Annotated in this window: 45 protein-coding genes, 5 tRNA genes and 3 rRNA genes (2 of these 53 running past the window's edge); 22 read left to right on the forward strand and 31 right to left on the reverse strand. The window is 62.1% G+C overall.

The annotated features are described in order from the left end of the window. From JNO50_RS13245 to JNO50_RS13260, 4 genes are all read right to left on the reverse strand, one after another. Positions 1 to 875, reverse strand: the 5' portion of a protein-coding gene (locus JNO50_RS13245; RefSeq protein WP_189535752.1) for a M12 family metallopeptidase. Its footprint begins 322 nt before the window's first position; the window shows 875 of its 1,197 coding nt (coding positions 1-875); the start codon lies at positions 873 to 875; its stop codon lies beyond the left edge, outside the window. A 170-nt stretch (positions 876 to 1,045) separates the two neighbouring features. After that, complete coding sequence (locus tag JNO50_RS13250; RefSeq protein ID WP_189535753.1) at positions 1,046 to 3,382, reverse strand: collagenase; 2,337 nt, start codon at positions 3,380 to 3,382, stop codon at positions 1,046 to 1,048. 332 nt (positions 3,383 to 3,714) lie between these two features. Beyond that, positions 3,715 to 4,341: a GTP cyclohydrolase II gene (gene ribA, locus JNO50_RS13255; protein ID WP_215796379.1), complete on the reverse strand. Its 627-nt coding sequence runs from the start codon at positions 4,339 to 4,341 to the stop codon at positions 3,715 to 3,717. Between the two features lie 12 nt (positions 4,342 to 4,353). Then, positions 4,354 to 5,004 (reverse strand): GAF domain-containing protein, encoded by a 651-nt coding sequence (locus JNO50_RS13260; RefSeq protein ID WP_229804827.1) that lies wholly within the window; start codon positions 5,002 to 5,004, stop codon positions 4,354 to 4,356. A 901-nt stretch (positions 5,005 to 5,905) separates the two neighbouring features. On the opposite strand from JNO50_RS13260, the gene JNO50_RS13265 reads away from it, so the two are divergent. Both JNO50_RS13265 and JNO50_RS13270 read left to right on the forward strand, forming a co-directional pair. Beyond that, a complete protein-coding gene (locus JNO50_RS13265) occupies positions 5,906 to 7,444 on the forward strand; it encodes a hypothetical protein (protein ID WP_189535756.1) in 1,539 nt (512 codons plus the stop codon). Positions 7,445 to 7,675: 231 nt separating this feature from the next. Next, entirely contained in the window at positions 7,676 to 8,737 is a 1,062-nt protein-coding gene (locus JNO50_RS13270; protein ID WP_229804829.1) for a hypothetical protein, read from the forward strand. On the opposite strand, the gene hslO is transcribed toward JNO50_RS13270, so the two are convergent. Beyond that, complete coding sequence (hslO, locus tag JNO50_RS13275; protein ID WP_189535758.1) at positions 8,734 to 9,606, reverse strand: Hsp33 family molecular chaperone HslO; 873 nt, start codon at positions 9,604 to 9,606, stop codon at positions 8,734 to 8,736. The genes JNO50_RS13270 and hslO overlap by 4 nt on opposite strands. Beyond that, positions 9,603 to 10,199 (reverse strand): Ntn hydrolase family protein, encoded by a 597-nt coding sequence (locus tag JNO50_RS13280; protein ID WP_189535760.1) that lies wholly within the window; start codon positions 10,197 to 10,199, stop codon positions 9,603 to 9,605. The genes hslO and JNO50_RS13280 overlap by 4 nt, the downstream gene beginning before the upstream one ends. Before the next feature lie 143 nt (positions 10,200 to 10,342). Between JNO50_RS13280 and JNO50_RS13285 the strand changes: the two genes are divergently transcribed. Genes JNO50_RS13285 through JNO50_RS13295 form a run of 3 tightly spaced genes read left to right on the forward strand, consistent with a single transcriptional unit; the run spans position 10,343 to position 13,594 of the window. Then, positions 10,343 to 11,128 carry a class II glutamine amidotransferase gene (locus JNO50_RS13285; RefSeq protein ID WP_189535762.1) on the forward strand — a complete coding sequence of 262 codons (786 nt, stop codon included), beginning with the start codon at positions 10,343 to 10,345 and terminating at the stop codon, positions 11,126 to 11,128. A 49-nt stretch (positions 11,129 to 11,177) separates the two neighbouring features. Beyond that, positions 11,178 to 12,986 carry a putative nucleotidyltransferase substrate binding domain-containing protein gene (locus JNO50_RS13290; RefSeq protein WP_189535764.1) on the forward strand — a complete coding sequence of 603 codons (1,809 nt, stop codon included), beginning with the start codon at positions 11,178 to 11,180 and terminating at the stop codon, positions 12,984 to 12,986. Next, the gene (locus JNO50_RS13295) at positions 12,983 to 13,594 is read left to right on the forward strand and encodes a 3'-5' exonuclease (RefSeq protein WP_229804831.1); all 612 of its coding nucleotides are present in this window, start codon (positions 12,983 to 12,985) and stop codon (positions 13,592 to 13,594) included. Before JNO50_RS13290 ends, JNO50_RS13295 begins: the two co-directional genes overlap by 4 nt. On the opposite strand, the gene JNO50_RS13300 is transcribed toward JNO50_RS13295, so the two are convergent. The 3 genes from JNO50_RS13300 to radC all read right to left on the reverse strand — a co-directional run bounded on the left by JNO50_RS13300 (position 13,588) and on the right by radC (position 15,046). Beyond that, on the reverse strand, positions 13,588 to 13,965 hold the full coding sequence (locus tag JNO50_RS13300) for a Gfo/Idh/MocA family oxidoreductase (RefSeq protein ID WP_189535765.1): 378 nt from the start codon (positions 13,963 to 13,965) through the stop codon (positions 13,588 to 13,590). The genes JNO50_RS13295 and JNO50_RS13300 overlap by 7 nt on opposite strands. Before the next feature lie 115 nt (positions 13,966 to 14,080). Next, the gene (locus tag JNO50_RS13305; RefSeq protein WP_189535766.1) at positions 14,081 to 14,332 is read right to left on the reverse strand and encodes a hypothetical protein; all 252 of its coding nucleotides are present in this window, start codon (positions 14,330 to 14,332) and stop codon (positions 14,081 to 14,083) included. Between the two features lie 39 nt (positions 14,333 to 14,371). Further along, positions 14,372 to 15,046, reverse strand: a complete 675-nt coding sequence (gene radC, locus JNO50_RS13310) for a RadC family protein (RefSeq protein WP_189535767.1) — start codon at positions 15,044 to 15,046, stop codon at positions 14,372 to 14,374. Positions 15,047 to 15,240: 194 nt separating this feature from the next. Here radC and coaBC point away from each other — a divergent pair, with 194 nt between their 5' ends. From coaBC to JNO50_RS13330, 4 genes are all read left to right on the forward strand, one after another. Then, positions 15,241 to 16,449: a bifunctional phosphopantothenoylcysteine decarboxylase/phosphopantothenate--cysteine ligase CoaBC gene (gene coaBC / locus JNO50_RS13315; RefSeq protein ID WP_189535768.1), complete on the forward strand. Its 1,209-nt coding sequence runs from the start codon at positions 15,241 to 15,243 to the stop codon at positions 16,447 to 16,449. After that, positions 16,446 to 16,898, forward strand: a complete 453-nt coding sequence (gene dut, locus JNO50_RS13320) for a dUTP diphosphatase (RefSeq protein ID WP_189535770.1) — start codon at positions 16,446 to 16,448, stop codon at positions 16,896 to 16,898. Before coaBC ends, dut begins: the two co-directional genes overlap by 4 nt. A 239-nt stretch (positions 16,899 to 17,137) precedes the next feature. Next, complete coding sequence (sstT, locus tag JNO50_RS13325; RefSeq protein ID WP_189535772.1) at positions 17,138 to 18,376, forward strand: serine/threonine transporter SstT; 1,239 nt, start codon at positions 17,138 to 17,140, stop codon at positions 18,374 to 18,376. Between the two features lie 140 nt (positions 18,377 to 18,516). Continuing rightward, entirely contained in the window at positions 18,517 to 19,083 is a 567-nt protein-coding gene (locus tag JNO50_RS13330; RefSeq protein ID WP_189535773.1) for a LysE family translocator, read from the forward strand. On the opposite strand, the gene JNO50_RS13335 is transcribed toward JNO50_RS13330, so the two are convergent. From JNO50_RS13335 to JNO50_RS13350, 4 genes are all read right to left on the reverse strand, one after another. Continuing rightward, positions 19,002 to 19,409 (reverse strand): hypothetical protein, encoded by a 408-nt coding sequence (locus tag JNO50_RS13335; protein ID WP_189535775.1) that lies wholly within the window; start codon positions 19,407 to 19,409, stop codon positions 19,002 to 19,004. The two genes, JNO50_RS13330 and JNO50_RS13335, sit on opposite strands and share 82 nt — an antisense overlap. 67 nt (positions 19,410 to 19,476) lie before the next feature. Beyond that, positions 19,477 to 20,121, reverse strand: coding sequence for a DNA oxidative demethylase AlkB (alkB, locus tag JNO50_RS13340; protein WP_189535776.1), 645 nt, complete (start codon positions 20,119 to 20,121; stop codon positions 19,477 to 19,479). Further along, positions 20,118 to 21,212 carry a bifunctional DNA-binding transcriptional regulator/O6-methylguanine-DNA methyltransferase Ada gene (gene ada, locus JNO50_RS13345; protein WP_189535778.1) on the reverse strand — a complete coding sequence of 365 codons (1,095 nt, stop codon included), beginning with the start codon at positions 21,210 to 21,212 and terminating at the stop codon, positions 20,118 to 20,120. The genes alkB and ada overlap by 4 nt, the downstream gene beginning before the upstream one ends. A gap of 157 nt (positions 21,213 to 21,369) precedes the next feature. Next, complete coding sequence (locus JNO50_RS13350; protein ID WP_189535779.1) at positions 21,370 to 22,377, reverse strand: isopenicillin N synthase family dioxygenase; 1,008 nt, start codon at positions 22,375 to 22,377, stop codon at positions 21,370 to 21,372. 211 nt (positions 22,378 to 22,588) lie between these two features. Here JNO50_RS13350 and JNO50_RS13355 point away from each other — a divergent pair, with 211 nt between their 5' ends. Further along, positions 22,589 to 23,098, forward strand: a complete 510-nt coding sequence (locus JNO50_RS13355; RefSeq protein ID WP_189535781.1) for a superoxide dismutase family protein — start codon at positions 22,589 to 22,591, stop codon at positions 23,096 to 23,098. A gap of 324 nt (positions 23,099 to 23,422) precedes the next feature. Continuing rightward, on the forward strand, positions 23,423 to 25,573 hold the full coding sequence (gene katG, locus JNO50_RS13360) for a catalase/peroxidase HPI (protein ID WP_268248186.1): 2,151 nt from the start codon (positions 23,423 to 23,425) through the stop codon (positions 25,571 to 25,573). Positions 25,574 to 25,679: 106 nt separating this feature from the next. Here katG and JNO50_RS13365 read toward each other — a convergent pair whose 3' ends face one another. Next, positions 25,680 to 30,488, reverse strand: coding sequence for an NAD-glutamate dehydrogenase (locus JNO50_RS13365; RefSeq protein ID WP_189535786.1), 4,809 nt, complete (start codon positions 30,486 to 30,488; stop codon positions 25,680 to 25,682). 437 nt (positions 30,489 to 30,925) lie between these two features. Here JNO50_RS13365 and JNO50_RS13370 point away from each other — a divergent pair, with 437 nt between their 5' ends. The 6 genes from JNO50_RS13370 (at position 30,926) to JNO50_RS13395 (ending at position 36,366) form a co-directional block, all read left to right on the forward strand. Further along, positions 30,926 to 31,690: an ABC transporter substrate-binding protein gene (locus JNO50_RS13370; protein ID WP_189535788.1), complete on the forward strand. Its 765-nt coding sequence runs from the start codon at positions 30,926 to 30,928 to the stop codon at positions 31,688 to 31,690. A gap of 92 nt (positions 31,691 to 31,782) precedes the next feature. After that, complete coding sequence (locus tag JNO50_RS13375; protein ID WP_189535790.1) at positions 31,783 to 32,472, forward strand: ABC transporter permease; 690 nt, start codon at positions 31,783 to 31,785, stop codon at positions 32,470 to 32,472. Then, on the forward strand, positions 32,469 to 33,200 hold the full coding sequence (locus tag JNO50_RS13380) for an ABC transporter permease (protein ID WP_189535792.1): 732 nt from the start codon (positions 32,469 to 32,471) through the stop codon (positions 33,198 to 33,200). The genes JNO50_RS13375 and JNO50_RS13380 overlap by 4 nt, the downstream gene beginning before the upstream one ends. Positions 33,201 to 33,226: 26 nt before the next feature. Beyond that, entirely contained in the window at positions 33,227 to 34,030 is an 804-nt protein-coding gene (locus JNO50_RS13385; protein ID WP_189535794.1) for an ABC transporter ATP-binding protein, read from the forward strand. A gap of 80 nt (positions 34,031 to 34,110) precedes the next feature. Next, positions 34,111 to 35,085: a GlxA family transcriptional regulator gene (locus JNO50_RS13390; RefSeq protein ID WP_189535795.1), complete on the forward strand. Its 975-nt coding sequence runs from the start codon at positions 34,111 to 34,113 to the stop codon at positions 35,083 to 35,085. Between the two features lie 147 nt (positions 35,086 to 35,232). After that, positions 35,233 to 36,366 carry a hypothetical protein gene (locus JNO50_RS13395; RefSeq protein WP_189535797.1) on the forward strand — a complete coding sequence of 378 codons (1,134 nt, stop codon included), beginning with the start codon at positions 35,233 to 35,235 and terminating at the stop codon, positions 36,364 to 36,366. Between the two features lie 55 nt (positions 36,367 to 36,421). Here the strand turns inward: JNO50_RS13395 and rrf are convergent. From rrf to rnr, 6 genes are all read right to left on the reverse strand, one after another. Then, a 5S ribosomal RNA gene (gene rrf, locus JNO50_RS13400) occupies positions 36,422 to 36,536 on the reverse strand. A 108-nt stretch (positions 36,537 to 36,644) separates the two neighbouring features. Further along, a 23S ribosomal RNA gene (locus JNO50_RS13405) occupies positions 36,645 to 39,538 on the reverse strand. A gap of 228 nt (positions 39,539 to 39,766) precedes the next feature. After that, a tRNA-Ala gene (locus tag JNO50_RS13410) sits at positions 39,767 to 39,842 on the reverse strand. Positions 39,843 to 39,853: 11 nt separating this feature from the next. Then, positions 39,854 to 39,930, reverse strand: a tRNA-Ile gene (locus JNO50_RS13415). Between the two features lie 65 nt (positions 39,931 to 39,995). Further along, a 16S ribosomal RNA gene (locus tag JNO50_RS13420) occupies positions 39,996 to 41,533 on the reverse strand. The 16S, 23S and 5S rRNA genes sit together here with 2 tRNA genes alongside, the layout of an rRNA operon. Positions 41,534 to 41,798: 265 nt before the next feature. Continuing rightward, on the reverse strand, positions 41,799 to 44,444 hold the full coding sequence (rnr, locus tag JNO50_RS13425) for a ribonuclease R (protein WP_373298284.1): 2,646 nt from the start codon (positions 44,442 to 44,444) through the stop codon (positions 41,799 to 41,801). Between the two features lie 75 nt (positions 44,445 to 44,519). Here rnr and JNO50_RS13430 point away from each other — a divergent pair. Further along, positions 44,520 to 44,606 (forward strand) — tRNA-Leu (locus tag JNO50_RS13430). A 79-nt stretch (positions 44,607 to 44,685) separates the two neighbouring features. Here JNO50_RS13430 and JNO50_RS13435 read toward each other — a convergent pair. Then, positions 44,686 to 45,009 carry a hypothetical protein gene (locus tag JNO50_RS13435; protein ID WP_189530806.1) on the reverse strand — a complete coding sequence of 108 codons (324 nt, stop codon included), beginning with the start codon at positions 45,007 to 45,009 and terminating at the stop codon, positions 44,686 to 44,688. 473 nt (positions 45,010 to 45,482) lie between these two features. Between JNO50_RS13435 and JNO50_RS13440 the strand changes: the two genes are divergently transcribed. Both JNO50_RS13440 and JNO50_RS13445 read left to right on the forward strand, forming a co-directional pair. Beyond that, the gene (locus tag JNO50_RS13440; RefSeq protein ID WP_189530804.1) at positions 45,483 to 46,415 is read left to right on the forward strand and encodes a collagen-binding domain-containing protein; all 933 of its coding nucleotides are present in this window, start codon (positions 45,483 to 45,485) and stop codon (positions 46,413 to 46,415) included. A gap of 54 nt (positions 46,416 to 46,469) precedes the next feature. Further along, a tRNA-Leu gene (locus JNO50_RS13445) sits at positions 46,470 to 46,556 on the forward strand. Positions 46,557 to 46,643: 87 nt separating this feature from the next. Here JNO50_RS13445 and pncB read toward each other — a convergent pair. Continuing rightward, positions 46,644 to 47,846 (reverse strand): nicotinate phosphoribosyltransferase, encoded by a 1,203-nt coding sequence (pncB, locus tag JNO50_RS13450; RefSeq protein WP_189530803.1) that lies wholly within the window; start codon positions 47,844 to 47,846, stop codon positions 46,644 to 46,646. A gap of 147 nt (positions 47,847 to 47,993) precedes the next feature. On the opposite strand from pncB, the gene JNO50_RS13455 reads away from it, so the two are divergent. Beyond that, positions 47,994 to 48,080 (forward strand) — tRNA-Leu (locus JNO50_RS13455). A gap of 47 nt (positions 48,081 to 48,127) precedes the next feature. Here JNO50_RS13455 and JNO50_RS13460 read toward each other — a convergent pair. The 5 genes from JNO50_RS13460 to JNO50_RS13480 form a co-directional block, all read right to left on the reverse strand. After that, positions 48,128 to 49,351 (reverse strand): ABC transporter permease, encoded by a 1,224-nt coding sequence (locus JNO50_RS13460; protein WP_189530801.1) that lies wholly within the window; start codon positions 49,349 to 49,351, stop codon positions 48,128 to 48,130. Then, on the reverse strand, positions 49,339 to 50,040 hold the full coding sequence (locus tag JNO50_RS13465) for an ABC transporter ATP-binding protein (RefSeq protein WP_229804449.1): 702 nt from the start codon (positions 50,038 to 50,040) through the stop codon (positions 49,339 to 49,341). Before JNO50_RS13465 ends, JNO50_RS13460 begins: the two co-directional genes overlap by 13 nt. Further along, positions 50,037 to 51,260: an efflux RND transporter periplasmic adaptor subunit gene (locus JNO50_RS13470; protein WP_189530799.1), complete on the reverse strand. Its 1,224-nt coding sequence runs from the start codon at positions 51,258 to 51,260 to the stop codon at positions 50,037 to 50,039. Before JNO50_RS13470 ends, JNO50_RS13465 begins: the two co-directional genes overlap by 4 nt. Positions 51,261 to 51,270: 10 nt before the next feature. Beyond that, entirely contained in the window at positions 51,271 to 51,945 is a 675-nt protein-coding gene (locus JNO50_RS13475) for a YIP1 family protein (RefSeq protein WP_189530797.1), read from the reverse strand. Positions 51,946 to 52,052: 107 nt separating this feature from the next. Next, positions 52,053 to 52,376: a hypothetical protein gene (locus tag JNO50_RS13480; RefSeq protein ID WP_189530795.1), complete on the reverse strand. Its 324-nt coding sequence runs from the start codon at positions 52,374 to 52,376 to the stop codon at positions 52,053 to 52,055. Positions 52,377 to 52,496: 120 nt separating this feature from the next. Here JNO50_RS13480 and JNO50_RS13485 point away from each other — a divergent pair, with 120 nt between their 5' ends. Further along, complete coding sequence (locus JNO50_RS13485; RefSeq protein ID WP_189530793.1) at positions 52,497 to 53,561, forward strand: tetratricopeptide repeat protein; 1,065 nt, start codon at positions 52,497 to 52,499, stop codon at positions 53,559 to 53,561. A 67-nt stretch (positions 53,562 to 53,628) separates the two neighbouring features. Here the strand turns inward: JNO50_RS13485 and JNO50_RS13490 are convergent, their stop codons facing one another. The 4 genes from JNO50_RS13490 to hfq form a co-directional block, all read right to left on the reverse strand. Next, on the reverse strand, positions 53,629 to 54,924 hold the full coding sequence (locus tag JNO50_RS13490) for an adenylosuccinate synthase (protein WP_189530791.1): 1,296 nt from the start codon (positions 54,922 to 54,924) through the stop codon (positions 53,629 to 53,631). A gap of 36 nt (positions 54,925 to 54,960) precedes the next feature. Further along, positions 54,961 to 56,109: an ATP phosphoribosyltransferase regulatory subunit gene (locus JNO50_RS13495; protein WP_189530789.1), complete on the reverse strand. Its 1,149-nt coding sequence runs from the start codon at positions 56,107 to 56,109 to the stop codon at positions 54,961 to 54,963. Between the two features lie 277 nt (positions 56,110 to 56,386). Continuing rightward, the gene (hflX, locus tag JNO50_RS13500) at positions 56,387 to 57,523 is read right to left on the reverse strand and encodes a ribosome rescue GTPase HflX (protein WP_189530787.1); all 1,137 of its coding nucleotides are present in this window, start codon (positions 57,521 to 57,523) and stop codon (positions 56,387 to 56,389) included. Between the two features lie 85 nt (positions 57,524 to 57,608). Then, positions 57,609 to 57,671, reverse strand: the end of a protein-coding gene (gene hfq / locus JNO50_RS13505; protein ID WP_189530779.1) for an RNA chaperone Hfq. Its footprint extends 198 nt past the window's final position; only the last 63 of its 261 coding nucleotides appear in the window; its start codon lies off the right edge, out of view; the stop codon is at positions 57,609 to 57,611.

Consider the following 57,671-nt stretch of genomic DNA (forward strand, 5'->3'; position numbering starts at 1 on the left):
GGGCCGTAGGTTCTGGCCTCAAGACAACGGTCTCCTGCCAGACTGGTGACGGCGCCGGATCTTGCGGCGGAGTCCGCCGAACGCGTGGTTTTCGGTGCCGCCTTAACGACCGTGCGGACCGCCTGCGGATAGAGTTTCGCCAGGCCCAGCACATCGCCTCGCGACAGGACGGCCACTCCACGACGCACCCCAGAGGACGAGCTGCGGCTGATCGCGCCCTGGGCCGCCGTGTAGTGCATCACCGATGCCAGATCGTACGGCGCCACGGCCTCGTAATGGCCGGGACTGCGTTTGTACCAGGAAACGCCCGAGGCATCGATGCCCGGGGCCAAGGTGATATGGTCATCCCGGTCGGCGCGCTGGTGCTCGTGCAGTAGCCCCGCCGCATGACCCATTTCGTGCAGGTTCGAGCGCAAGGACGTCATGCAGGTGGCCGTCATGCGGATTTCCTGGACACCCCCCATGCGCCCAATCCGGGAACTGCACTCGGAGCCGGAGCCCACGAGCACGTAATCGCGCTCCGTGGTGCGCGGTACGAAACGGATGCCGGCCTGGCGCTGATACTGGCCGGCCGCCCGGCGGAACACGTCGCGCCCCTCTTCCGGATAGTCTTCCGCGAACACGTACGGAATCCTGGCCTGCGGCCATACAAGCGGATGCCGCGCGATCAAGGCCCGGCGACGGCGGGAGGACGCGCCGGTTTCCGTCTCCTGGCGCACGCGCAGGTCCGGCATGCCATCGCGCTCGACCTCCTCCCACGTGCCAAGATCGATGTCCTCGAACAACGCCCGTCCGTCGATCACCCGGACATCGACCTGACGGCTGCCATCCGCCATCCAGACCCGCTCAACCGTTTCGGCCGCCGCGATCGGCATACTGACAGCGCATCCTGCCCATACACAAAGAAAACTCTGTAAATAACTCATCCTGTTCGTCGCCATTCGGAAAGAAAACGGCAACTTTACTGAATGCCCCGCCCCAGGAATAACCGGCGCCCTTCCGAATCGGATGGCGGATTTTTCCGGGCGGGGCCGTACCTCCACAGTCAGCGCATCGCCAGCGGACCTTCGCAGCGCACGGTGGCGGAGCGGGCCGCCGGGTTGTAATCGCCGGCTTCGCACAGAGTCGCCATGAAGTTGTTGGGGCCCGCGCGATAAAGCAGATCCAGCGCCGCGTCCAGCCGCGAAGCGGCTTGCGCGCGCGCGGCCACGTCATCGCCCGACGTCAGGACCAGGTTTCCCCTGCATTCGAAACGGCGGGTCAGATTGGCCGGCGTCATCGCCATTTCCGTGCAGCCGAGCGAGAGGACCCGGCCCAACGCCGCGCCGATATCGGACACCCGGTTCATTTGCCATCGGTCAGGCTCGACCCAATCGCGGCCCAGCACCGTCGAGGTATCGTCAAGTGCCCCGCCCCGATACAGCGCCACCTGATCGTCCACATAGCCCTTGAACGATGCCTCGCGCCCGGCATCGCCGCCCAGCCGCGTCACCCGAGCGTCGAAACTTGCCGCGTCGCCGCGCCGTACGGCTTTCATCAGCCCGATCAGCTCGGCGGGCTCGCGCCGATAGAGGTAATAGAACCAGAGCGCCGAATGGTTATAGAAGTTGAACCCGCTATCGTAAGAAGAACGCATGATGTCCGCCGGACGGGAAAAGTCATCAGGCCAGCCCTGCGCCACCGGGCGGACGATGTGCCCTCGGACCTTGATACCGTCCCGCAACGTGCTCCACGTCAGAAACTCGGCCAGCCCCTCGTCGAACCAGGGCATTCTCAGCGCATCGCTGTAAAACGGCGGATCTCCCCACATCCCCGGCATCATGAAACGGCCGGCCAGATAGTGCACATACTCGTGCCGCACCAACTCCTCGAGCGTCAGGTAACTCTCCTGGGGCACTTGGCGCTGATAGGTGTAAAACGTGCCTTTGGGCTCGATATAAATCCCCCCGTTATTGGTCGACAGATTGTTCAGGAACGGCTGGTAGGCCTGGTAATCTCCCGGCGACGCGTAGATGACCATCTTCAACACCGGGTTCGGATCACCCGGCACCGGCGATGTCTCGCCGTTAAGCCGCATGAACTGGCTGCGCACCGCTTTCATCGCGTAGTACAACTGCTGGACATCAGCCTTGCCAAGCGCGGTCTGGAACTCCAGCGCCCCGTTGTCGAACACCCAGCGATTCGGAAAGAGTTTTGCCGACACCTCGTCGCGTGCCGTGCACAGACCGTAGCGCTGGCAGGGTATTTTCCCCATGTTTTCGAAGTCGTAGACGATTTCCACCCACTCGGGCGACAGGCGCGGTGTGGCGGCGAGCCGGGCGGCCAACCGGCTCTCCACCGCGGCGGCGGTGCGCGGGTATTTCAGGAAACGCCCGGTCTCGCGCAAGGTATTGCGGTAAAGCCGGGTATCGCTGAACACCCCGGGTCCGGCATCGACCAACCGGTAAAGATGGCCGAGCAAATCATTCAGATCGCCCCGATCGATCCGGGATGCGAAATCGTCGGCGTAATGCAGGTTGTACAACGCGATTTGCAGCGGCAATACGCCGTCCTCGGCCCAGTGGCCACGCGCGGCAAGGGTGTAGTTCCTGAAAAACCGCCCGATGAGTGGCAGCGCGAGGTCGGTGTTGCGCACAGAATCGATCAGGATGAGCGTTTCCGAGGCCACGCCGCGCGCGTCGGTATTGCGCAGCCAGCCCTCCTGCGTGCCATTGTCTTCCGCTCCCGCGCGCCACAGCGCCGAATTGGCCAACAGCGTGTCGACCGCCCGCAGTACCGCGGCGTCGGACTGCGACAGGGGACCGACCTTGTCCGGCGCGTTGTACTGCAGGTAATACGCCGCTTTCAGGTACACCGCGAGCGGCCACAGGCCATTGGCGGTGTGACCGTCCCAACTGGCGGCGAGCCGGTTAGCCCGTTCGGCCACCAGGCCCACATTCGCCGGTGCGAAGGCGTGCCAGCTCACGGCATTGGACTGAAACAGCCGGTTAACGCACGGGCCGTCCACGGTCACAAGATAATCGACCAGATCGGCGCCGGCGAGGCCGCCAAGCTTGCCTTCGTCGCAGTCGGCATAGTGCGGCACCGGATACGCGCCGGCGCGCCCGGGACGAGAAAGATCGAGCGCGCGCGCTTCGGCGCCGCGCGGCCCGTCCGTCAAGTTTCCGGTCGGCGGCACACCGAACGGATACGAAGGCATCCGCCCGAGCACAGGCGAGTGCGCCGACGCGGGCAGCGCCGGAGCCTGGGGCGAACGTTCGGAACGGACGGCCGGGACAGCGGCGGTTTTCGGATTATCGCGAACAACGCAGGAAGACAACAGAAACAGAATGGCAACGGACAAAACCGCGCCCCGTTTCAACGAACACAGCCTTGATGTCATGGCGTCTCCTTGTCATGCGGGTTTGATGATCCGGCCGAAGCCGGTGAACCGAGCATCACGATAGCCATAACGCCATGCCATTTTCCAATATGGATTTAAATAATATATCGAATTGATTTATTATTTTTACAAATAATCAGAGCGGGCGAACGGGCTGTCGGAACGCTGAATAACCAGACAGGACAAGGAACCACGGGAGGCGGGAACCTGGGGAGACGTGGGCGGACAGCTTCGCGAAGATGATTGGCGCCTGTCCGGAGGGCCGGGCCCAAACAGGTACAGTGTGGAGAAAACGCCGACGCAGCATCGCCGCGCCGGCGCAGGAGAACGTTTCAGGGAAACAACATGTGACCGAGCTTCGCGGCCTTGGTGTCGAGGTAACGGTCGTTGAACGGATTGCGACCGACCATCAATGGCACGCGCTCCACCACATTGATGCCGACATTGCGCAAGGTATCGATCTTGCGCGGATTATTGGTCATCACCCTCACGCCGGTGATGCCCAGCAGGGCAAGCATGCCGCGCGCCACGGAAAAATTGCGCATGTCGGCAGGAAAGCCCAGTTGCTCGTTGGCCTCAACGGTATCCGCGCCGGCATCCTGCAGCTTGTACGCGCGAATCTTGTTGATCAGGCCGATACCGCGACCTTCCTGGCGCAGATACAGCAGCGCACCGCGTCCTTCGCGGGCGATCGCCTCGAGAGCGGCCTCCAGCTGGAACCCGCAGTCGCAGCGCAGGGAAAACAGCGCATCGCCGGTCAGGCATTCCGAGTGCAGACGCACCAGGGCCGGCGCGCCGTCGTCGAACGAGCCCATGGTCAGCATCACATGCTCCTTGCCGGAATGTTCCTCGAAACCATGCATGTCGAATACCCCCCAGCGGGTGGGCAACTTGCAGGTTGCCACGTGCTTGACCGGCACGTCGGTAGTCCCTTGCAGCAAGGGTTTGTCTGCAGCCATTATCGAAAATCCTTATCGGCCTTCGTCCGCCTCCGCGTCATCCCCGCCGGGAATGGGCAGTGCGGCGAAGGGTGTCGCCAGAACGAGCGCCAGGCCGGCGAGCCAGGCCTGCCGCTCCGGAGTGAAAAATGCGGTTTCGGACGACTCGGCATCCAGAATGCCGAGCACCCTGCCTTCGCTGTCGAGAACCGGCAGGCACACTTCGCTGCGAACCCGGGGATCGCACTCGTAGTACCCGCCTCCCGATGACCGCCACGCCTCGACATCGTCGATCACCACCCCCCAGCCTGTCAGGCCGACCCGGCTGTTGTTGCTGATCTGGGCGAACGCTTCCGTCAGGGGGAACTCGGCACGGCTCGGCACACCGGTGTAGGCAAGCTTGACGAGTTTGCGGTCCTCACCCTCGCCTGCGCGCACATACACGCCAAGCCAGTCGGCGCCGACCTTGTCATTGGCGGACTCGACCACCGCGGCGAGGTCGCGCAAGGCACGCGCCGCCTCTTCGCTGCGGCCGCCGAACAGCCAGGACAGATCGTAGGGCTCGGGTGCCAGTTCATCGAACAGCGAGCAGCTTCCCTCCGGTCCGAGCACGGGAACAGGGTATCGGAAAATATCTGTGCTTGGTGGCGATTTTTCAACCTCGAGAACGGCATTGAGAGTCATTACCGCAATCTGAACGTCGACCAACTCGATTGCGAGGGCCTGTTCCCGAAGATAGTCAGCGAGCTGATTGACAGCTATCATCATTTATTCCTCATAATTACCATATCGCAAATGGGGCGATAGATGCCATGAACATTCCGGCATGCCTCCCCATTATCCAATGTATCGTTCGTTACCTCGTCAAACTGACCAACCACTGACGCCGTCTCGCTCCCCACTCTCCATCCCGCTCCAGAATTGTGGGAAAAGCGGCAGGCCGGATGCGATCGAGTCCGAATCGGGCTAAAGATGACGGGTAAAACGGCTTGATATTGCCTTTCAGGCTGGCCGCGCAATCCTCGCCTCACCTACAATCGTGGGCAAGTTCCTCACAGCGACAGGGAACATGCCGGAAGGCCGCGCCCCTGCGACACGGCAAGAACAGCGAACATGCGAGCCGAACCGGTCCATGACGGACGATGAATCGGATACCTTCGCGCGAAAGAACATGCGCCGGAGCTGTACGCGGACAACACCGGCAGCCGGTGATATCGGTCTTTGGCGCGGCGCAGTCGGGATGCACGGTAACGGCTTGGTCGCGGAACGCCGGTAACGGTAAAAACAGGCCACGGCTCCCGCCATGACAGGGAACGCACGCATGTCATCGGGACCGGGTGAAAACGGGCAATGCGGGACGGGGTTTACCCTCCTTCGGAAGAAAACAGCCAACGCCGCCACCGCCTGGCCCACCATCCGCGTCGTTGACGATTCTCCGGTACGTGTTCGCATTTCACACGGTGGATTATCGCATGGAAGTGGAACGGTCTCCCAACAAGTTGACGATTAGATCGCTCAGTACCGGCTTGGCCTGATCGGGACGAATCGTTCCATCGCCAACGGGAACACGAGGAACTCACGCAAAATGAAGATCCTCCTGCGCAAGTGCGCCGCCTTGCCGGCGCCAACACGGATGTTCGCGTGTATCGCCATACTGACCGTCCTCACGGTCACGCCGCTGGCCGCATGGGCCATCCTCCCCCATCCCCTCCCTCCGGACCCCCCCTCCACGCTTTTCCGATATGATGACAGGGGGCCGGACGTGATATTCCGTCAAGGCTTCCATTCGGCGGGCCGCGACACCGACCTGCTGAACCATGTGCTGGGCATCAGCATGTACCGGGTCCTGGCCGGTGGCGCGCCCCAGCAAAGAGGCAGCGCGTTCATCGCCACCACGGCCAGGGAATCCGTGGTGCGAAGAATGGCGAGAGGCCGGTTGCAACCCGCTCCCGGCGACACCGCCGAACGGCGGGTGTGGATCTACACGATACGCGCCACCGAACGTTTTTTCGGAGTGATCAGGAGCCTGCAGCGGGCGATGGAGCGGATGGAGGGCTGCGAAATAACGGATCGGCTCCAGGCGCGGCTGATCTCGCTCGATGCCGGCTTGAATACCGCAAGGACCGAGTCCGAGTGGGTCGCCTATCGTTACGTGCCGCCATCGCTGATCTCCCATGCCACGCAGTACCGGTTGGCGGTCGGAGGCCAGGACATCGAGGAAATCCCGGGTTCCCGCATCGACAACCCCGGATTCATTCACGCGAATACCCATGGCAATACCACGCCATGGCTCATCCGGACACTGCCGAACCCTCTCACCGCAATCGCCTACCGGGTTCATAACCAAGCCAACGCAGCCACCATGGACTTGCTGGACAGGCTGCGCAATGCGACATTCGGTTTGCAATTTTGCGGAGTCCCGGTACAGAGAAACAGGCAAGAGCGCACGGCCGACGATACGGAGCCGCCTTCGGACGCCCGGATCGCCATGGACATCGCACCGATCATCGAGGCCGTCCTTAACGGCGAATTGCACGATCAAGGCAATCCGCGTCCTTGCGAATTACCGCAACTGCAGCCTCTCGCCAGCCATGCGCCGCAGCACGGCAACGGCACATGCGAAACGCCCGAACCGGTCACCATGACAAAACTGCCACTCGGTTATGCATGGGTTGATGAACGCCTTGTTCCGACCGCAGTGAAGTGGGCATCGTGGAGCAAAGACGATCTGCATGGCAAAAAGAACTGGCCGGTGCACTGTAACATCGATCCTGGCCGCGCCGTGTCAGGCATCCTGCGCGTGACATGCGACGCGAAAGCGGTTTTCAGTGATTTTGTCGTGCAGCTGGACGCGGAGTGGGGACCGCATCGCGTCAACACTACGTTTCGAGGCAAGACAGGAACGGAGGGCATCGCGCTGAGCGCGGAGCAGATCCCGCTCGCTAGCCCGCTTCGTCCTGCCCGCGTGTTGGCCGATGTGGCGCGAGGACATCCGGGAAGACAGGCGCAATTGATTCGTGAGGTATTCGATACCCGTGAATGGCATTCATCCATCATCGTGGCACCGGTCTACACGCCGACGGAAGATCCTCACCCGATAGAGTGGATACATGAAGAGCTTTAAGCTTCGAATGGGACCCCCGGCGTCATGGCGGCTCTGTTTGGAACGGTCCTCCTCATGCACCGGGCCATCGCCAACCTTATTCCAACATCCCGATAAAATTGTTTATCATAATCCTTTGCATCATGAAAATCCTGCCGAGCCACGGCGATGCCTTGACCGGCTATCGCCATGGCCGGGATACGATTCCGTGAGCAAGGCTGAAACCACAGCACGGACAGGACAAGACGGATTGTGACGACGATACTGACGGTGCGCGCCGGATCCGGCGCATTGCGCCATCTGCGAGACAACGGCCTGCGGGCCGGCGATATCGCCATCCTGCCCGGCGCGGCGGGCGGCCCCAAGGCGATCGGCATGACAGGACTGGACAAGGCGGTATTCGGCTGGCTCGCCAGCGCCCCGGCCGAACGCGAACTCATCGGCGCCTCCATCGGCGGCTGGCGTTTCGCCTGCGCGATGCAGGACGATCCCGCGGCGGCGCTCGACCGGCTGGCGCAACGCTATACCGACGAAGAATACGGGGACGGACTGGATCCGGCATCCATCACGCGCCAGACCCGGCGCATGCTGGACGACATACTGGGCCCGGACGGCTACGAGCGGCTGCTGACGCACCCGCACTACCGGCTCACCCTCCTTCTGGCCGCGGCGCGCGGCCTCGCCCGCAGCGAAAAACGGCCGCTGCTCCTTGGCGGACTCGCGCTCGCGGCCACCCTGAACAGCGTATCGCGTCCGCTGATCCGTCATGTGTTCACCCGGGTGTTGTGCCACGACCCGAAAAGCTCGCTGGGCTTCCTGCCCGGCGATGCGATACCGACTCGCACTGTCGAACTGGGCCGGCACAACATCGCGGCCGCGCTGATGGGAACGGTGGCGATCCCCGGCGTGCTGGAGGGCACCGCCTTGCCGGGAGCCCCGGAGGGGGTCTATCGCGACGGGGGCCTCACCGACTACCATATCGACTTCCCGTATGTGCGCCAGCCTGGCATCGCGCTTTATCCCCATTTCACCGACCGCATCGTGCCGGGCTGGTTCGACAAGTTCCTGCCCTGGCGCAAGGCCGACGCAGGGCGGCAAGCCAACACCCTCCTGGTCTGTCCCTCCCGGGAATACCTCGCCCGGCTCCCCGGCGGCAAGCTCCCAGACCGCTCCGACTTCCAGCGCTACGGCACCGATCACGCGGCGCGCCGCAAGGCCTGGCGCGAGGCCACACGGGAAAGCGAACGGCTGGGCGACGCCTTTCTCGAACTGGTCGGCTCGGGCCGGCTCGCCGACGTCGCCGTTCCGCTTTAGTGCCGCGATTCCCGCGCGGCGGCGACGATATCGAACTCGAACAGTTCGTTGGCGTCGTCCTCGTCGAACACGTAGCGCTGGTGGCAGAAATCGCAGGCGATTTCCACGCTGCCCTGCTCGAGAAGCACTTCGCCGACCTCCTGCCCGCCCAGCATCTTCAGCATGTCCCCAACGCGTTCACGGCTGCAGGTGCAGGCGAAGGCCACCGTCTCCTCGTCGAACAGGCGCAATGTTTCCTCATGGAACAGGCGATGCAGCAAGGTCGCCGCGTCCAGCTCCAGCAGCTCGTCGGACGCCAGCGTCGACGCGAGCGCCTTGGCGCGCGGCCAGCCGTCCGGATCGCCGTGCCCGTCCGGCAGCCGCTGCAGCAGCATGCCGCCGGCGGCGGCGTCGCTGGAAGACAGGATCAGACGGGTTTCAAGCTGCTCGGAGCGCAGCATGTAGTTTTCCAGCATGGCGGCAACCGTGTCGCCATCCAGGGCGACGATCCCCTGCCAGGTCTGCGCCTTCTCGATGCGTGGCTCGAGGGTCAGAACGAAACGGGCGTTTTCGCCGATCAGCTCGCGCAGCGGCACATCGGGAATGTCGCCGTCCCATTTGGCGGTCGCGCGCACCGTGCGGTCGTGATTGCACTCGGCCACGGCAAGACGCAGCGCGCCTGTGCCATGGATCTGCAGAATCAGGCTGCCGTCGAACTTCAGGTTGGCGGCCATCAGCACCGACGCCGCCATCATTTCGCCCAGCACACTCCGGATCGCATCCGGATAGGCCCGGCGGTCAAGCACATGCCGCCAGGCATCGGAAAGGCTCACCACGGCGCCCCGCACCGGGGCTTCCTCGAAAACAAAACGCTGCAATATATCAGTCATAGTTCCATCTTTGCGGTATCGTCCAGGGCCAGCCCGACGGAATACATCGTCATCGGCAACGACGAATTGACATCGAACTCACACCCGGCTTTCACGCCGATTTCGGCGATTTCGCGGGCGGACAGGTTCTGCTCCCAAGCCACGTGCATGGCGCCCATGGCGAACTTGCGCCCGGAGCCGATCGCCCAGAAACGCGAGAACTCATAGACCTCGCGCATTGGATAAACACCGAAAATCCCGTGCGGATTGGCGACCAGCACCATCATCTGGCTGGACTCGTAAGGATCGTCTTCCTCATCTTCGGGCCGAAGGTAAAAATGTTCCTTGAGCTTCGGGTGCAGTTTGCAGAACGTGTCGAACAGGCCCCGGCGGCTGGAGAGATCCTTCTTTTTCAGACTTTTGAGCGCGGATTGCAAGACCAGGTCGTGAGCCGCCGAGCCGGAGATGGCGAAGTAGCTGTCTTCATGCATGAAAATCTTGTCGTGAAAACGGTCATAACCCGCCAGCAGTTTCTGATCGTCGCCGAATGTCGTCTGACAATCGGCCGCGATCGCGATCTGATCGTTCTTGCGTACTACCACGATGGTCGTCATGGGAGCGCTCCCCCTGTCCGAAAAGGCAAAGTTTGGGATTATCGCAGAAAAACCAAGTGCCCGGCAGCTTACCCGCCTCTGGCGCATCACCGATCTTCGTGAAAAAATGAGGTCCTGATTACCTGTTTCCGGAATTTGACGCCATGTGCCAGTTGCTGGGCATGAATTGCAATACGCCAACCGACATTCTGTTCTCCTTCGAGGGATTTCACCGCCGCGGAGGACTGACGGATCACCACGCCGACGGATGGGGCATCGCCTTTTTCGAAGGGCGGGGATGCCGGCTGCTGCTTGACGACCGCTCCTCGGTGGAGTCGCCCGTCGCGCATCTGGTGCGCCACTACCCGATCAAATCACAAAACGTCATCGCCCATATCCGCAAGGCCACCCAGGGCCGGATCAGCCTTGCCAACACCCATCCGTTCATGCGCGAGATGTGGGGCAAATACTGGATCTTCGCGCACAATGGAGACCTCAAGGATTTCGCCGCGCCGGCCGGCCACTTCTATCGTCCGGTCGGCGATACCGATTCTGAGGCGGCATTCTGCCTGCTGCTCGAACGCCTGCGCCAGCGCTGGAGCGAACAGCCGCCGCTTGACGAGCTGTTCGCGTTCATCGAAACGCTTGCAAGGGAAATCGCCGCGCACGGCACATTCAACTTCATGCTCAGCAACGGCGACATCCTGTTCGCGCACGGGTCGACGCAACTGCATTACATCGTGCGCCAGGCGCCTTTCACCAAGGCTCATCTTGTCGACGACGACGTGACAGTGGATTTCGCCTCGGTGACCACGCCTGACGACCGGGTCGCGGTGATCGCCACGCAGCCGCTCACCGACGACGAGGCCTGGACCCCGTTCGAGGCCGGGCAACTGATGCTGTTCCGCGACGGAACTCCCCTCGTGAAATCCGCCAAAGCCCCCGACTGACACCCATGCTGCTAACATGGGATCAGTCCCCCGTCGAGGATTGACGCCCATGGCCGCCTTCGAGCTTTCCCATCCGCCGTTCGACATGCTCTCTTTCCCGGAACGGGAGGCGCTTGCCGCCGCGGCGGACATTTTCTATTTCGCCGATGACGAGGAGATCCTGGCCCCCGGGCGCGAGGTCGACACGCTGTACGTCGTCGTGAAGGGCAAAGTCAGGGAAATGGCCGGCGACGAAGTGGTCGCGATGTACCGGCAACACGACACCTTCGATGCGCGCGCCATGGTCGCGGGCAGCGCCCTGCACCGCTACGTGGTGCACGAAGAGGTTCTGGCGCTGGGACTGCCCAAACGGGACGTGCTGGCGCTCACCGGCAGCAACCCGGCCTTCGGGGCGTTTTTCTTCGATAACGTGGCCAACAAACTCGGCGCCCTGGCGCGCCGCACCGGAAGCCGCGAACTGCAGACCATGCTGGCCGCCTCGGTCAGCGATGTCGCGATGGGCAAGCCGGTATGGGTCGAGGCCGGCGACAGCGTGATCGCCGTGGCGGCCGCCATGAAGCGCCACAAAGTCAAGTCGGTACTGGTGAGGGGCCTGTCCGGAACAGGAATTTTCACGACCAGCGATTTTCGCGATGTCATTATCGATGGGATCCCGTCCGGGACCCCGGTTGGCGACCTGTGCCGCTACGACCTGATCACCGTCGAGGACAGCGACTTTCTGTTCAACGCCCTGCTCACCATGACACGCAGGAACATCCAGCGGCTGGTGGTGACACGCTCGGGTTCGGTGAGCGGCGTACTCGAACAGGTGGATCTGCTGTCCTATTTTTCCAATCATTCCCACCTGATCAGCCAGGTGCTGGACCGCGCCGAATCGCTCGACGATCTTGCCCACTCGAGCCGCCAGATCGGCCGTCTTGTCGGCATTCTCTCAAGCCAGGGCGTCAAGGCCCCGCAGCTTGCGCGGCTGGTGGAAACGCTAAACGCCAAGCTCTTCGAACGCACCTGGCGGCTGATCGCCGACCCGGCGCTTTACAACAACAGTTGCCTGCTGGTGATGGGCTCGGAAGGACGCGGCGAACAGATCCTCAAAACCGATCAGGACAATGCGCTGATCCTCGGCGAAGACGCCGATCCGGTCGAGGCGGAAAGGGCGGCGGCGACGTTTTCGGAGACGCTCGCCGCTTACGGCTACCCGCCCTGCCCCGGCGGCATCATGGTGTGCAACCCCCAGTGGCGCCTCGGCGAGGACGATTTCGCGCGGCGGATCGCGCACTGGACAGGACAACCCGATGGAGAAAGCCTGATGAACCTCGCTATTTTCGTCGACGCTCAGGCGATCGCCGGCGACGACCGGCTGTTCGTCCGGCTGCGGGAAAGACTCGCCGCGCGCCTTGCGGACGACGACGCCTTTTACGCGCGCTTTGCCCGCGCCATCGAGCAGTTCGATACGCCGCTCGGACTGTTCGCCCATCTGGTGACGCGCGAGCGCGACGGCAAATCGCAGCTCGACCTGAAAAAGGGAGGAATTTTTCCCGTGGTGCACGGCCTGCGTGCCCTGGCCCTGGAGCAGGGACTTCCGGAAACCAACAGTTTCGAACGCCTCTCTAGGCTGGTCGAGGCCGGCCGTCTCGACAGGGAGTTCGGCAACGATCTGTCCGAAGCCCTGTCGTTCATGATGGGACTGAAACTGACTTGCGGACTCGCCGCCCAGGAAGCGGGCGGGCAGGCCGGAAACCTGGTTGAACCGGAGACGCTCTCTTCGCTGGAGCGCGACCTGCTCAAAGAAGCGCTGTCGGTGGTGAAGCGTTTCAAGGGCCTGCTGCGTCATCATTTCCGCCTGGGCGGCTTCGCGTGATCCACGACCTGGTACGCCGGATCAAGCGCCGCCGGCTCAAGGACAACCGGTTCGCCTCGCTGTTCGAACCAAGTGACGGCGAGTGGGTCGCCCTCGACTGCGAAACAACCAGCCTCGATGTGCGCGAGGCCGAGTTGCTGTCGATCGGCGCGGTCAGGATCCGCGGCAACCGCATACTGGCCGGCAGCGCGCTCAATCTGGTGGTGCGGCCCCGGCGCATGCCGGATGCCGGGACCATCCGGGTTCACGGACTGCGAAAAAGGGATGTTACGGACGGACTGCCTCCCGAAGAGGCGGTATCGCGGCTTCTGGAGTTCATCGGAGGCCGAGATCTTGTCGGGTATTATCTGGAATACGATGTAGCGGTGCTGAACAAGACGGTGAAACCGCTTGCCGGCATCACCCTGCCCAACAGGCAGATCGAGGTATCGGGCTGCTATTACGACTACCGGCTGCGCCAGCATCCGGACAGTTTCATCGATCTGCGGCTGGAAGCGCTGCAGAGCGCGCTGGGAATTCCGGTATTGCCGCGACATGACGCGCTCAACGACGCCATCACCGCGGCAATGCTTTTTCTCGCCCTGAAAAAACGCGGGGCGGCTCAGTAAGCGTGGGATTCCTCGTGGCGCGTATCCACGAACTCGCCGGCGCACAGCGACATCATCAGCAAGGCGACGCGCTCGTGAACGATCACGGTATGACTGTTACCGGAAAACTGCATGAAACGGCGCAGATCCTCACGGACTTTGCGCGAACCGGTGACGTCGATGATGATGTCCACGCGCGGCCCCTGTTCGGCAAGCTCGATGAAATTGTTGGTGACGGGGATGCCGTGCTCGCGGGCCAGGGCGACGCCCCCCCGGTCCAGATCCAGTTCGGCCACGCCGACCACATCCACGTAGGGGGCCTCGATCAGTTTGCGCAGCAACGGGGTGCCTGTTTCACCGGCACCGATCATGCCGACACGGAAAGTCTTCATAGCGGGGGTCTCCCAAGGCTTATGCCTTTTGAATGCAAGGCATTACTCTAAGAGAACCCTCCGTGCAGGGATTTGAGACAGGTCAACACCCCGGTCATTATTTTCTGCCGCGCCCTCAGTGCAGGCTCGCCCGCGACAGGAAACGCAGATAGCCGACCCCTTCCAGCCAGAACCCGCCATCGGCGAGGGGTTGCGCGCCTTCCAGATCGCCGACGGTCACGATCAGTTCCCGGCCGTCCAGGCGCGCTTCGATGGCCACATCGTCCTCATCCGCGAACTCCTCTTCCGAGGCGTGATATTCGGGTTTCACGAAGTGGTTGTTAACCTGAATGTACTCGGACTCATTCAACAGATGCAGGATGTTCATGTCGGCCTCCATGGCGAAAAATCCGCCCTATCATAGGGATCACAGCCATCCGTGCTCGGCAAGGGACGTGCATCCTCCCTGCGTCACGATAAAATGGTCCAGCAGTTCGATATCGACCAGTTTGAGGGCGCTCTTGAGCACCCGGGTCAGGTGAATATCATCGTTCGAGGGTGTCGCCACCCCGGATGGATGATTGTGAGCGACGATCACGGACGAGGCATTGTGCAGCAATCCGAGTTTCGCAATCTCACGCGGATATACCGGAGTTCTGGTCAGTGTTCCCTTGAATACTTCTTCGACAGCCAGAACCCGGTTTTGTGCCGAAAGGCACAAGACCAGAAACACTTCTCGATCCTTCGGGCCTATCGCCAACCGCAGAAAGTCCCGCACGGCCTCGGGATCCTCCAGCGCGCTGTCCTGGCGAAGACGCTCGGCCAGCGCTCGCGCCGCGAGCTCGCGCGAGGCCACCAGCTGCGCCGCCTTGGCCCGCCCCATGCCCGGCAGCGACTCGAGCCGGACGGCCGGCGCCCGGAACAGGGCCGACAAGGATCCGAATTCCCGAATCAGCCCGCGCGCCATGTCGACCGCCGTGACACCGCGCCGCCCGGTCCGCAGGAAGATCGCCAGCAATTCGGCGTCGGACAGGGACTGGGGGCCGGACAACAGCAGCTTTTCACGCGGACGCTCACCGACAGGCCAGTCATTGATCGTCATCAGTTACTCTCCCTTTGCTATAGCACGGAATCGCCGCGGCGCGGCGATTTATCACAAACGGCAACAAATTCCCAAGCATGCCGTCCGTCCTGCCGATTTGTCCGGTCAGGCGGCCGGCATAACCGGCCCGCCGGGAAGATACCATCCGATCTTCTGGTAAACTGGCGGCTTTAAGGCTCGAGGGAAAGCAAATCATGACTGCGCGACGGATTCTGCTGGGCGTCACCGGGGGGGTGGCCGCCTATAAGTCGGCCGAGCTTGTGCGGCTTTTCGTGAAGGCCGGTCACGACGTCACCGTCGCGATGAGCGAAGCCGCCTGCCGTTTCGTTACGCCGCTCACGTTCCAGGCCCTGTCCGGCAATCCGGTCTACACCACCTTGTGGGACGAGCGACCGCAAAACGGCATGGCCCACATCGACCTGTCGCGCGCGTCGGATGTCTTTCTCATCGCGCCGGCCACCGCCGACTGTATCGCGAACCTCGCCCACGGGTTGTGCGGCGATCTGATCGGCACGCTGGCCGCCGCTCGGGCCTGCCCGCTGATCGTGGCGCCGGCGATGAACCGCCAGATGTGGGAAAACCCGCCCAACCAGCGCAATATCCGCCAGCTGACCGAGGATGGCATCACCGTGTTCGGACCGGCCTACGGCGATCAGGCCTGCCGGGAAACCGGCCCGGGGCGCATGCTCGAACCCGAGGAAATCGCCGAGCGGCTCGAAAGCTTTTTCCGGCCCAAACCGTTGGCGGGCAAACGCGTGCTGATGACGGCCGGCCCCACCTTCGAGCCGATCGACGCGGTGCGCGGCATCACCAACACCAGCTCGGGCAAGATGGGTTACGCGCTGGCGCGCGCCTGCCGCGACGCCGGCGCGCGCGTCACGCTCGTGAGCGGGCCGACCGCCCTGTCCTGCCCGTTCGATGTGCGGCGCATCGATGTGCAAAGCGCGCAGCAGATGCACCAAGCCGTGCTCGCCGAAACGGCCTCGGCCGACATTTTCATCGGCGTCGCCGCCGTGGCGGACTATCATGTGGTCAACAGAAGCGAGAAGAAACTCAAGAAGAACGGCTCAGCGCCGGTCATCGAACTCGCCGAAAATCCCGATATCCTGGCAACCGTGGCTTCGTTGCCGGCCGCGCCGTTCTGTGTCGGCTTCGCCGCGGAGAGCGAAAACCTCATCGACTATGCCGACGCCAAGCGCCGGCGCAAAAAAGTGCCCCTGCTCGTCGCCAATCTGGCGCGCGAGGCCATGGGCACTGACGACAATACCGTGACACTGCTCGACGACGCCGGCATCCACCCCCTGCCGGCCATGCTCAAGGACGACGTGGCGCGCGCCATCGTCGATCACCTGGCCCGTCTTGTCGACCCGACAATCTCCAATCAGGAAAGGACTCCCGGATGAAACCCGTTATCGATGTCAAAATTCTGGACAATCGTCTGAAAGACAACCTCCCCGACTACGCCACCCAGGGCTCGGCCGGTCTTGACCTGCGCGCCGCGATCGAAACCGACATCCTGCTCGCCCCCGGCGAAACCCACCTCGTGCCGACCGGCATCGCCATCCACTTGGCCGACCCCGGACTCGCGGCGATGATCCTGCCCCGTTCGGGACTCGGGCACAAACACGGCATCGTGCTCGGGAACCTGGTCGGACTAATCGACTCCGACTATCAGGGACAGCTCTTCGTGTCGGTATGGAACCGCTCCCAGGAAACCTTCCGTCTTGCGCCTCTGGAACGCATCGCCCAACTGATCGTGGTCCCGGTGGTGCAGGTCGGATTCAATATCGTCGAGGATTTCGATGCATCCCACCGCGGCGAAGGCGGTTTTGGCAGCACCGGACGTCACTGAACCGGACACCTTGGCGCCTTCGGGCGCTTTTTTGCCTCCCCCTTCCCCGCCCTCCTCTCCGTCTCGCACTGCCCCTTTTGCCGGGCGCTTCATCGCATACGAAACACAATATCCGGGATTCTGTCGGACAAGTCCTGACGTTTTTCTGGCATTATGTAGAAACCGGGTCCGATCACACGACGCCGAAGAGCCTCCGGATCCCGCGCTTTTTATCCGATCACCAGACAGAAAAAAACACTATGCCCCATCTATTTCGCAAGCTGTTTTCAGGCAGCCTCGTACTGCAGATCCTGTTCGGCATGGCCGCCGGCATCGCCCTGGCCCTGCTGGCCCCCGGCGCGGCCCTGTCCGTCTCCTTCCTCGGCATGCTGTTCGTCGGCGCGCTCAAGGCCATTGCCCCGACCCTGGTCTTCGTGCTGGTGACCTCGTCGCTGGCCGGGCGCGAAAGCGGTAGCGCCGTTGCGATGCGTCCGATCATCGCGCTTTATCTGATCGGCACTTTCGCCGCCGCCGTGGTGGCGGTCGCCGCCAGTTTTCTGTTTCCGGTCTCGCTGACGCTGGCCAAGGGCGCCGCGACCACGGCCGCGCCCCAGGGCATCAGCGAAGTGCTGTCCACCCTGGTGCTCAAGATGGTGGAAAACCCCGTCGCGGCGCTCGCGTCCGGAAACTATATCGGCATCCTGACCTGGGCCGTCGCGCTCGGACTGGCGCTTCATCGCGCCGGCGACACCACCCGCAAGGTCATTCACGACCTCGCGGCGGGCATCTCCACCATCGTCGCCTTCGCGATCCGCCTCGCGCCCGTCGGCGTATTCGGACTTGTCGCCGGCAGCATCGCGCAAAGCGGCCTTGGCGTGCTGGCGGGGTACTCGCGCCTGCTCGCCGTCCTGCTCGGTTCGATGGCCTTCATCGCACTGGTGGTCAATCCGCTGATCGTTTACCTGACCACCCGCAAAAATCCCTACCCGCTGGTGCTGCTCTGCCTGCGAGACAGCGGGATCAACGCGTTCTTCACCCGCAGTTCGGCCGCCAACATTCCGGTCAATATGGATCTGTGCAAGCGTCTTGGCCTGCCCGAATCGGTCTACGCGGTATCCATCCCGCTTGGCGCGACCATCAATATGGCTGGCGCCGCCATCACCATCACCGTGCTGACCCTGGCGGCCGTTCACACCCTGGGCGTCGCCGTCGATCTGCCGACCGCGCTGCTGCTCAGCGTCGTGGCCACCATTTCCGCCTGCGGCGCGTCCGGCGTGGCGGGAGGCTCCCTGCTGCTCGTGCCGCTGTCGTGCAGTCTTTTCGGCATCGGCAACGACATCGCCATGCAGGTCGTCGCCGTCGGTTTCATCATCGGCGTGATCCAGGATTCCGCGGAAACCGCGCTGAACAGCTCGACCGACGTGCTGTTCACCGCCGCCGCCTGCCTGCCCGGCACGGAATCCGCCCCCGAGCCGGCCCAATCCGGTCGCAACGCGTAATCTTCCTCCCGCAGGAATAGACCGGCCGCGGTCTTTTCCTGCGCTGACGCACCGGTGGGCGGGCATGTAGCCAGCCCTTCCTTTCGCCCTCCGAAAGGAAGCGCCGATGACCGACTTCCCCACCCTCGCGCTGTTTTCCATTGCCATGCGCGGGCCGCCGCGCTGGGGCCGTCGGGTCTGCCGCTCGCGGTGCCGGCCCGGCCGCCGATGACGCGGTACGTCTGGCCGGCGCGGCCTATCTGCTGTTTCTTGCCATCAAGGCGTTTCGCGCCTCCGGGTGCGCGGCCGGGACGGACAAAAAAACGGACGATATGCCGCCAGCGCGGATTTTCCAGCAAGGCCTGATCACCAATCTGCTCAACCCGAAGATGGTCCTGTTCGTGCTTGCGCTGTTTCCCCAATTCGTCCGTCCGGACGGCGGTCCGCTCATCATGCAGATGCTGACCAGCGTGCTCAACACGTTGGGCCTGGCGGTCAATGGCGCGGTGATCCTGGCGGTGAATCGCATCGCGGGTCGGCTCTCGGGCAATGACAGGCGCCGCTGGCCGGGGGGGAACCATGTTCTTGGTCTCGCGTGCCGTCTTGCGCTGCCCGGCGGACACCGAAACGAAGCGCGGCCCGATATTCAGGCGGCGGGGCGCTGCCGGCACGCCGGGCAGCCTCCCCACAGCCCCAACGCGCCCACCGGCAGCAACAGAGTCCACTGAGGCAGATGCAGCCAGCCGCCGCTGTCAGGCTGGGTCAGGCCGACGATCAGGAACACCGCGCCGAAAACGATCCACAGCAGGGAGACGAAAAGCACAAGGTAGGCCGAGCGAATGGCGTGTTGCGGCAAGCTGCCGATGAATAACGCCGCCGACGACAGGATCAACGTCGCCGACGCCATATGCCATGCCGCGTAAAGGGTCAATTTCGGCATCGGGGGCAAAGACGAGGCCAGGAGTGGGGCGACAACATCCGCGCCTCCGGCAAAGAGATGGATGAAGGCGGTGAGAGCCGCCAGCAAGGCCGCGGCGAGAAGGATTCTGTTCATATCGGTCTCCGGGTGCAGTGAACGGATAACCCGGCAATGGCCGCCTCCCGGCCACGAACAGAACCGGTCAGCCCGCCTTGCGCAAGGTGAGATTGATGCGACACGCGCCGGTGACCGGATGTTCCCCCGCCCCCAGCGGCATCACGCCATGAAAGCGCAATCTGTCAGGGCCGCCCCACACCAGCACATCCCCATGCGCCAGAGTCACCCTGGCCGTGCGCTCGCTCCGACTCAAGCCTCCGAACAAAAACACCGCGGGAAGGCCCAGTGAAATCGACACGATGGGCGCATCGAAATCCTTTTCGTCCCGGTCCTGATGCAGCGACATCCGGCTGCCCGGCTCATAGCGGTTGATCAGGCAGGCATCCGGCACGAAGTCCTCGTAACCGGCGAGCGCCGCGGCGGCGCGCCCCAGCGACAGGACGCAGCCAGGCAGCGGAGGCCATGGCCGGCCGCTTTGCGGATCGACGGGCGAGTAACGGTAACCCCGCCGGTCGGTGATCCAGCCCAGCGCCCCGGCATTGCTCATTGTCACGGACATGGCCTGCCCGCCCGGTGTCGACATGCGGCGAAACGGCGCGGCCGAAATCACGGCATCGACCGCCGCGACAAGATCCGCGGCCGACGGCAGCGCGAACCCGCGCAACAGCGCGCTACCCGCGCCGATCCGCTCCGCTTCGCCTGGCGGTCCGCCGAAAAGGTCTTCCGTCACGCGCGGTTCCCGCCAGATTCCCGGCCCGTCGCCTCCCGTCCGAGCAAGGCGGCCTTGCGCTCGACTCCCCAGCGATAACCGGACAGCGATCCGTCCGTTCGCACCACCCGGTGGCACGGAATCGCCACAGCGATCCGGTTGGCGGCGCAGGCCGAGGCCACCGCCCGGGAAGCCGACGGCATCCCTATCCGTTTGGCCAGCTCCGAGTAGCTCACGGTCTCGCCAACCGGGATATCGCGCAAGGCCTGCCATACGCGGCGCTGGAACGCGGTTCCGCGTATGTCCAGGGGCAGGTCAAAGCCGATACCGGGCGCCTCGACAAAACCGACCACGCGCGCCACCTTCGCATCGAATTGCGGATCGCCCCCGACCAGCGAGGCATCGGGAAAATCATTCTGCAGCGCCTCGATCAGCGCCTGCGGATCATCGCCGAGGCTGATGGCGCACACCCCGCGTTCGCTCTGGGCCACAAGAATGGCGCCAAGCGCGCACTGGCCGATGGCGAAATGGATCGTGCATCCGGCTCCGCGACGACGAAAAGCCGTTGGCGTCATGCCAAGCTCCCTGTCGGCGGATTCGTAGAACCGGCCGCTGGAGGCATAACCGGCGCGATAGATCGCATCGGTCACCGAAGGCGCCTCGGCGAGCGCTCCGCGCAACGCGCCAGCCCGCACCGCGCGGGCATAGGCGGCCGGCGTCAGCCCGGTCACCGATTTGAACACGCGTTGCAAATGAAAGGGGCTCAATCCCGCCCGCTTCGACAGTCCGGCCAGCGTCGGGGGGGTATCGGCTTCGGCGATCAGCCGGCACAGCGACGCCACGAGGGCGGCATGCGGTGAAACCCCGGCGGCAAGATCGGGCCGGCAACGCTTGCATGGACGAAAACCGGCCGCCTCGGCGCTGGCGGGGGAATCGTGAAAGGCGACATTTTCCCGGCGGGCACGACGCGAGGGGCAGCTTGGCCGACAGTACACCCCGGTGGTCCGCACCGAATAGACGAAAGCGCCATCCTGCGAGGCATCGCGCTCGACGATGGCTGCCCAGCGCGGATCGCTGTCGGCGAGCCCGGTGAATTCATTGAGTTGTGACATGGCTCCCACCTTGCGCCGGATGACGCGTTGTCAGACTGCTCCCAGTCTGGACCGGCCGATGCCGGCGCGCACCCCGGCGCTTGCGATTTAATCGCCGTGCTCCATCATAACGAACGCCGCAACGAATCGCCAATCAGGCGCCGGGAGCGCAGCGGGATCACAACGGTTCGAGCTCTCCGTAGTGGGCATTGGCCACATCGACATGGGAACGCAGCCGACCTTTGAGTACATTGCGGCCCACCTGGTGGAACAAGGGATTGAGCGGATCGCTGCTCGGCCCTTTGGCTTCGCGCGCCAGATACCCGGGCAAATCGAGCAGGGGAACATCGGCATCCAGCCGCGCGCCCATGAAAAAGGCACTGGAATATCTTGTCACACCGGCCGGAGGGGTGACGACCCGGTGCAGTGTCGCTTTCAGGTAACCGTTCGAGGCCAGTTCGAGAAGCTCGCCGATATTGACCACGAACGAGCCAGGAACCGGCGTGGCCAGCACCCAGCCCCGATCCGTCAAGACTTCGAGCCCGGGCGTATCGTCCTGCAGCACCAGGGTAAGATAGCCGGAATCCTTGTGCTCACCCACTCCCTGATCGCTCAAAGTCGTATCGCGCCCCGGATAGCGGATCAATTTCAAGTGCTGGAACGGCACCTCGCCCACCGATTCGTCGAACACCCCGGCATCCTGCTCCAGAGCCAGGGCGAAGGCCCGCAAGAGCGTCAACGTCACACCGGTCAGGCGATCCTGCCAGTCGAGCACCAGCTCGCGCATCCGCGGCAATGCGGATGGCCACTGGTTCGGTCCGTAAAGACGCAACCAGGGCGCCTCGCCGTAATGGCATCGCACTACCTGCGCTTCGCGCATCACATCGAACTGTTCGCGCCAATCGGCCTGCCCGCGGGTCAACTCGCCGCCGATACGCGTATACCCGCGAAAGTGCGGTGAATTGACCATCCGCACTTCCTCCTTGGCCTGGTCCGGCAACGCGAAGAAGGAACGGGCCGTCTCCATGACCGCCTCTTGCAGGTCGCCGGGGATGCCATGCCCGGTCAGGTAGAAAAACCCGACATCGCGCGAGGCCGCCCTCAAGGCGTGCAGAAATGCCCGACAACGTTCTCCACCCGCCGTGAAATCGGACAGATTCAACAGAGGCAAAGGATGGTCGGTCATGGCGTCGCTCCAAAAAACATAAAAAACCTGCCGGCTGGGCCACAGGTGAGTGACATCCATTCTATATAACCAAAAGAAATAGATCAATGATTTGTTATTCGATAAATTCACTTCATGCCACGACCAAACGATACGGCGCGGCGGACAGTCGCCCTCAAACTCGCTATGCTGTGAAACGGTACCCTCTTGTCCCCCACCGAAGGAGATGCCGATGAAACCGCTTCACTGCCTCACCCTTCTTGCCCTGTCGGCCGGCGCCTGGGCCGGCTCCCTTGAAATCTTCACCCTGACGCCATCCGGTCCCGGGCAAAGCCTCGGAGTGGTCGAGTACGAGGACAACCCTTATGGTCTGCTGCTGACGCCGCGCCTGAGCGGATTGCCGCCCGGCATTCACGGTTTTCATGTGCACGACAAGCCCTCCTGCGAAGCCCGCGAGGTGAACGGCGTCGCCACGCCGGGCTCCGCGGCGGAAGGCCACTGGGATCCGGACAACACCGGCCTGCATCTTGGGCCTTACACCCCGGGCGGGCACCGCGGCGATTTGCCGGCCCTCTATGTCGATGCGTCCGGCAAGGCGTCCTACCCGGTGCTGGCGCCTCGCCTGAAAGCCGCCGACCTGAAGGGGCATTCGCTGATGATCCATGCCGGCGGCGACAACCACAGCGATCACCCGGCCAAACTGGGCGGCGGCGGGGCCCGCCTGGCCTGCGGAGTGTTTTAAGCCCATCCAACCGACCGGTGCGTGGCGAACGCCGTGCGCCGGCCTCGCACACCCCCTCTCTCGCCCGTCCATGCGTGACGGCCGGCGGCATGCCCCCCCGGGCCACACACAGGCAACGCCGGACTCCCGGCAAGTCAAGCGCGCACGCCCGACTTGTTTACTATCCTGAATACTCAGACAAAAACCCGATATAGCTAGAAATCATGTCAGCGGACTTGCGGCCTCGTGCTGCCGAACCGGGATTGCGACATGCCCTGCGGCGCGAGAGGAACCCCGCAACGCAAGCGAAAGGAGAGCGCGATGGAGGACAAGGAAACGAAGCCAGTGGGTGCCTGCCCCGTCAACCACACCGGAATGGCCTCGGCGAACCGGTCGAACACCCGGTGGTGGCCCAAGGCCCTGAACCTGGACATTCTGCATCAGCACGACACCAAGACCCAGCCGATGGACGCAGGCTTCGACTACCGGACCGAGGTCGCAAAACTCGACGTCGCGGCATTGAAGCGCGACCTCAAGGCGCTGATGACCACCAGCCAGGACTGGTGGCCGGCCGACTGGGGACACTACGGCGGATTGATGATCCGCATGGCGTGGCACTCTGCGGGCACCTATCGCGTCGCGGATGGCCGTGGCGGCGCTGGCAGGGGCAATCAGCGTTTTGCCCCGATCAACTCCTGGCCGGACAACGCCAATCTCGACAAGGCGCGCCGACTGCTGTGGCCGATCAAGAAAAAATACGGCAACAGGATCAGTTGGGCCGATCTGATCATTCTCGCGGGCAACATGGCCTATGAATCGATGGGACTGAAGACCTTCGGTTTTGCCTTTGGCCGCGAAGACATCTGGCACCCCGAGAAAGACGCTTATTGGGGCTCCGAGACAGAATGGCTGGCCCCAAGCGGCAGCGCCGGCAGTCGTTACTCCGGTCGGCGTGATCTGGAAAACCCGCTCGCCGCGGCCATGATGGGTCTGATCTATGTGAACCCGGAGGGCGTCGATGGCAAGCCCGACCCCCTCAAGACCGCCCGCGACATGCGCGAGACCTTTGCCCGCATGGCCATGAACGATGAGGAAACCGTCGCACTGACCGCCGGTGGCCATACCGTGGGCAAATGTCACGGCAATGGCGACGCCGCCCATCTTGGCCCGCCCCCTGAAGGCGCGGAACCGGAAGAACAGGGCCTTGGCTGGAACAACCACACGACTCGCGGTACAGGCCGGGACACCGTGACCAGCGGCATCGAGGGGGCCTGGACCACGCATCCCACCCGGTGGGATAACGGGTATTTTGACATGCTGTTGGGACATGACTGGGAACAGAAGAAAAGCCCGGCCGGCGCATGGCAGTGGGAACCGGTCGACATCCGGGAAGAAGACAAGCCGCTGGATGTGGAGATACCGTCCGTCCGCCACAATCCCATCATGACCGACGCAGACATGGCGCTCAAGATGGATCCCGCCTACCGGAACATCTCCGAGCGTTTTCACCGGGATCCGGCCCACTTTGCCGATGTGTTTGCCCGCGCCTGGTTCAAGCTGACGCATCGCGACATGGGGCCGAAGTCACGGTACCTCGGTCCGGACATCCCGAAGGAAGATTTGATCTGGCAAGACCCTGTTCCGGCGGGCCGCGCGGATTACGACGTCCACGCCGTGAAGGCCAGGATCGCCACCGCGGGGTTGACGATTTCCGACATGGTTCGCACCGCCTGGGACAGCGCCCGCACCTTCCGCCATTCGGACATGCGAGGCGGCGCCAACGGCGCGCGCATCCGCCTCGCCCCGCAGAAGGACTGGGAGGGCAATGAGCCGCCGCGGCTGGCCAATGTGCTGGCTACGCTGGAACCCATCGCCGAAGCGTCGGGAGCCAGCATCGCCGACGTGATTGTCCTGGCGGGCAATGTCGGCATCGAACTGGCCGCCAAGGCCGCGGGTATCGACATCGAGGTGCCTTTCGCGCCCGGCCGTGGAGATGCCACGGCGGCCATGACCGATGCCGAATCGTTTGAGGTCCTGGAGCCGCTCGCCGATGGTTTCCGCAACTGGCTCAAGAAGGATGATGCGGCCAGCCCGGAGGAGCTTCTGCTCGAGCGGGCCCAGTTGATGGGACTGACGGCATGCGAGATGACGCTACTGACTGGCGGCATGCGGGTACTGGGAACCAACCATGGCGGCACTCGGCACGGGGTGTTCACTGACCGGATCGGCCACCTGACCCAGGACTTTTTCGTGAATCTGACCGACATGTCGTACGAATGGAAAGCTGTCGGCCATAACCTGTACGAGATTCGAGATCGCAAGAACGGCACGCCGAAGTGGACGGCGACCCGCGTCGATCTGGTTTTTGGGTCCCATTCCGTGTTACGGGCTTACGCGGAAGTCTATGCGCAGGATGACAATCGGGAAAAATTTGTCAGGGACTTCGTCTCCGCCTGGGCAAAAGTCATGAACGCCGACCGCTTCGACCTGCCCTGAGCAGAAGCGACCTTCAATCCGGCGTCGCGCAAGAGCACACGCTCCCTACGCAAAACGCCCTCTGCCGCGGATAACCGCAGCAGAGGGCGTCCATGCGCAACCGGAATCAGTGCGAGATCAGGTGATTGTTCAACTCGCGCATGCCGGCCGACAGCATCGCCAGGTCCAGCGCCTCGAAGGACTGCAGCTCGGCGAACATCTGGTGGCAGATCTCCACATCGGGCGCGCGGCGCGTCAGCCAGTCGCTGGCGAACGTCGTACCACCGTCCTTCAGCGCGATCCCCGTCAGGGAGCGGTGCAACCGGTACAGGTCGTCGCGCAGCGCCGAACGCGCCAGCGACTGCCAGCGATTATCGCGCGGCAGCCGGGTGATGGCGTCGCGCAGCCAGTCAAGCTGCAGGTCGCGGCCGATCAGCAGATAGTTGCGGGCGATATCGTTAAGGGCAAGATCGCTGCCAGCGGCGATGTCGATGATGTCCATCAGCGGCACCGCGAACTCCAGACGCGCCAGCACGGACAGCAGGTCGGCCGGCACGCCGGCGGCGTGGTAACGCTCTTCCAGAGCGGCCACAACCGGATAAAGGTCTCCCGAGATCAGCTCCGGCAACGCCGCGAGCAATTCCGACACCTTGCCCACATATTCGGCGATCACCGCATCGACCGAAGCGAACGGCCGCTTGTTGCGCAACACCCAGCGCGCCACGCGTTCGACCAGCGTTCGCACCTGCACCATCAGCCCCATCTGGGCATCGGCCGGAATGACGTTATCGAGCGACTCGATCCGCGTCCAGAGACTCTCGGCATCGAACACGCGGCTGGCGATCCACCAGGCGCGGGCGATATCGGCCACCGAGAACGGCGACTCCTCCTGCAGGCGGAACACAAAGGACGTGCCCATGCGGTTCACGATCTGGTTCGCGAGCTGGTTGGAGATGATCTCGCGTTTCAGATGGTGGTTTTCCATCTGGGAACGGAAACGCTCCTGCAGCGGTTTCGGGAAATAATTCACCAGGATCGGCAGAAAATCCCTGTCGTCCGGCAGATCGGTCTTGAGCAGCGCCTGATCCAGCGAGATCTTGCTGTAGGCGAGCAGCACACCGACTTCCGGCGCCACAAGCCCCTGACGGGACAGACGGCGTTCATTGATTTGCGTCTCGGACGGCAGGAACTCCAGCTCGCGGTTCAGCTCGCCGGTTTTTTCCAGATGGGCGATCAGCCGCGCATGGGTGGACAGCATGGCCGCCGCTTCCAGACGCTTGATCGCCAGCACTTCGGTCTGCAGGTAATTGTTTCTCAGCACAAGGTGGCCGACTTCGTCGGTCATCTCGGCGAGGAGTTCATTACGCTGCTTGAGCGTCATGTCCCCGGCCTGCATCACCGCGCCCAGCAGGATCTTGATGTTGACTTCGTGGTCGGAGCAGTCGACGCCGGCCGAGTTGTCGATGGCATCCGAGCAGATCAGGCCGCCCTTGAGCGCGAACTCGATACGGCCGCGCTGCGTGGCGCCAAGGTTGCCGCCTTCCGCCACGACACGCACGTTCAGGTCGGCGCCATTGACGCGCAGCCCGTCGTTGGCGCGGTCACGGGCGTCGGCATGGCTCTCGGCGGACGACTTGATGTACGTTCCGATCCCCCCGTTGTACAGCAGATCCGCCTCGGCCTTGAGAATTTCATGGATCAACTCGGTCGGAGCCATGCTGTCACGATCGGTTTTCAGCCATGCGCGCACTTCCGGCGACAACGGAACCGACTTGGCGGAACGCTCGAACACCCCGCCTCCCTGTGAAATCAGCGCCGGGTTGTAATCCGTCCAGCTCGAACGCGGCAGATTGAACAGGCGGGCGCGCTCGGCGAAACTCGCCGCCGCATCGGGGTTCGGATCCAGGAAAATATGCAGGTGGTTGAACGCCGCTTTCAGCCGGATGTGCTCGGACAGCAGCATGCCATTGCCGAACACGTCACCAGCCATGTCGCCGATACCGATCACCGTGAAATCCTGCTCCTGGGTATTGATGCCCAGATGCCGGAAATGGCGCTTCGTCGACTCCCAGGCGCCACGGGCGGTGATGCCCATCTTTTTGTGGTCGTAACCGGCGGAGCCGCCAGAGGCGAAGGCGTCACCCAGCCAGAAGCCGTAGGACTCCGAGACACTGTTGGCGATATCGGAGAAAGTCGCCGTGCCCTTGTCGGCCGCGACCACGAGATACGGGTCGTCGGCATCGATCCGGTGCACATCCTCCGGCGGAACGATCTTGCCGTTCACCAGATTGTCGGTCAGATCGAGCAGACCGGAGATGAAGGTTTTGTAGCAGGCGATACCCTCGGCCATCCAGGCTTCGCGGTCCGAAGCCGGGGGCAGCTGTTTGCACACGAAACCGCCCTTCGACCCCATCGGGACGATCACCGAATTCTTGACCTGCTGCGCTTTGACAAGCCCCAGCACTTCGGTGCGGAAATCTTCCATGCGGTCCGACCAGCGCAGGCCGCCGCGCGCCACCTTGGAGCCGCGCAGGTGCACGCCCTCGACGCGCGGGCTGTACACCCAGATTTCGAACAGCGGCCGCGGCTGCGGCAGGAAGCCGATGGCGCCCGATTCCAGTTTGAACGAGATATAGGATTTGAACTGGCCGTCGGCGGCCTTTTGCCAGAAATTGGTGCGGCGCGTGGCCAGGATGACGGTCAGGAAACCGTTGAGGATGCGATCCTCATCCAGATTGGCGACACCATCCAGCAGCCCGCGCACTTCGGCCAGCAAGGCCTCGGCATCGCCGGCGCTGGCTTGATCGGGCGACAGGCGCGCGGCGAAGAGGCGCACCAGTCGCGAGGTGATCTCGGGGTAATTGGCGACGCACTGCTCAAGGTAGGCCTGACTGAACGTCAGACCGGCCTGGCGCAGGTATTTGGCCAACGCGCGCACCAGCGAAATCTCGCGCCAGTTGAGCGCCGCCGTCAGGGTCAGACGATTGAAGCCGTCGTTTTCGCAACGCTTGGCGAACACCTGCGCCAAAAGCTCCTGGAAGTCGCGCTGAACTGTCTCGGAAGCCATCTGTTCGCGATAGCCGCCGACATCCAGACCGAAATCGCTGATCCAGACCTGATCGTCCTCGCCGCGCGTGACGCAATAGGGATGCTCGTCGCGCACTTTCACGCCCATGTTTTCCAGAATCGGCAGGCTGGCCGACAGGCCAAGCGGCTCGCTCTGGCGGAACAGCTTGAGGTTGAAGTCCTCGGTATTGCGATGGAACGGGCGATACAGCTTCATCGCCAGCGGGCATGCCGCGTCCACGCCTTCCAGATGCTGGATGTCCAGCACCGCGTTGCGCACGGCGAACTCTTCGCGGTACGCCAACGGGAAGGCCGACTTGTAGCGGTTGAACTGCAGGTTGCCCTTCTCTTCACCGTACGCCTCGATCAACTGCTGGTGCAGTTCCTCCAGCCAGCCGCGCACCACACGGGCGATCTCGGCTTCGATATCCTGTTCGCGGAAAGCGGGCAACGCGCCCGACGCTGTACGGATGATGTAGTGCACGCGAGCCAGGGTCTCGTCGCCGATATGCACGCTAAATTCGGTGGATTGACCGTTGAAAGCGTTGACCAGGACCTTTTCGATCTTCAGCCGCACTTCGGTGTTGAAGCTGTCGCGCGGCACATAGACCAGGCAGCTCACATAGCGATGATAGCGATCGGTGCGGGCGAACAGGCGAACGCGCGGACGCTCCTGCAGGTTGACGATGCCCTCGGCGATCGGCGCCAGCACATCGGCCGGAATCTCCAGCAGTTCATCGCGCGGATAGCTTTCCAGCACGAAGTTCAGGGTCTTGGACTTGTAGCTGTTGTCGACATAGTCGCAACCGCGAATCACGGCCTCGACCTTGCTGCGCAGGATCGGGATGTCCTTGGGCGAAGCCTGGTACGCGCGCGCGGTGTACAGGCCGAGGAAACGGCGCTCACCGACGACCTCGCCCTTGGCGTTGAAGCGCTTGATGCCGACAAAATCGATATAGGCCGGACGGTGGATATTGGAGCGGGTCTGGGACTTGTTCAGGATGATCAGCTGCGGCAGATGGGCCAGTTCGCGCAACTCCTGCGGCAATTGCTCGAAGCTTGCGGAATACTCCTTGTCGCCCTGATCGCGCAGGATGCCAAGCCCGGAGTTCTTGACAATGCGCAGACTGTCCCGGCCGTCGCGCTTGACGAGGTCGTAATCGCAATAGCCCATGAAAAGGAAGTGGTTATCCGCCATCCAGTGCAGGAAGTCGACCGCTTCGGTCGCCTCTTCCGCGCGCTTGCCGTTGAGCGCGCCCAGATCGGACACGATCTCGCCCAGCACGGAGCGCATCGCCGGCTCGTCGCCGACCACAAGGCGGATATCGGCGATAAAGCGGTTCAGATCGTCTTCCAGGCGCTGCAAGGTGGCGGCGTCCGACACGCGGTCCATCTGCACGTGAATGAAGGACTCGAGCGGCAGACTGCGGTCTTCGGTGCGGCGCACTTCGACCAGCTCGCCCTTGTCATTGCGCAGCACCGACAGCACCGGATGCACCAGCAGATGCAAGTTGAGATTGTTCCGCGCAAGGAACATCGCCAGGGAGTCGATCAGGAACGGCATGTCCGCTGTCACGATCTCGATGACACTGTGGGTGCTTTGCCAACCATCTCGCTCGAAATCGGGGTTGTAGATGCGGGCCTTGTGATGACCTTTTTCAAGACGCGCGGCAAAACCGAAATGGGCCATGGCGGCGCCGAACAAATCCAGGGAAGAGAACCGGCGCAGGTCGCCGTGCTCGGCCTCCTCAAAGTAGATCGGGAAGAATGCGGCCAGTTTCTGGGCTTCTTTCGATGACAGCTTGCTCTGGGCGACGGTTTGGATATCGGCGATCAGGCTCGCCAATTCGGTTTTGTGGGTCAGCGACATAGGGCTTCTCTTTGTTGTGCACACGAGATGTGTCGGCGCATTGTAGTTATGCCTACCGCTTGGGCATTTCCAGAATGCGACATCCGGTTACAGAAAAGCGGGCCGCACTGCAACATATACAAACGGTCTATTACAACAATGCGACTCCGGCTTACAGAAAACATGGCAATTTCCAACCATTGTCAATGGCATTTAACGCACCTATCCTTTTGATTTGTATGCTATTTCACAAGCAACTTAAAGTTGTGTACAATATCCACAGGTCAAAAGCCCCCCTTGCCAAACGGGCCGAAAACCCCATGGCGCCTTATACGACGCCGCGACGACAGCACCTCGTGCCGCCGCCGGAAAAAAGCAGCCGGCCCTGCCCGCCGGCATTTTTATCCCGCGCAACCGGTGATCCCGGTTTGATGCCATACCGAAAAATAGAGATGCAAATGAAGAAACTGCTGATCGCCTCCTCCCTGGCCCTGTCCTTTGCCGGCGCTTTCGCTCAGGCCGAAACCCTCCGCATCGGCGTCGATCTCAACTACCCGCCGTTCTCCAAGCAAGGCGCGGACGGCAAACCCCAAGGATTCGACATCGACATGGCCTATGCCCTTTGCGGCGCCATGAAAGTCACCTGCCAGATCGTGCCCCAGGACTTCGACGGACTGATCCCCGCGCTCAACACCAACAAGTTCGACGCCATCCTCTCCTCGATGCAAATCACCGAAGAACGTCTGAAGGCCGTCGACTTCACCCACAAGTACTACAACATTCCGAGCCGCATCGTCGCTCGCGCCGGCGCCAAGGTCGACCAGAACAGCTTCAAGGGCAAGAAGATCGGCGTGCTGCGCGCCTCCACCCAGGAAAAGTTCGCCAAGGACTTCTGGGGCAAGAGCGGCGCCACGATCGTGTCCTACAACAAGTCGCCGGAATCCTTCCTGGACCTGAAGGCGGGCCGTGTCGACGCGGTATTCGTTGATGGCGCCGTGGGCGACCAGGATTTCCTCAAGACCCCGCAAGGCAAGGGCTTCGCGTTCTCCGGCCCCAACTACAGCGACGTGAAATACTTCGGCAGCGGCGCGGGCATTGCCGTCAAGAAGGGCAACAAGGCGCTGGCGCAGCGACTGAACAAGGCCATCGACACGATCCGGGCCAACGGCGCCTACAAGAAGGTTCAGGACAAGTACTTCACCTTCGACATCTACGGCAACTGATCCTTCAGGGAACAGTGCGTCACGGGCCTCCCTCGCCCCGAGGGGCGGAGGAGGCCATTTTGTTTCATTGTGACTCACGGGAAATCAAATTCATGTTTTTGCAGGGCTATCTTCCCGGCATTCTCGAGGGAACCCGGCTGACGCTCGAAGTCTCGGCCGTTTCCCTGATCGTTTCGGTCGCGCTTGGCCTGTTCGGCGCGATGTGCCGCCTCTCGCCGGTCCGCCCCGTCGCTCTTTTCGCCGAAATCTATTCGACAGTGGTGCGCGGCGTTCCCGACCTCGTCTGGATGTTCGTATTGTTCTTCGGGGGGCAGATGGTCATCAACGACCTGGCCGCCTCGATGGGCGCCGAAGCGCCGCAGATCGACTCGTTCATCGCCGGAACCCTGACCATCGGCTTCATTTTCGGGGCCTACATGACCGAAACGTTCCGGGGCGCGATTCTGGCTGTGCCGCGCGGCCAGATCGAGGCCGGTCTCGCTTACGGCATGAGTCCTCGACGCGTCTTCATGCGCATCACCGTCCCCCAGATGGTCCGCTTTGCCTTGCCGGGGTTTTCCAATAACTGGCTCGTGCTGGTCAAAACCACGGCCCTGGTATCGGTCATCGGCCTGCCGGACATGATGTACCAGGCGGACAATACCAAATCGGCCACGCAACAGCCGTTCACGGTCTACATGATCGTGGCGGGCCTCTACCTGGTGATCACCACGGTGTCGATCCTGATTCTCGACCGCCTGCAAAAACGCTACTCACTGGGAACACGGGAGACGGAACTATGATCGACCTGCACCTTGTCGTCGACAAACTCCCGGCCTTTTTCGGCGGAACGGACGGCGCGCCGGCCATGAGCACCACGGACGGCCTGATCCTGACGCTGGAGCTGCTGTTCTCGTCGCTGCTGGCCGGGCTGTGCCTCGCGCTGCCGATGGGCATCGCCCTCGTCTCGAAAAACCCGTTCGCCCGCTGGCCGGTCTGGCTGTTCACTTACCTGTTCCGCGGCACGCCGATGCTCGTTCAGCTGTTCATCATCTACTACGGCCTATCGCAGTTCGATGCCGTGCGAGACAGCTGGGCATGGGCGTATCTGCAGAATGCCTACGTGTGCGCCATCATCGCCTTCACCCTGAACACCGCCGCCTACACCACGGAGATTGTCGCGGGACAGATCCGCACGACTCCCTGGGGCGAGATCGAGGCGGCCAAGGCCATGGGCATGAGCCGCTCGCTGCGGCTGCGCCGCATCATTCTGCCTTCCGCCCTGCGCCGCGCCCTGCCCTCCTACAGCAACGAAGTGGTGATGATGCTGCAGGGCACCTCGATCGCCGGCCTTGTGACCCTGGCCGACCTGACCGGCGTGGCGCGCCGCGTTTACAGTGAAACCTACCAGGTCTTCGAGCCTTTCCTCACGGCGGCCGCCATTTACCTGGTTCTGACATTCCTCATCGTCATGCTGTTCAAGCGCATGGAAAAGCGCTGGCTGGCCTACCTTGGCCCGCGCAAGCACTGAAACAGCCACGACGGAGACATCGACTTATGACGCAAAACCTGCAAGCATCCCAATCCACCGCCGACGGCAAACTCAACGTCATTGATCTGCACAAGAGCTACGGCAACCACGAAGTCCTGAAGGGGATCTCGATGACGGCCCGCGCCGGTGACGTGATCAGCATCATCGGCTCGTCCGGCTCGGGCAAAAGCACCTTCCTGCGCTGCCTCAACCTTCTGGAGGCGCCTCATCAGGGACGCATCATCGTCAGCGGCGAGGAACTGTCCCTTGTGCCGGACCAGCGCACCGGCGCGCTCAAGGCCGCCGACCCGAAGCAACTGGCGCGCATCCGCACCCGGCTTGGCATGGTGTTCCAACACTTCAATCTGTGGGCGCACATGACCGTCCTGGAAAACCTTATCGAAGCGCCGATCCATGTGCTGGGCCAGTCGCGCGACGAAGCCACGACCCGGGGCCTGCACTATCTGGACAAGGTCGGTCTGTCGCATGTCGCGGACAACTATCCATCGCACCTGTCGGGCGGCCAGCAGCAACGCGTGGCGATCGCGCGGGCCCTGGCCATGGAACCGGAAGTGATGCTGTTTGACGAACCGACATCGGCGCTGGACCCGGAACTGGTCGGCGAAGTGCTGCGCGTCATGCAGGACCTGGCTTCGGAAGGACGCACCATGGTTGTGGTCACTCACGAGATGGGCTTCGCGCGCGAAGTTTCCAATCATGTGATGTTCCTGCACCTTGGCAAGGTCGAGGAAGAAGGCGATCCCGCCACCGTGCTGAGCAATCCGCAAAGCCCGCGACTTGCGCAATTTCTCTCGGGAAACCTGAAATAATCGTACAATAGGGGCATACGTGCCCCTGCTGTCCGACAACCCGGCGGCACGGCACACATCCGATCACCCGACAGAGCGACATGGCCCATCCGACCCACGCAAAACCTCAGAGATTCGGTTTTCTTCTTCTCCCCCACGCCTCGCTGGCAGATCTCGCCTTTGCCACGGAGGTGCTGGTGCGCGCCAACCAGCTCGCGGAAAAGAAGCTCTACGAGTTCGTCACCCTGTCCCTTGACGGAGCCCCGGTCGTCACGGCCAGCGGCATGCGCCAGCCCGCGGATCTGCCCCTTTCCTATAGCCCCAAACTCGATGCGCTGTTCGTGCTGGCCGGCGACGTGACCGCCGAGGTGAACACCGAGGAACTCTCGAAGGGCATCCATGCGCAGTCCCCGGACAAGCTGCCGCTGGCCGGCATCGACTGCGGCAGCTACTGGCTCGCCCGCACCGGTTTTCTCAACGGTCATCGCGCCACGATCCACTGGCAGGAAATCAGCCAGTTCACCGAGACCTTCCCGGACGTCATCGTGTCGTCAAACCTCTTCGAAATCGAAGACAACCGCATGAGCTGCGCCGGCGGGGCCGCCATGATGGATTTCATGCTGACGCTGATCGGCGACCATCACGGCAATGAATTCGCCTCGAGACTCTCCGAGCTGTTTTCCATGGAACGCATCCGCCCGGGCAACGAACGCCAGCGCATTCCGCTCGCCACTCGTATCGGCGGCAGCCAGCCCAAGCTGACCGAGGCTGTCAGCCTGATGGAAGCCAACATCGAGGAACCCCTCAGCACCGACGATATCGCCTACTACGTCGGCGTATCGCGCCGCCAGCTGGAGCGGCTCTTCAAGCAATACCTCGGCACCGTGCCCTCCCGCTATTACCTGGAACTCAGGCTCGCGCGCGCGCGCCAATTGCTTCAGCAGACGTCCAAGTCCATCGTGCAGATCGGGCTGGCCTGCGGCTTCTCGAGCGGCCCGCACTTCTCCAGCACCTACCGCAACCATTTCGGCATCACCCCCCGGGAAGAACGCGCCCAGCGCACACAAGGCAGCTGATCCGGTAGCGGCGGCTCACGCCGAACGGGTTCCCCGCCCATCCGGAACCCATCATTTCGGACTCGTCCGATTTCCATGATCCCCTGTGCGCGGACAATTCCCCGGTATCGCTTTTTATCTCCACACCGATGCCATCAGGGAATTGCCATGACACCGATCACATCTTCCGGTCCCCGCACCTTACGCCACTCAGCCTCGGCTCCCGAAGCTCAATCCGCAGGCGGCCTCGCCAGCCAACTGGACAAAGCCGGTTTGACCAGCGCGCGCCCCACTCCTCCCCTGCGCCGCGCCCACACGCTGAATCATATTCATCGCATCGCCAAAACCCATGCGCAAGAGCACGGCCGGATCGAAGAGCAGGTCGCCAAAAGCTTCGTTGCCCGCGAGCATCTTGACGCGATTGCCACCGCGACCCGCCAAGGCCATTTCGCCATCACGTTCAGGGAAGCCGGTGCGGCAACGCTGGCATGCCTGGCCAGAGGCGCCGCGGCGAAGGGACACGACATTCTGGAAAAAACCATCAAGCCCGCCTCCCTCAAGTCGGCGTACGGCGAGGCAAGCGACGCGCATCTCGCAACGATTCGCAAAGCCGGCATCGAAGGATATGTCGGCCACTGGAGCAAAGAAAACGGACTGTGCGGCATGTATCTGTCGCCCGAGGTCGCCGCCTGGGCGCATGCCGCGGATCCCGTGCTGCGCGCAGCCCATGCCGGACTCATCCGCAAGGAGCAGCATGGCGAGACCCACTACATTTACCCCCTTGACATTCACCGGCTGGATGCCTCTTTGCACACCCTCAAGAGCATCGCGAATTGGGAGACGCTCCCGTTCACGGGTGATTACGACACGCACGACATCATCAGTTTCAGCGGAGCGGGCAAGCCCCACGTTCCACCATCCGGAAGCAATGAAGAACAGTTCGTCGTCAATGCCGTCAACCAGGCGGTCGCCGCCGTGGATCCGGCACGGCCGTTCGACAAGGTATCCCACAATGTCGTACGACATGGCCCACAAGTCAGCTACGCGGCACACATGATGGACCACGAAAAGGGTGCGCCGCTGATCAAGGATGTCGCGAACCCTTCCTTCCCTCTGGCGGTCTGCGATCGCGGCACCTGGTCGATCATCTCGACACGCGAAGAACTGTCCGAGTTGTACAAGGGCGCGGGGGGAAATCTGAAAAGCACCTGGCAGGAGGACGGCGGAGCGCATTTCGCACCGGTCGAACAGGGCCGGGCCGCGCATGTCCGATTCCAGCGCGGCAGCCGCACCAGCCAGTAAGGAAGAGCCCCAAAACCAAAAGCCCTGACCGTAGGGTCAGGGCTTGGAGGGGGGAGTCTGGCGGTGTCCTACTTTCACACGGCGAATACCGCACTATCATCGGCGCTAAGGCGTTTCACGGTCCTGTTCGGGATGGGAAGGCGTGGGACCACCTCGCTATGGCCGCCAGACATAAACTGTCAACAAATCAAGAAGCCGCCCGCGCGTCGCGGGAGTATGTATCGGGTCGATGACGCATCGCGTCGCCAGCCTGGGCTCACCCAAGCTGTTCAAATGATAGGATCAAGCCTCACGAGCCATTAGTATCGGTTAGCTTAACGCCTCACAGCGCTTCCACACCCGACCTATCAACGTCCTGGTCTCGAACGACTCTTCAGGGAGGTCAAGCCTCCAGGGAAGTCTCATCTTCAGGCGAGTTTCCCGCTTAGATGCTTTCAGCGGTTATCTCTTCCAAACTTAGCTACCCGGCAATGCCACTGGCGTGACAACCGGTACACCAGAGGTTCGTCCACTCCGGTCCTCTCGTACTAGGAGCAGCCCCCGTCAAACTTCCAACGCCCACTGCAGATAGGGACCAAACTGTCTCACGACGTTTTGAACCCAGCTCACGTACCACTTTAAATGGCGAACAGCCATACCCTTGGGACCGGCTACAGCCCCAGGATGTGATGAGCCGACATCGAGGTGCCAAACTCCGCCGTCGATGTGAACTCTTGGGCGGAATCAGCCTGTTATCCCCGGAGTACCTTTTATCCGTTGAGCGATGGCCCTTCCATTCAGAACCACCGGATCACTATGTCCTGCTTTCGCACCTGCTCGACTTGTCGGTCTCGCAGTCAAGCCACCTTTTGCCATTGCACTATCAGCACGATTTCCGACCGTACCTAGGTGACCTTCGAACTCCTCCGTTACACTTTGGGAGGAGACCGCCCCAGTCAAACTGCCTACCATGCACTGTCCCCAATCCGGATCACGGACCAAGGTTAGAACCTCAAACACACCAGGGTGGTATTTCAAGGGCGGCTCCATGCGAACTGGCGTCCACACTTCCCAGCCTCCCACCTATCCTACACAAGTCTGTTCAAAGTCCAATGCAAAGCTACAGTAAAGGTTCACGGGGTCTTTCCGTCTAGCAGCGGGGAGATTGCATCTTCACAAACATTTCAACTTCGCTGAGTCTCAGGAGGAGACAGTGTGGCCATCGTTACGCCATTCGTGCGGGTCGGAACTTACCCGACAAGGAATTTCGCTACCTTAGGACCGTTATAGTTACGGCCGCCGTTTACCGGGGCTTCGATCAAGAGCTTGCACCCCATCACTTAACCTTCCGGCACCGGGCAGGCGTCACACCGTATACGTCCACTTTCGTGTTGGCACAGTGCTGTGTTTTTGATAAACAGTCGCAGCCACCGATTCTCTGCGACCCCTTCGACCTTCGAGCGCGAGGCTCTACAATCTACCGGGGCATACCTTCTCCCGAAGTTACGGTATCAATTTGCCGAGTTCCTTCTCCTGAGTTCTCTCAAGCGCCTTGGAATTTTCATCCTGCCCACCTGTGTCGGTTTGCGGTACGGTTTTTGCAAGGCTGAAGCTTAGTGGCTTTTCCTGGAAGCGGGGTATCAGTCACTTCAGGTCCGTAGACCCTCGTTATCACCTCTCGACGTTAACAGCGCGGCGGATTTGCCTGCCACGCCCGTCTACCAGCTTGAACGACCTATTCCAACAGGCCGCTGACCTAACCTTCTCCGTCCCCACATCGCACCTTGCAAAAGTACGGGAATATTGACCCGTTTCCCATCGACTACGCATTTCTGCCTCGCCTTAGGGGCCGACTCACCCTACGCCGATGAACGTTGCGTAGGAAACCTTGGGCTTTCGGCGAGCGGGCTTTTCACCCGCTTTATCGCTACTCATGTCAGCATTCGCACTTCTGATATCTCCAGCATCCCTCTCAGGACACCTTCACAGACCTACAGAACGCTCCCCTACCACGTGACCTAAGTCACATCCGCAGCTTCGGTTATAAGCTTGAGCCCCGTTACATCTTCCGCGCAGGACGACTCGACCAGTGAGCTATTACGCTTTCTTTAAATGATGGCTGCTTCTAAGCCAACATCCTGGCTGTCTGTGCCTTCCCACCTCGTTTACCACTTAGCTTATCATTTGGGACCTTAGCTGGCGGTCTGGGTTGTTTCCCTCTTGACGATGGACGTTAGCACCCACCGTCTGTCTCCCATGCTCGCACTTTCCGGTATTCAGAGTTTGCCATGGTTTGGTAAGTCGCAATGACCCCCTAGCCATAACAGTGCTTTACCCCCGGAAGTGATACATGAGGCACTACCTAAATAGTTTTCGGGGAGAACCAGCTATCTCCGAGTTTGTTTAGCCTTTCACCCCTATCCACAGCTCATCCCCTAGTTTTGCAACACTAGTGGGTTCGGACCTCCAGTGCGTGTTACCGCACCTTCATCCTGGCCATGGATAGATCACTCGGTTTCGGGTCTACGCCCAGCAACTCAGTCGCCCTGTTCGGACTCGGTTTCCCTACGCCTCCCCTATTCGGTTAAGCTCGCTACTGAACGTAAGTCGCTGACCCATTATACAAAAGGTACGCAGTCACCCCATTTTTCAAGGGCTCCCACTGTTTGTATGCATCCGGTTTCAGGTTCTATTTCACTCCCCTCCCGGGGTTCTTTTCGCCTTTCCCTCACGGTACTGGTTCACTATCGGTCGATCACGAGTATTTAGCCTTGGAGGATGGTCCCCCCATCTTCAGACAGGATTTCGCGTGTCCCGCCCTACTTCTCGTACGCCTAGTCTCATCGCCACGTTTTCGTGTACGGGGCTATCACCCACTATGGCCGCCCTTTCCAGAGCCTTCCACTAACGCCGCGACTATCTCGTACAGGCTATTCCGCTTTCGCTCGCCACTACTGGCGGAATCTCGGTTGATTTCTTTTCCTGCGGGTACTTAGATGTTTCAGTTCTCCGCGTTCGCTTCGCCTTCCCTATATATTCAGGAAGGGATGACCCCTAAGGGCCGGGTTTCCCCATTCGGACATCGTGGGATCAATGTTCCATTGCCAACTCCCCCACGCTTTTCGCAGGCTTGCACGTCCTTCATCGCCTGTGATCGCCAAGGCATCCACCAGATGCACTTAATCGCTTGACCCTATCATCTGAACAGCCTAAACCACCCAGACTCCAGTTTCGCGACACGTCACGATCCCCTTCAAGACCGTCACGTCGATACAATCATCTACCCAAGTCGCACCCACCCGGATTCCTCCGGATCGGTGAACTTTACATATCAGCTTCTCAATTTGTTAAAGATCAACGCGTTGGCTACAACGCAAATCAAAAACGACGGATCCCTTCCCATCCTCTTTGATTTGCACTGTGGTGGAGGCAGACGGGATCGAACCGACGACCCCCTGCTTGCAAAGCAGGTGCTCTCCCAACTGAGCTATGCCCCCCTTCAGAGTCCTGGTGGGTCTGGTTGGACTCGAACCAACGACCCCCGCCTTATCAAGACGGTGCTCTAACCGGCTGAGCTACAAACCCAGTCTCTACTTGCCAACTTCCGAATAACCGATAGGTTGTGAGCGCTTGACGTCGCCATTCTCTAGAAAGGAGGTGATCCAGCCGCAGGTTCCCCTACGGCTACCTTGTTACGACTTCACCCCAGTCATGAAGCATACCGTGGTAAGCGGCCTCCTTGCGGTTAGCCTACCCACTTCTGGTATCCCCCACTCCCATGGTGTGACGGGCGGTGTGTACAAGACCCGGGAACGTATTCACCGCAGCATGCTGATCTGCGATTACTAGCGATTCCGACTTCACGCACTCGAGTTGCAGAGTGCGATCCGGACTACGATCGGCTTTATGAGATTGGCTCCACCTCGCGGCTTCGCGACCCTCTGTACCGACCATTGTATGACGTGTGAAGCCCTGCTCATAAGGGCCATGAGGACTTGACGTCATCCCCACCTTCCTCCGGTTTGTCACCGGCAGTCTCATTAGAGTGCCCAACTTAATGATGGCAACTAATGACAAGGGTTGCGCTCGTTGCGGGACTTAACCCAACATCTCACGACACGAGCTGACGACAGCCATGCAGCACCTGTGTCCAGGCTCCCTTTCGGGCACCGCCGCCTCTCAGCAGCGTTCCTGGCATGTCAAGAGCAGGTAAGGTTCTTCGCGTTGCATCGAATTAATCCACATCATCCACCGCTTGTGCGGGTCCCCGTCAATTCCTTTGAGTTTTAACCTTGCGGCCGTACTCCCCAGGCGGTCAATTTCACGCGTTAGCTACGCTACCAAGGATTCAAACCCCCAACAGCTAATTGACATCGTTTAGGGCGTGGACTACCAGGGTATCTAATCCTGTTTGCTCCCCACGCTTTCGTGCATGAGCGTCAGTATCATCCCAGGGGGCTGCCTTCGCCATCGGTATTCCTCCACATCTCTACGCATTTCACTGCTACACGTGGAATTCTACCCCCCTCTGACGTACTCTAGCTGAACAGTCCTCAATGCCGTTCCCAGGTTAAGCCCGGGGCTTTCACATCAAGCTTGTCCAACCGCCTGCGCACGCTTTACGCCCAGTAATTCCGATTAACGCTTGCACCCTACGTATTACCGCGGCTGCTGGCACGTAGTTAGCCGGTGCTTATTCTTCAGGTACTCTCATCCCCACCCGCTATTCACAGGCAGGATTTGCTCCCCGACAAAAGTCCTTTACAACCCGAAGGCCTTCTTCAGACACGCGGCATGGCTGGATCAGGGTTGCCCCCATTGTCCAAAATTCCCCACTGCTGCCTCCCGTAGGAGTCTGGGCCGTGTCTCAGTCCCAGTGTGGCGGATCATCCTCTCAGACCCGCTACTGATCGTCGCCTTGGTGGGCTTTTACCCCCCCAACTAGCTAATCAGACGTCGGCCGCTCGGATAACGCGAGGCCCGAAGGTCCCCCGCTTTCCTCCTCAGAGCGTATGCGGTATTAGCACAACTTTCGCTGCGTTATCCCCCATTACCCGGCACGTTCCGACGCATTACTCACCCGTTCGCCACTCGCCACCCGGAGCAAGCTCCTGTGCTGCCGTTCGACTTGCATGTGTAAAGCATGCCGCCAGCGTTCAATCTGAGCCAGGATCAAACTCTTCAGTTCAATCGCTAACTTTACTTCTGGCACGCAAGATCTAAAGAAACAAAACCAGGTTCATTTCTGTCTTGCCGTGCAAGTGTCGGCTTCGCCAAACACTCACACCTATCGGTTATTCGCATTATTAAAGATCGGCGCCGCGCTCTTCGCTGCAGCAGAGGAAGCGAACTATACCCCCCAAACCCACACCCGTCAACTCCTTTCTCAAAAAAACCCGGCCGCGTTCCCGCGGCCGGGCTCTGGAAGCTCGAATTCCCAACGCTGGATCACCTCACCCCTGGCGCCGGGTGCGGCGGCGAGAAGCGGGGGCGGCGGGTTTGGCCACCGACTCAGCGGGCGCCTTTGCCGCCGTCGCCCGGGGTTCCGGCGCGGCGCCCGCCGAAGAAGGCGAGCCAGTCTCGCCGGACTCCGGATTGGCGGGCGCTACCGCCTCCCCCGCCGAGGGCGCGGGCTTACCCGGGGAACGGCGGCGCTTCTGGGTGGGAGCGGCGGGCGCCACCGGCGGAACATCCGCCGCTGCCGACACTCCGGCCTGCCCGGCCGGCTTGCTTCTGCGTCGACGGGACGCCGGCGCGGGAGCCGCCTCGACGGCCGGAGCCTCCGGCACAGACGAAGCCGCCGCGGAGGCATCCTTCGCCGACTGCGAGGATGGCGCCGCCATACCCCCCTCTTTGCCGCGACGCTGCCCGTGGCGCTTGCCGTCGGGCTTGCCGCGAGCCGGCGCGCTCGCCGGCTTTGGCTCCGTCACTTCTTCTGGCCGAACGATCTGGAAGTCGATCTTCGATGCCTCCAGATCCGCGCGCACCACCCGCACGGTCAAGCCGTCGCCCAACTGATAGCGCAAGCCGCTCTTCTCGCCGACGATGGCTTGGATGTCCTTGCGGTAATGGAAATAGTCGCGCCCCAGCTCCGATATGTGCACAAGCCCTTCCACATAGACCTCGTCCAGCAGCACAAAAACACCGAAGCTGGTCACCGCGCTGATCCGCCCGGTGAACACTTCGCCGACCTTGTCCCGCATATAGAAGGTTTTCAGCCAGGACTCGACATCGCGACTGGCATCGTCGGCGCGCCGCTCGGTCATCGAGCAGTGCTCGCCAAGCTTGGCCCACTTGCCCGGCTTGTAAGCCTGCCCGTCGAGCACACCCTTGATCGCCCGGTGAAGCAACAGATCCGGATAACGGCGAATCGGCGAGGTGAAATGGGTGTACGCCTCGTAGGCCAGACCGAAGTGCCCGTTGTTTTCCGGGGTGTAGACCGCCTGCTGCATGGAACGCAGCAACATGGTCTGCAGCACGTGAGCATCGGGACGCCCTTCGATCTTCTCGGCGAGATGCGCGTAATCCTTGGTCGTCGGACGGTCCTCGCCCCCCAGGGTCAGACCGACCAGCCGCAGGTAGGCGCGCAGGTGTTCCAGCTTCTCCTCGGTCGGGCCTTCATGCACCCGGAACAGGCACTTGGCCTTGTTCTTGAGAATGAAGTCCGCCGCGCAGACGTTCGCCGCCAGCATGCACTCTTCGATCAGGCGATGCGCATCGTTGCGCACCACCGGCACGATCCGGTCGATCTTGCCGTCCTTGTTGAAGATCATGCGCGTTTCACTCGATTCGAACTCGATGGCGCCCCGCTTCTCCCTGGCGGCCAGCAACACCCTGAACAGGGAATGAAGCACCGTCAGGTGCGGCATGACCGGATGATCCGAACCGTGCTGGAGCCAGCCCCAAACCTGCTCATAGGTCAAACGGGCCTTGGACTTCATCACGGCGGGGTAAAACTCGTAGGACTTGACCGCTCCCTTGGCGGAAATGGTCATGTCGCAGACCATGCACAGACGCTCGACATCGGGATTGAGCGAGCAAATGCCATTGGACAGCGCCTCCGGCAGCATGGGGATGACGCGACGCGGGAAATACACGGACGTTCCGCGCTCCCGGGCCTCCCGGTCCAGCGCATCGTCCGGCGTCACATAAAAGCTCACGTCGGCGATGGCCACCACCAGGCGGAACCCCTTGCCCTTGGGTTCGGCGAATACGGCATCATCGAAATCGCGCGCCGTCTCCCCATCGATCGTCACCAACGGCATCTCGCGCAGATCGACACGCCCCTTGATATCCTTCTTGCGCACTTTGCGCGGTGTCGCGGCGGCCTGAGCCTCGGCCTCCGCGGAAAACAGGTAGGGCAACTCGTGCTTGCGCAGGGCGATCTCGATCTCCATGCCCGGATCGGCGTAATTGCCCAGCACCTCGATCACGCGGCCGATCGCCTGTCGATGGCTGTCCGGAGGCGTCACGATCCCGGCGACCACCACCTGCCCGTGCCCGGCCCCGCCCTCGCCGCCCTGCTCGATCAGGATGTCGTGGCTGATACGCCGGTCTTCGGGCACCACGAGCCAGACACCGCGCTCATGATAGATACGGCCGACAACCTGGGTCACGGCGCGATCCAGCACTTCGACCACAGCTCCCTCCGCCCTTCCGCGCTTGTCGGCGCCCACATGGCGAACCATCACCGTATCGCCGTGCATCACCTTGCGCATTTCGCGCTCGGGCAGGAACAGATCGTCCCGGCCCTCTTCGGCCGGCACGGCAAAGCCGTAGCCGTCGCGATGCCCCTGCACCGTGCACTTGATCAGATCGAGCTTGCCGGCGACGCAGACCGCGCCCTTGCGGTTGATGATGATCTGCCCCTCGCGCTCCATCGCGCGCAAGCGCCGTTCGAAAAAGGTGTCTTCGCCGGCTTCGATGGAAAGCATCTGCGCCAGTTCACCGGCGAAAAGGGGAACCCCCTGCTCGGCCAGGATGCTCAAAATGAACTCCCGGCTCGGCAAGGGGTTGGAATATTTGAGTTTTTCACGCTCCAGATACGGGTCTTGCTGGCGGAGTGGAGTTTTTTTTGCCTTATTCTGTTTCGCGGCCATTGACATCCCCTGAAAGCTGTTTATAATGCGCTTCTCACGTCGCAGCGCTGGTTTAATCATACAGCAATCGGCGAAGCCCAGGTGGCGGAATTGGTAGACGCACTAGGTTCAGGTCCTAGCGCCCGCAAGGGTGTGGAAGTTCGAGTCTTCTCCTGGGCACCACATTCAAGAAAAAAGCTCACTCAATCGCGAGTGAGCTTTTTTTGTTTGCCCCGACCCTTCCGGACCGGGGCCACGCCGATCAATCGCCCATCAGCATCGCATAAAACGGCGCCGGCATGGAGTAGACATTGCCCTTGTCGCGGCGAAACAGGCCCTCGCCGCAGCTTCCACAGGCCATCAGACGACGATGGTCATTCGCCCCGCCCAGCGTCCACAAGCCGACACGGTCACTGCCGCAGTGCACGCAATCCGCCCCGTGATGCCGCATGGTGCGTGCATCCGGATGTTTTTCAACGTATTCCTCATACGTCGGATGACGGGTAAAGATGTGTTGAACACGCATGTACCAGACCATCAGCCAGGTCATACCCACCACAAACAGTACAGTCACCAGATACAACATAAGCCACTCCAGATTCTTGTTTACCAGCCAATCCCCGGGACGGATGCCAAATGCTTGTATTTTATAAACTTAAACGGCACCGTCAGTTCCGAACATACCCCAGCGAAAGCACAGGGGCAAGTCCGGAGTTTCATTTTTTTCATGACGTTGCAACATCAGTCTTTTCCTATTTTTTTACTAGCGCGAATGCTTATATAACAGTCACTTATTCAATGATATTCTAATGAACACCCCTCGCGCGGTCCGCGATATTGCTGCAAAGCAGCAAATCCGTCAATCCCCTCCTTTAATGCCAAAAAAATAAATACGTACATTCACGTACCAACCACCATTGGCAACTAGGTGTTTCCCCTTAGTCGCGTGGTAATTCCGCAACCCGCGGACGCGAACCGTTCCCTGCCGGACATGAATTCATCGCACTTGCGGTATAGTTCTCATAACAAATAATGAAAACGATCCCGGGAATGGACATCATGAAAACACGCCTGCTCGCCCTTGGGCTGCTCCCTTTCGCCCTGCCCGCGCACGCGGCGCTCATCGACCTTGGCAAAGCCGGTCAGTTCGGTCTTTTCGCCTTCGGCAACGCCAGTGTCGCCAACAGCGACGTGGAAAACGCCGTCGCGGTCGGCGGCAACCTGGCCATATCTGGCGGATACAGCATCAATGCCAAGCATCACGATGTCGGCGGCTATGCGCTGGTGGTGGGCAGGGACGTCAACTGGCCCCAGGGAGGCGGCAGTATTTCCGGGACCAGCTACGCGGGCGGCAACTGGTATGCCCCGTCGTATCTCGCCAAACCGGCAACCGGCGCGAGCCCGGTCGACTTCGCCGCGGAGAAGGCCCGGCTGAGCCTCCTGTCGAGCGACCTCTCGCGGGTCAAGACCTCCGCCGTGACCACCCAGCAATGGGGCGGACTGAACATCACCGGCAGCAACAGCCAGGTGGAATTCATCAACCTGTCGGCCTCCCAGCTGTCCGGCGCCAACGCGATGCGCCTCGTGTCGGGCTTTTCAGGCGACGCCACCCTCGTTTTCAACATCAGCGGCAAGTCCGCCAGCCTGAGCAACTTCGACTCGTCGAGCCTGTTCAACAGCTACCAGGGCCGCGCCCTCTTCAACTTCTACGAGGCCGAGTCGATCACCATCAACGGCACCAGCCCGCACGCCAGCATCCTTGCGCCGCTCGCCACGCTCAGCGGCCAGAACGGCCACATCCAGGGCAATGTGATCGTCAACAACTTCACCGGCGGCACCTGGGGCAGCCTGCAGGTCAACGACAACCCTTTCCGCGCGGTCAACGCCAGCCAGTTCACGCCCGCCGTGCCGGAACCGGAAACCTGGGCACTGATGGGCCTTGGCATGACCTCGATCCTGCTCGCGCGCCGCAAATCGAAAAAAACGCGCTGACCCGTTGACAGGGGCCCCAGGGATCCGTATATTACGCATCTCGCGATGAGCGATGCCCAGGTGGCGGAATTGGTAGACGCACTAGGTTCAGGTCCTAGCGCCCGCAAGGGTGTGGAAGTTCGAGTCTTCTCTTGGGCACCAACAAACAAACGGCTTCGGCCGTTTTTTTGTTTTCAGGACATGAAAAAAGCCGGGGAACCCCGGCTTTTTTCATTTTCGCCCAATCGCCTAGTGATCGTAGTGATTGAACACCTGCCGCAAATAGGCAAGGAAGGTTTCATCCTCGCACAGCGTCTTGCCGGCCGAATCGGAGAGCTTGGCCACCGTCTGGTCATTGCACGACACAAGCTTCATGACAATGTTGAGCGGCTTGAGTCCGACATCATTGGTCAGATGGGTACCGATACCGAAACCGGTCTGAATGCGGTCGGCGAAGTGTTCATACAGCGCCAGCGAGCTGTCGATGGTCAATGCATCGGAAAACACCAGGCGCTTGGTCAGCGGATTGATGCGCAGCTTCCCGTAATGGGCGATCGCCTTGTCGCCCCACACGAACGGATCGCCCGAGTCGTGCCGCAGCCCGTCGAACAGTTTGGCGAAGTACAGATCGAAGTCCGCCAGGAAAGCATCCATGCCGACCACGTCGGTCAGCGCGATCCCCAGATCTCCCCGGTATTCCTGCACCCAGTTCTCCAGCGCGGCCCGCTGAAAATCCCGCAAACGCGTGCCGAACGCCTGATGGGCCTGCAGATATTCGTGCGCCATGGTGCCGATCGGAATGACGCCGAGCTGCTTGGCCTGGTAGACGCTGCTGGTGCCCTTGAACGCATCGGGCAAGGCGCGTGCGAGCGTGGCGAGCACCTCGTCGTGCCAGGCCGCGGAAAACCGGCGCCGCAAGCCGAAATCGGAGAACTCGAACGGAAAATGCCGGGAAAGACCGGGCAACCGCTCGTTCACCCGCGCGATCTTCGCGGCCAGCCGACGCCGCCCCTCCTCCAGCACCGCGTCCCTGTCGGTCACGAGGCGGCGGAAATAGAGTTCGTTGACGATGTACAGCACGAAAATCTCGAACCCCATCACGTGCACCATCGGCCCGCGCGCGCGGATGGTCAGCGACTCGCCCTCCACGCCCACATCGAGAAAGCGGCGCTGGAAGCGGAACAGGCTGAGAAAATCGACAAAATCGCTCTTGATGTAGCGCAGTCCGCCCAGGTAGTCCAATTCGTCCGGGGCAAAGGACATCGAGCACAACGCGTCCAGCTCCCGTTCCACATCCTCCTTGAGCTCCGAGAGCGGGTAGGCCGGGCGATTCCGGCAATGGAACCGGTATTCGGCCTTCGCGCCGGGATGCTGGTGCAGCAGAGCCTGCCACATGGTGAACTTGTACAGATCGCTTTCCAGCAGACTCCGCACAATCGGGACGGCCGTCATGCAACACTCCATTCATACAGGCGTAAAGCCAAGAGTGTAGCATGGAGGCATGCCGCCCCGCCTCAAGGCGCCGGCAGACTTATTTCACGCGGCCTATTGACAGAGAAAACTTACATAGGTAAAGTTCGTGTCTCGCTGATGAGCGAAGCCCAGGTGGCGGAATTGGTAGACGCACTAGGTTCAGGTCCTAGCGCCCGCAAGGGTGTGGAAGTTCGAGTCTTCTCCTGGGCACCAACACAAAAACCCCCGTCGGTTATCCGGCGGGGGTTTTGCATTGGAGGTCACTCGTAACGCAACGCCTCGATGGGATCGAGGTTGGCGGCCTTCGAGGCGGGCATGATGCCGAACACGACGCCCACCAGCGCGCAAAACAGGGCGGCCCCCAGCGCGACCCACACCGGCACGGTGGCCGGCGGAAAATTCGGAATCATCAGCGCGACCACCTTGGCCAGTCCGACACCAAGCGCAATCCCGACGACACCGCCGAACAGCGACAGCAAACCGGCTTCCATCAGAAACTGGATCAGGATATCCCGACGAGTCGCGCCGATCGCCTTGAGGATACCGATTTCCCGGGTACGTTCCGTCACCGATACCAGCATCACCGTCATAATGCCGATTCCGCCGACCAGCATGGAAATCCCGACCACCCCGCCAAGAACCAGTGTCGCCATCGAGGCGATCTGATCGAACTGCTTGAGCAACTGATCCGCGGCGGCCACCTTGAAATCGTCCTCCTGGGACGGACGCAGACGATGCGCGGCGCGCAGAACCCGCTCGACCCGCTCCCTGACCCGGTCCACGCTGTCCAGGGACGCGACGGTGAAGGAAATCTCGAAGACCGGTTCGCGCTCGCGGCCATGCATGGCATGCCCCAGATTGAACGGGATGATCGCGTAATTGTCCTGGCTCATCCCGAAAATCTCGCCGCGCTTCTCCATAACACCGATCACCTTCACCCACTCGTTGCCCAGCTGAATGAACTCCCCGACCGGATTGGCCGGCATTTTCAGGTCCTCGGCCAGACGCGATCCCAGAACGGCGACACGCCGCCGCCCCTTGTCATCGCCATCAACGAGAAAGCGTCCCACTCTGGGAAACTTTCTTTCCACGTGCACGTACTCGGCCGTTGTCGCGAAAATACTGGGGTTGGTCGAGCGTCCGCGGTACCGCACGGTACCCAGCGAGCCGATGCTCATGGTCGGCGCGACATGCGCGATGCCTTCCACCCCGAACCGCACCAGATCGATATCGGAAAGTTTGAGGTGCCGGATATTGCCGGTGCGAAAATTATCGAAATCGTTTTGCGCGGAAATCGTCAGGGCGCCGCCGCCCAGATCCGCGAACTGGCTTTTGATCGAATCGGAGAATCCCTGCATCAGCGCCACGACCGTCACCACCGACGCCGTGCCGATGACAATCCCCAATGTCGTCAGAAAACTGCGCAGCCGGTGCGCCAGCAGGTTATGCCAGGCGGAGCGGAACGCCTCGATCAGGATGTACATGCCAGTTCTCCGCGCACATCCGATTCAATCAGGCCATCGACCAGGCGCACCACGCGCCGGGCGTGCGCGGCGATATCGGGTTCATGCGTTACCAGCACCACGGTTTGTCCTCCCGCATGCAGCGCATCGAACAGGCCCATGATGTCTTCCGAGGTGCGGGTGTCCAGATTGCCGGTCGGCTCGTCGGCCAAGAGCAAAGAAGGCGTACCGACCAGCGCGCGGGCGACGGCGACGCGCTGGCGCTGACCGCCCGACAACTGGTTGGGACGATGACCGAGCTTGTCGGCCAGCCCCACGCGAGCGAGCGCTTCCGCCGCCAGAGCGGCCCGCTCGGCGGGCGGCATGCCACGATACACCAGCGGCTGCGCGACATTCTGCAGGACACTGAGCCGCGGCAGCAGATGGAAACTCTGGAACACAAAACCGATCTCGCGATTGCGGATGCCGGCCAGGTGATCGTCATCCAGCGTGGAGACATCCACGCCATTGAGACGATAGGTGCCCGAGGAGGGGGTATCCAGACAGCCGAGCACGTTCATCAGACTTGACTTGCCCGAGCCGGACGGCCCGGTGAGGGCCACATACTCATTGCGGTCAATGCTCAGCGTCACGCCCTTGAGCGCCTGGAACGTCTCGCCTCCCATCGCATACTGCTTGACGATACCGTCAAGCTGGAGCATCGCCGTCATTTTACGGCCTTGTCCGCTGCGCGCAGCCGGACCTTGTCGCCATCGGTCAGCGAGTTCAGCAGTTTTCCCGGTCCGGTGATGATCCGGTCGCCGGCGCGAATGCCGGCCAGCACCTCCTGCCAGCGATCATCGGACTGACCGATGGTCACCACCCTCTTGCGCGCCACGCCGTCGGCGATGGCGACGACATAACGGGTATCCGCGCCGCCTTTCGCGGCACGCCGGTCCTCGCCCTCCTCCGCCTTGTCGTTCCGGGCCTCCGTCAGCACGGCTTCGACCGGCACGGCCAGCCGTTTTTTACCGTCCGCCGTGAACAGCTCGGCACGGCAGCTCATCCCGGAGCGCAGCGCCATGGATGGCGCGGGTCGCACCCCGATCGTCACCTTGTAGGCGCGCGCCCCGTTTTCCACGGTGGTCGCCTGGGCGATGCGGATGACATTGCCGCCGATCGCCGTGTCCGGCCAGGCGGCGGCGAACACGCGGGCCTGTTGCCCGACCGCCACCCGGCCGATGTCCCCTTCATCCACCTTGATTTCCGCTTCGGTGGCCGAGGTATCGGCGAGGCTCAACAACTGCGCGCCGGCAAGGCTGGATGTGGAGGGAATGGCGACTTCGCCGACCTTGATCGGCAAGGCCACGACACGGCCGCCGATCGGCGCGCGGATGGCTGTTTTGGCCAGACGGTCCCGCGCATCGTCCAGCATGGCCGCCGCGCGTTTGGCCGACGCTTCGCTCGATTTGAGCTCCACGGCGGCCAATTGATAGGCATTGCGGTCGGCATCGAATACCGCGTGGCCGACCATGCCGGCCTCGTACAACCGGCGGGTACGTTCGAACTGGATGCGCTTGAGGTCCAGCGCGACGCGCTGGCGCTCGATACCGATCGTTTCCTGCCGGTACGTCGCCGTCTCTCGGTTGATTTCATTCAGGTAGGTGGACGGATCAAGACGGATGAGCAACTGACCGGCTGTCACCGTATCCCCTTCCTTGACGAGGAGCTCTTTGACCTTGGCGGTGACTTCCGCGGTCAGATCGACCTGATTACGGTAAACCATCACGCCGGAGGCCAGTATCGACGGGCGGATCTCCTGCGCCGCGGCCACCGCCACGTCCACTTCCGCCCCTCGCCCGCCCAACCTGCCGCGCAGCACCAGCGGCAACGCCACAATGCCCGCCACCAGCAGCAGAATCAGCGATTTTTTTCCGGGAACCCCGCGCATCGCCGCCGCCTCAGCGAGTCAAGACAATCGCCAGCGCCCAGATGCCGTACACCGCGAGCACCGGCAACAGGGCAACGATCGCCGCGGTGCGGCGTGAACCTCCCCAGACCTGCCATCCGATGAACACCAGGGTGATGCTCCAGAGGAACATCAGATCGAAGCCCTCCAGAAATGCCTTCCACGGACTGTCCTCTTCCGGCTGGAACACGAGAGGAGCAAGATGGGTCAATTGCAGGTCGGTATGAAGGGTGCGCGACGGCATGGCGAACGCGCCGATCAGGATGACAAGCGCGGAAAGCGCCATGGGCAACGATGTCCAGGCATGGAAGGCCAGCCAGTGCCGATAGCTGCGATTCATGCCGGCGAGCTTGCCCGCCAACTTGAAAAATCCACCCATGACCAGCAGCGCGATCACGCTTCCAACACCGATACCGATCAGGGTCAGCCATTTCATTGTGCCCGGTGAAGAGAATTGCCGGGCCTGCTCGAGTTCCTTGGCGGAAAGCTTACCGGAGGCGGACAAAATGGCATCGACCATCCACGCCCCGTCCACCCGGGCGTAATAAACCAGAACGCCGGACAGGGATAGGGCGAGGACGATCAAAAAAGGCAGCAGCACGGTCGGCGATTCGGCTACCGCGGCAAGGGCGCGGCGCGGCTCGGTGAACAGTTCGATCAATTGCATGGTCACATTCCTGTCGAGGGTCGCTTCGCAGCGCGCGATACGAGCCGACACTCTACCAGATAATGCCCACGTCATTGCAAGAAAAACGAGCGGTAAAGGGCAGGAACTCAACCGGCGAGCATCGCCCCCAACCCCGTGCAAACCGCCGGAGGACGGACAAATTGACGCGCCCGACCGCTATCGCTGTCGAGCACCACATTGATTTTTTCGTAACACTGGAAAAGCCCGAGGCGGGATACCGCCCTGACACAGGTCATCGGCCGGCTGCCACTGCATTGATACTCGCGAGTCTCGAGGACCGAACGGATTTCCGACGAGGTCATGCCGGCGGCGAGGCGGCTTTGCAAAAGCGCATCCCTGTCGCTTGAAGTGGCGCAACCGGCCAGACCGCCGGCGATCAGGCAAAACAGGGCAAAAGGCCGTTGGCGCATGATGTCCTCGCGCGATTCATTGAAACTCTTTTTATTTATCCGTTATCGAGTGCCCGCCGTCAATCCTTCTGGCATTTTTTGCGGTATAGTTTCCGCCACAACATGACAAAAAGGAACGATATGAAAGTCCGTACCACACCCCTGGCGGTCGCCTTGCTCGCCGCGCTGGCCGCCGTTCCGGCTTTTGCCGATTACCAGGACGCCATGCGCGCGATCCAGAAAAAGGACTACGCCAAAGCCCTGCCGCTGATGAAGGAAGAAGCCGACAAGAACAATCCGGACGCCCTGTACGCACTCGGCGTGATTCACGCGCAAGGCCTGGGGGTCGACAAGAATCCGGCCGAATCGCTCAAGTGGTTCGAAAAGGCGGCCGAGGCCGGCAACGCCAACGCCTACAATCTGGTGGCCAACGCCTACCTGACCGGCAACGGGGCGGCGACGGATTTCACGAAGGCACGCAAGTGGGCCCAAAAATCCGCCGACAAGGGGGACGCCACCGGTCAGTTCATGGTGTTCTACGCCCATATCAACGATCCGGCGTTCCGCTACTTCGATGACACGGGGAAAATCGACAAGGCCCGCTTCGAGCAACTGAGAAAACGCGGACCGGAAGAGCGCAAGGCGGACAGCAATGCCTACACCATGCTCGCCCAGGCGGCCGAGAAAGGCGACGCCAACGCATTGCAAGCCACCCTGACCACCTTGCTGAACGCTAATTCCCCGGGCAACAACGCGCGCATTCTGGCCATGATGGACAAAATCGGTACGCTCAACGAGCGCCAGACCGCCCTGAAAACCACCCTGACCGAATCGGCCCGGCTCGGCAACAGCGAAGTGGGACCGCAAGCCTGGAAAGGGGTGTTCGCCACCTCGCGGGAAACCGCCGAAGCCCGCGCCCGGGCGGACGGCCAGCTGAAAAAGGGACGCTGCGAAGCCCGGGACATCAAGCTCGTGAAAACCGCCCTGTCCCGCCCGCTCGCCAACGCCGTCTACCTTCCGGTCGAAGCGCCGTTACTGAAGGACGCGCTGCTGATCAAGGGCAACTGGCAGGAAATCTGGGAGTTCGATGTCTGCGGCAAGGCCACGCCGGTCACGCTGAACTTCGAAGCCGACGGCATGGGCGGCAGCGCCTATCAAACCCAGTCGCTGGGCGGCACGGTGGTGGTGAAGGGCAAGAAAAAGTAAAGCGCGAGCGCGGACGCAAAAAAAGCCTGGCGAATCCCGCCAGGCTTTTTTGTCGGTCCGCAACGGCTCAAAGACCGAAGGGATGACGCTTCACGATGGTTTCTTCGCGATCCGGACCGGTCGAGATGATGTCGACCGGCGCTTCGCACACTTCCTCGATGCGCTTGAGGTAAGCGCGGGCGTTGGCCGGCAGGTCCTCGTAGCGCTTCACGCCGAACGTGGACTCGGTCCAGCCCGGAAGGGTTTCGTAGACCGGCTCGCATGCGCTGACCGCATCGGAGCCGAACGGCAGGATGTCGATCTTTTCGCCGTTCAGGGTGTAGCCCACGCACAGCTTGATTTCCTCGAGCCCGTCCATCACATCGAGCTTGGTCACGCACAGACCGGTGACGCCGTTGATCTGGATCGAGCGCTTGAGCGCGGCGGCATCGAACCAGCCGCAGCGGCGCGGACGGCCGGTCACCGAGCCGAACTCGTTGCCGCGCTTGGCGAGGAACGCGCCGATGTCGTTTTCCTGCTCGGTCGGGAACGGACCGGAACCCACGCGGGTGGTGTAGCCCTTGACGATACCCAGCACGTAATTGAGCATCTGCGGCGCCACGCCGGCGCCCGGCGCGGCGGCGCCGGCCACACAGTTGGACGAGGTGACGAACGGATAGGTGCCGTGGTCGATATCGAGCAGGGTACCCTGCGCGCCCTCGAACAACAGCGGAACGTCCGCCTTGTTCATGTCGTACAGGGTGCGCGACACGTCGGCCACCATCGGCTTGATGCGCTCGGCGAGCTTCATGGTCGTGTCGTACACGGTCTGGAAGTCCACCGGCTCGGCCTTGTACAGCTGGCTCAACTGGAAGTTGTAGAAGTCCAGGTTTTCCTTGAGCTTGGCCGCGAAGCCTTCCGGATCGAACAGGTCGATCACGCGGATGGCGCGGCGTGCCACCTTGTCCTCGTAGGCCGGGCCGATACCGCGGCCGGTGGTGCCGATCTTGCCAGCGCCCTTCGCCGCTTCGCGGGCGAGGTCCAGCGCGACGTGATACGGCAGGATCAGCGGGCAGGCCTCGGCGATCTTCAGGCGCGAAGCGACATTGACGCCGGCGCTTTCCAGCTCGTCGATTTCCTTGAGCAGCGCTTCGGGCGAGAGCACCACGCCATTGCCGATGAAGCACTCGACACCTTCGCGCAGGATCCCGGACGGAATCAGGCGCAGCACGGTCTTCTTGCCGTTCACCACGAGGGTGTGGCCGGCATTGTGGCCGCCCTGGAAGCGCACCACGCCGCGGGCATGATCCGTCAGCCAGTCAACAATCTTGCCCTTGCCTTCATCGCCCCACTGGGTACCGATCACGACAACGTTCTTGGACATGGAAAACCTCTTCTCTCAGACAAATTCGCAATACATTCAAAACGGTACGACCTGCCAGCCATCGACGGCGGGCGCCAGCTGACGGTCGCAATACAGGGCCTCGGGCGATTCGCCCAGGTAATCGACAACCACGACCTCTCCGGACGCGCGCAAGGCATCGATGCGCTCCTTCGCGGCCACAGCGTGGCGCGCATCGACGCGGATGCCGAACGCGGCGCCGCGTTCGGGCAGCACGCGCAGAAGATCGCGCAGATCCAGGCTGAAACCGGTGGCCGGCCGGGCGCGGCCGAAACGGCGCCCGACATTGTCGTAGCGGCCGCCGCGCGCCAGCGCGTCGGGCCAGCCCGGCGCATAGGCCGCGAACATCAGTCCGGTGTGGTACAGATCGCCGCGCAACTCGGCAAGGTCGATACCCAGCTCCACGGAACCGGCGAGTTCGGCCGCCAGGGTCTTGAGCTGGATGAGGCCAAGCTCGACCTCCGGCAGCGACGGCAGACGGGTGCGGGCCTTTTCCAGCACGCTGACCGGACCGTACAGCTCGGGCAGCGCGAGAAACGCGGAACGGTAAGGTTCGGGCGTATCGGCGGTCAGCATGGCGACGGTCGCCGCATCCTTGGCCTGCATCGCGACGAACAGCTCGGCGCGCACTTCGGCCGGCAGGCCCGCCGCGACGGCCAGCCCCCGGAAAATCGCCGCGTGCCCGAGATCCAGGCGCACGCCTTCGACGTTGACGCCGGCAAGGGTGTCGAGCATCAGGCCGATGATTTCGCGGTCGGCCTCGATGCCTGCGTAGCCGTACAATTCGGCGCCGACCTGCAACGGCTCGCGCGACGCGGTCAGGCCGGCGGCGCGGGAATGCACGACGCTGCCCGCGTAGCACAACCGCGTCACGCCCGTGCGCGTCGCCAGCAGATGCGCATCGATGCGCGCCACCTGCGGCGTAATGTCCGCGCGCAAACCGAGCTGCTTGCCCGAATACGGGTCATCCAGCTTGAAGGTCTTCATTTCCAGGGCCGTGTCCCCTTCCAGCAGCAGGGAATCGGCGTACTCGACAAGCGGCGGCATCACCAGCTCGTAGCCCGCGGTGCGGAAGCGCTCGAGCATGGCCGACTTGGCCGACTCCAGCTGCCGCGCGGTCGCGGGCAGAATATCGGCTATGTGTTCCGGTAACAACCAGTTGCGCATGGTAGTCAAAACAGAATAAAAGGCGGGACTCAGCAGCCCGCCTCGTTGTCGGCAAACTGGCCGGTCGCAATGACCGGCCAGCCATGAAAATTCGGATTGTCAGTGTGTGATCCGCGCCGGATTCGCGCACGCGAACCCGCCTTTGCGGACGACAAGGATTTCATTCTAGCTCGAAATCCGTCCGGAATTAAGTCTTGACGCCAAGTTTCTGTCGTGCACGCCCCCGTGCGACCCCGCCGCGCCGTCCATCAGTGTTGCAACATGGCAACACGACGGGTCAGGCCAGCGGTGTCCAGGCCTCAATATCGGCGATTTCGTTTTCCGGAGGACGGGCGGTGCGCTCGCGCAGGGCTTCGCGCAGCAAATCGAGCCCCTCGCCGGTCAGCGCAGAAACCCGCACGCCGCGCACGGCGCCGTCCTCATCCCGCTCGATGCCGGGAGGGAGGCCGCGCAAATCGGTCTTGTTCCACACAATCAGCTGGGGAATATCCTCGGCGCCGATCTCGGCCAGCACCTTGTTCACTTCATCGATCTGCATGTCGCGCATCGGACTGGAGGAATCGACGACGTGCAGGAGCAGATCGGCGCGCACGGTCTCTTCGAGTGTCGCGCGGAACGCCGCCACGAGGGTGTGCGGCAGATTGCGGATGAAGCCGACGGTGTCGGAAATGACCACCGAGCTGTCGGGGCCCAGATAGAGCCGCCGGCTCGTGGTGTCGAGCGTGGCGAACAGCTGGTCGGCCGCGTAGGCGCGCGCCTTGGTCAGGCTGTTGAACAGGGTGGATTTTCCGGCGTTGGTATAGCCGACGATGGAGACGGAAGCCGTGCCGGAACGCGTTCGCCCGCGGCGCTGGGTATGCCGCTGGCGCTGGACATGGCTCAGGCGGTCCTTGAGCATCTTCACCCGGTTGCCGAGCAGCCGGCGGTCGGTCTCCAGCTGCGTCTCGCCCGGCCCCCGCAGACCGATACCGCCCTTTTGCCGCTCAAGGTGGGTCCAGCCGCGCACAAGACGCGTCGCCAGGTGCGACAGTTGTGCCAGCTCGACCTGCAGCTTGCCCTCATGACTGCGGGCCCGTTGCGCGAAAATGTCGAGGATCAGGCTGTTGCGGTCGATGACCCGGCACGACAGCGCGCGTTCCAGGTTACGCTCCTGCGCGGGCGAGAGCGCGTGATTGAAAATCACCACATTGGCGCCCAGCGCGCGCACCTCGGCCGCGATCTCTTCGACCTTGCCCTTGCCGGCGAAGAGCGCGGCATCCGGGCGCTGGCGCTTGGCCGTGACGACGCCCAGCACGTCGACGCCGGCGCTCCTGACGAGATCCGCGCATTCGGCGACGTTTTCTTCGAAATCGGCTTCCCCGAAATCCAGACTGACAAGGAGCGCCTTGTCACCCACATCCGGACGATCAAACACGATAATCAACCACTTCTGAAAAAAATAAAGGCCGACGTCCCTTTCCTCGGAAAGGGACGGCCGGCCTGTTCAAATCGACCCGGACTCAGGCCTCGGGCTGCTCGCTCTTGGTACCGGTGTAATGCTCGTGCGGAATGTTGACCGGACG

Source organism: Paludibacterium paludis (assembly GCF_018802605.1).
Taxonomy (GTDB): Bacteria; Pseudomonadota; Gammaproteobacteria; order Burkholderiales; family Chromobacteriaceae; genus Paludibacterium; species Paludibacterium paludis.

Coding starts and splice junctions, on each gene's coding strand:
- JNO50_RS13305 (WP_189535766.1), bottom strand. CDS start 14,332: ATGAACATCCTGCATCTGTTGAATGAGTCCGAGTACATTCAGGTTAAC.
- JNO50_RS13440 (WP_189530804.1), top strand. CDS start 45,483: ATGAAAACACGCCTGCTCGCCCTTGGGCTGCTCCCTTTCGCCCTGCCC.
- hslO (WP_189535758.1), bottom strand. CDS start 9,606: ATGACTGATATATTGCAGCGTTTTGTTTTCGAGGAAGCCCCGGTGCGG.
- radC (WP_189535767.1), bottom strand. CDS start 15,046: ATGACGATCAATGACTGGCCTGTCGGTGAGCGTCCGCGTGAAAAGCTG.
- JNO50_RS13265 (WP_189535756.1), top strand. CDS start 5,906: ATGAAGATCCTCCTGCGCAAGTGCGCCGCCTTGCCGGCGCCAACACGG.
- JNO50_RS13390 (WP_189535795.1), top strand. CDS start 34,111: ATGGCCCATCCGACCCACGCAAAACCTCAGAGATTCGGTTTTCTTCTT.
- JNO50_RS13300 (WP_189535765.1), bottom strand. CDS start 13,965: ATGAAGACTTTCCGTGTCGGCATGATCGGTGCCGGTGAAACAGGCACC.
- rnr (WP_373298284.1), bottom strand. CDS start 44,444: ATGGCCGCGAAACAGAATAAGGCAAAAAAAACTCCACTCCGCCAGCAA.
- JNO50_RS13285 (WP_189535762.1), top strand. CDS start 10,343: ATGTGCCAGTTGCTGGGCATGAATTGCAATACGCCAACCGACATTCTG.
- JNO50_RS13475 (WP_189530797.1), bottom strand. CDS start 51,945: ATGCAATTGATCGAACTGTTCACCGAGCCGCGCCGCGCCCTTGCCGCG.
- JNO50_RS13250 (WP_189535753.1), bottom strand. CDS start 3,382: ATGACATCAAGGCTGTGTTCGTTGAAACGGGGCGCGGTTTTGTCCGTT.
- JNO50_RS13385 (WP_189535794.1), top strand. CDS start 33,227: ATGACGCAAAACCTGCAAGCATCCCAATCCACCGCCGACGGCAAACTC.
- JNO50_RS13470 (WP_189530799.1), bottom strand. CDS start 51,260: ATGCGCGGGGTTCCCGGAAAAAAATCGCTGATTCTGCTGCTGGTGGCG.
- JNO50_RS13350 (WP_189535779.1), bottom strand. CDS start 22,377: ATGACCGACCATCCTTTGCCTCTGTTGAATCTGTCCGATTTCACGGCG.
- JNO50_RS13465 (WP_229804449.1), bottom strand. CDS start 50,040: ATGACGGCGATGCTCCAGCTTGACGGTATCGTCAAGCAGTATGCGATG.
- JNO50_RS13435 (WP_189530806.1), bottom strand. CDS start 45,009: ATGTTGTATCTGGTGACTGTACTGTTTGTGGTGGGTATGACCTGGCTG.
- coaBC (WP_189535768.1), top strand. CDS start 15,241: ATGACTGCGCGACGGATTCTGCTGGGCGTCACCGGGGGGGTGGCCGCC.
- JNO50_RS13260 (WP_229804827.1), bottom strand. CDS start 5,004: ATGACTCTCAATGCCGTTCTCGAGGTTGAAAAATCGCCACCAAGCACA.
- JNO50_RS13395 (WP_189535797.1), top strand. CDS start 35,233: ATGACACCGATCACATCTTCCGGTCCCCGCACCTTACGCCACTCAGCC.
- JNO50_RS13380 (WP_189535792.1), top strand. CDS start 32,469: ATGATCGACCTGCACCTTGTCGTCGACAAACTCCCGGCCTTTTTCGGC.
- ada (WP_189535778.1), bottom strand. CDS start 21,212: ATGTCACAACTCAATGAATTCACCGGGCTCGCCGACAGCGATCCGCGC.
- dut (WP_189535770.1), top strand. CDS start 16,446: ATGAAACCCGTTATCGATGTCAAAATTCTGGACAATCGTCTGAAAGAC.
- JNO50_RS13370 (WP_189535788.1), top strand. CDS start 30,926: ATGAAGAAACTGCTGATCGCCTCCTCCCTGGCCCTGTCCTTTGCCGGC.
- JNO50_RS13495 (WP_189530789.1), bottom strand. CDS start 56,109: ATGCGCAACTGGTTGTTACCGGAACACATAGCCGATATTCTGCCCGCG.
- JNO50_RS13335 (WP_189535775.1), bottom strand. CDS start 19,409: ATGAACAGAATCCTTCTCGCCGCGGCCTTGCTGGCGGCTCTCACCGCC.
- JNO50_RS13290 (WP_189535764.1), top strand. CDS start 11,178: ATGGCCGCCTTCGAGCTTTCCCATCCGCCGTTCGACATGCTCTCTTTC.
- sstT (WP_189535772.1), top strand. CDS start 17,138: ATGCCCCATCTATTTCGCAAGCTGTTTTCAGGCAGCCTCGTACTGCAG.
- JNO50_RS13375 (WP_189535790.1), top strand. CDS start 31,783: ATGTTTTTGCAGGGCTATCTTCCCGGCATTCTCGAGGGAACCCGGCTG.
- pncB (WP_189530803.1), bottom strand. CDS start 47,846: ATGACGGCCGTCCCGATTGTGCGGAGTCTGCTGGAAAGCGATCTGTAC.
- JNO50_RS13460 (WP_189530801.1), bottom strand. CDS start 49,351: ATGTACATCCTGATCGAGGCGTTCCGCTCCGCCTGGCATAACCTGCTG.
- ribA (WP_215796379.1), bottom strand. CDS start 4,341: ATGGCTGCAGACAAACCCTTGCTGCAAGGGACTACCGACGTGCCGGTC.
- JNO50_RS13365 (WP_189535786.1), bottom strand. CDS start 30,488: ATGTCGCTGACCCACAAAACCGAATTGGCGAGCCTGATCGCCGATATC.
- JNO50_RS13485 (WP_189530793.1), top strand. CDS start 52,497: ATGAAAGTCCGTACCACACCCCTGGCGGTCGCCTTGCTCGCCGCGCTG.
- JNO50_RS13280 (WP_189535760.1), bottom strand. CDS start 10,199: ATGACGACCATCGTGGTAGTACGCAAGAACGATCAGATCGCGATCGCG.
- JNO50_RS13490 (WP_189530791.1), bottom strand. CDS start 54,924: ATGTCCAAGAACGTTGTCGTGATCGGTACCCAGTGGGGCGATGAAGGC.
- JNO50_RS13355 (WP_189535781.1), top strand. CDS start 22,589: ATGAAACCGCTTCACTGCCTCACCCTTCTTGCCCTGTCGGCCGGCGCC.
- JNO50_RS13480 (WP_189530795.1), bottom strand. CDS start 52,376: ATGCGCCAACGGCCTTTTGCCCTGTTTTGCCTGATCGCCGGCGGTCTG.